Raw genomic sequence first — 43,399 nt, forward strand, 5'->3', positions numbered from 1 at the left:
AAACAAGGAGATAGAGCGGTTCTGCGTTTCCGTGAAACGATGAACCGCCCCAGGACCAATCGCGTCAATAGCTGTGGAAAGCCCTGGGTCGCGCCTCGCTGGGCGGGGGCCGGCTTGTCTTTGCGGCTTGCGGCTGGCAGTTTCCCGGACTGACTCCGTCAAAAGGCGTCTTGCCTGCCATAGCCTGTCGGTTCTGGCTGGCCATACGCTGTCCTGGATTGCCGAATGCCCTTTTCCATTGCCACCTGGAACATCAACTCCGTTCGCCTGCGCATGCCGATCGTCGAACGCCTGCTTGTCGAGCATGCGCCGGATGTGCTCTGCCTGCAGGAGACCAAGGTTCCGGACGAATTGTTTCCCGACAAGGCGTTCCGCAAGCTCGGCTACGAGCACATCGCCTTCCACGGCCAGAAGGGCTACCACGGCGTCGCCACGGTGGCGCGGCGGCCGATCGAGGTGGTCGAAAGGCGCCGCTTCTGCGAGATCGAGGACAGCCGGCACCTGTCGGTGACAGTGCGGGCCGGCGGCAAGGCCATCCTGCTGCACAATTTCTACGTTCCGGCGGGCGGCGACGAACCGGATCCTGTCATCAACAGGAAGTTCAAGCACAAGCTCGATTTCGTCGCCGAGATGAATGCCATCCGTGCCGAGCATGACGAGGTGTCCGGCTCGGTCCTTGTCGGCGACCTCAACATCGCCCCGCTCGAACACGACGTCTGGTCGCACAAGCAGTTGCTCAACGTGGTCAGCCACACGCCGGTCGAAACGGAAAGCTTCGAGGCGATGCGGCTGGCCGGCAACTGGGTCGACCTGATGCGGCTCAATATTCCGCAGGAGCAGAAGCTCTACACCTGGTGGAGCTATCGCGCGCAGGACTGGCAGGCCTCTGACCGTGGCCGGCGGCTCGATCACGTCTGGTCGTCACCAAACCTGGTGGCTGATTTTGCCGGCTACGAGATCCTGCGCCTGGCGCGCGGCTGGGAGCGGCCGTCGGACCATGTGCCGGTCATAGCGCGCTTCGATCTCGATTAGAGCTACGTCGCGGCCAGACCTTACCCCTAAGGTCCTGGCAGCGGGATGACCAGCTCATCGCTGCCGCTAGTCAGAGAAGCGGGGCGCCAGTTCCTCGATACGGCGGATCAGTGTCTGAAATTCCTCGGAGATACGCTGGTGGAGATTCACTGCGATTTCCGGATATTCTTCCAGGATACGGCGGAACATCTTGCGGCTGAGCCGTATCACTTCCGAATCGATTTCGGCCGACGCGCTGGTCAGCCGGTTGCTGTCGGCGATCAATGCGAGTTCGCTCAGGATCGCGCCGGGGCCGACCGAACGTATCGGGATGCGTTCGCCGTTCTGCTCTCGATAGAGCAGGATGCGCCCGCTGACCACGACATAGGCGGAATCGGCCTCGTCGTCCTCGCGGTAAAGCTTGTGATTGGCAAGCAATATTGTGTTCTCGGCGCCGAAGGCGAGCAGACGCAACTGTTCCTGCGTGAAGCCCTCGAAGAGCCTCACGGCGGACAGGATGCGAATGTCGTCATCCAACGCCATCTAGCTGTGTCCCCGAACGGTCAGTCCATTCCCTCCCCTGCGATACGATCCACAACCCCCTCCAACTGGATCGTACCCGAATGCGGTCCCGCCCGGCCGCTGATTGGATAATGAAATGTTTAAGGAACCAGCTTGTAGCCACCGCTTTCTGTCACAAGAATTTCCGCATTGGAAGGATCGCGCTCGATCTTCTGGCGCAGCCGGTAGACGTGGGTTTCCAGCGTGTGCGTGGTGACGCCGGAATTGTAGCCCCACACCTCCTCGAGCAGCACGTCGCGTGTCACTACCTTCTGGTCGGCGCGATAGAGATATTTGATGATCGAGGCCTCCTTCTCCGTCAGCCGCACCTTGCCGCCGCGGGGGTCGATCAGCAGTTTTTGGCTGGGCTTGAAGGTGTAGGGCCCGACCGAGAAGGTGGCGTCTTCGCTCTGCTCATGCTGGCGCAATTGCGCACGGATGCGCGCCAGCAGCACGGCGAAGCGGAACGGCTTCGTCACATAGTCGTTGGCGCCGGCCTCGAGACCAAGGATCGTATCGGAATCGGTGTCGTGGCCGGTCAGCATTATGATGGGCGCCTTGTAGCCGCCCTTGCGCAGGATCTTCACCGCTTCGCGGCCATCCATGTCGGGCAGCCCGACATCCATGATGAGCAGATCTATGAGGCCGCCGCGCGCGGTGGCGACGCCTTTTGCCGCAGTCGATTCCTGCAGCACGTCGAATTCCTCGTAGAGGGACAATTGCTCGACCAGAGTGCCGCGCAGGTCGTCATCGTCGTCGACGATTAGAATGGTGCGTGAAGTCATGGATCAATCCGTTGTTTTGAAAAGAAAATTCAGTTGACCGCTGTCTCTTTATGCGGAAGCTGACCAGCACAACAGCCGATCACAGTGATTTGTTCCGTGGCACGATCATACAAGAAAAAACGCGATAGCAATGCAGCCGGCGCAATTTTGCGAAAAGAGCTGCGCGTGCTGACCGTGCGGGCGAGGCCCGGAAACCCAAGCCAGGGCCTGCTGCAGGCCGGCAGAACGGTGTTTGCGTGTGCGCTGGGGCGGGGCGGCATCTCGGCCGACAAGCGTGAAGGCGACGGCGCCACGCCGCTTGGCCCGATGCGGATCGTGTCGGGCTACTTCCGGGGAGATCAGTTCTCCAGTGGCCGCAAAACCCGTTTGGCGATGACGCCGATCGGGCCTGATCTGGGCTGGTGCGAAGTGCCTGACGACCGCAACTATAACAGGCCGGTCAAGATTCCCTATGGCGCCAGCCACGAACGCATGCGGCGCGACGACCGCCTCTATGACGCCTGCCTGGTGCTAGACTGGAACCTGGCGCCACGCCGGCGCGGGCGCGGCAGCGCCATCTTCTTCCATCTGGCGCGCCCCGGCTTCACGCCGACACAAGGGTGTGTGGCGGTGACCGCGCGCACGATGGCGCGGCTGCTGCCGCTGCTGTCAGATAAGACGGTGATGAGGGTGATGCGGTAAGTAGGGCAGTAGGGCAGTAGGGCAGTAGGGCATGTGTGTCGGTGCTGTCTTAACTCCCCCTTCGGCCGTACTGCCCTATTTCCTTACTCCCCTAATCGCCTGCCTGGCTTCTGCCAGCCGATGTCTAGCAGGCCCAGCCGACCCATTTCCCTGTCCACGGCGCGGGCGACGTTACGGCGCTCGGCGCCGATGTCGCGTAGCTGGCGATCGGAGAGGTTCTCGACGTTCTGGTGGGCTATATCGTAGCGGGCGAGGCGGATGGCGACCCTGGCATGGCGAAACCAGTCAAGCACCGCGCTAAGCCAAGCCGGCGTGGATACCGGCGCATTCAAGACAATGTGGGACATGGCGTGATCCGTTTCATCCGGATATCAAATCCGGTTTGATGGTGTTGCGATGGCAGGATCATGCCGCATTGAAATCTAAATGAGAAACGAGTAGTTCTTTCGAGATCGTCAAGTTTTATTTGAGAATGGCATGTCCCGCCTGCTGCCTGGAACGCGAGCGCTGAGGACGCTGGAAGCCGCCGCCCGGCACCTCAACTTCACGCGTGCCGCCGACGAGCTCGGCCTGACGCCGGCAGCGGTCAGCCATCAGATCAAGGAAATCGAGGATCAACTGGGCATCGTGCTGTTCACCCGCACCAGCCGCACCATCCGGCTGACGGCGGCGGGCACGGTGCTGTTCGAGGCATCGATCGATGCACTCGACCTGCTTGGCCGGGCCGTCTCGCGGGCACGCAAGCTGACCCGCGGCACGACACTGCTGAAGGTAACGCTCGACGCGCAGTTCGCTTCAAAATGGCTGATGCGGCGCGTCGACGATTTTCGAAGGCATCACCCCAATATCGAGCTCAGGTTCGACATCGCCTACGAAGTGCGGGATTTCGACCTCGACGACGTCGATGTCGGCATCCGGTTCGGCGTCGGGAAGTACCCGGGCCTCCGCGCCCATCGCCTGTTCGACAACATCATCATCCCGGTGTGCAGCCCGGGCCTGCTGACGTCCGGTCCGCCGCTGCGCGAGCCGCGTGACCTCTTCAACCACACGCTTGCCCATATCGAATGGGCGCGGCAAGGCGTGACATGGCCGAACTGGCGGATGTGGATGGCGGCGGCCGGCATCAGCGATTTCGACGACAGCCGCACCATCGTGTTCAGGAACTCCACCGATGCCGTTCAGGCGGCGATCGAGGGCAATGCCGTCGCACTCGCCGATTTCGCTATGGTGGCAAACGACCTCTCCGAAGGCAGGCTGGTGCAGCCTTTTGAACTCGGCCTGCGGGTGGGAGCCGAGTTCGCCTATTTCCTGGTTTATCCCGAGAGCACTGCCGACGATCCGCGCATCGCCGCCTTTCGCGAATGGATCCTCGAGGAAGTCGCCAGGACGCAGACCTGACGATCGCGGCAGGTCGTCAGCCTGCCGCCGCGCCGAACCAGCCGATAACCACGCCGATGATCAGCAGCACGCCGAGCCAGTGGCCGCCGTCGATGAGGGTCAGGTCCCAGCCGAAATCCTGGTAGCGGTGGTTGGCCGAGAGCGTCGTGGCGACGAAGCCCAGCCAAAGCACGAAGCCGAAGACAAGTCCGGCTAGCAATGTCGGCTCGCCGCCGGTCATCGCGCCGACCACCAGGGCCATTATGTAGGCCATGACCAGTTCGGCGATGAAGCTGATGACGAAGGGCAGCGGTGATTTCTTCATTGTTGCGGGATCGAGCCTGGCGGCCTTGAGCCACGGCTTGCTCAGGCCCATGTACCAGGCGGCGCCGAACAACCATGCGACGACGGCGGCGGCGATCACCGCCAGCCAGTTCACTGCTTCAAAATCCATGCGTCCCCCTCCAATGCAAATCTGATGGAACGCCTGTTCGGCGAAGGCGTCAAGCAAACCGCCAGACGGTGGTGCGCTTGACCAGTGAATCCTCCAACGCCCGGGTGACGGCCACTTCATAGACCGCAAGCGGTTCCAGTCCCGCCTTCGGCATATACGACCGGCCGGGATCGCCGACGAGGATCTCGGCGCCGCGCGCCTTCAGCGTTGCGAACCAAGGTATCAGCGGGACGGCGAAGGAATTGTCGTAGAAAACATCCCCAGCCAGGATCACGTCCCATCCCGCATCGGTGCCGATGCAATCGGTGCCGAGGAAGTCGATCCCGACATCGTTGGCCTGCGCATTGAGGCGGATGGCGGTCGCACAGAAAGGATCGATGTCGGTTGCGATCATGCCGGCAGCACCGGCCTTGGCCGCGGCAATGGCGACAAGGCCGGAGCCGGAAGCGAAGTCGAGCACACGCTTTCCCCGCACCATAGCCGGATTGTCGATGATGTAGCGGGCAAGGCCCTGGCCGCCGGCCCAGGCGAAGGCCCAGAAGGGCGGCGGCAGGCCGATCTCGACCAGCTCATCCTCCGTCCGCTGCCACAAATCATGCGCCTCATCGGCAAGATGAAGCAGGATTTCCGGCACATGCGGCGGCGCCATCAGCGCCGTGTTGTCGAGGATGAATTGTTTCGCGCTGTCTGGTGTGAGCGCCGTCACGGAGCGGGTGTCAGGCCGCCCATGCGGCAGACTTCCTTCCACTCCGCCGGCGTCACCGGCTGCACGGAAAGCCGCCCGAGCCGCACCAGCGCCATTTCGGCAAGCTTTGGATTGGCCTTGACCTCTTCAAGCGTCGGCGGGTTCGGCACGTCCTTGAAGGCACGGATGTCGACGCATTCCCAGCGCGGGTCGTCGGTCGTGGTGTCGGGATGGGCAAGCGCGCAGACTTCGGCGATGCCAACCACGTTCAGCCCCTCGTTGGAATGGTAGAAGAAGCCGAGATCGCCGATCTGCATGGCCTTCATGTTGTTGCGCGCGGCATAGTTGCGCACGCCATCCCATTGCGTGCCGGCCTTGCCCTTCGCCTTCAGCGCCTCGAAGGAGAAGACCGAGGGTTCGGATTTGAACAGCCAGTAGTTCATTTCTTTTGCTCCTCCTTGGCGTGCGTCCGCCAGCGACCGGAATTAACTAGCCGCCGGCTTGTTGAACGTCCAGTTCCACTGGCGAATTTCGACGCTGTCGAACAGTCCGGCCTTGGCGTACGGGTCGGCGGCCGACAAGGCCTGTGCCCCTGCCAGGTCCGGCGCCTCGACGACGACGAGGCTGCCATTGGGCTTGCCTTCGGCGTCAAGGAAGGGACCGGCGAAAGCCAGTTTCTTGTCGCCGTTCAACCCTTCGAGAAAGGCGATATGCTCGGGACGCGTGTCGAGGCGCACCTGCAGGGTCCCGGGCTTGTCCTTGCAAATCAAAGCAAACAGCATGGTCTTTCTCCTGGTCGTGGGATCGATGTTGTGGGATCAATCGTTGGTTTCGGTCTTCAGCGGCCGGGTCATCAAGGCTGTCACAGCCTGCCGGATGGTGATGGTGCCGTCCAGTATGGCCGCCACGGCGGCAATGATCGGCGCGTCGATGCTTCGCTCGGTGGCGATGCGGGCGGCGATCGCCGCTGTCGGCACGCCTTCTGCCAGCGGCAATCCGGCAAGCGGCTTGCCTTGCCCCAGCGCCAGCCCATAGGCGAAGTTGCGCGACTGGGTCGACGAGCAGGTGAGCAGCAGGTCGCCAAGGCCGGACAGGCCCATCAGCGTTTCGGGCCTGGCGCCGAACGCGGCACCGATGCGCCGCAGTTCGACGAAGCCGCGCGTCACCATGGCGGCCTGGGCACTGGCGCCGAGCCCCGCCCCGGTGACAGCACCTGCGGCAATGGCGAAGACGTTCTTCAAGGCGCCGCCGATCTCGACGCCGATGAGGTCGTCGCTCGAATAGCAGCGCAGATTCTCCGCCGAAAAGCGGGCGGCGAGGTCCGCTGCCAATGCCTCGTCGCGGGCGGCCACGACCACCGCAGTCGGCAGGCCCCGGGCGACATCGGTGGCAAAGCTTGGACCCGATAGAGCGGCGACCGGATTTTGCGGCAGGATCTCGCCGACAATCGCCGACAGCAAGGCGCCGGTGTCGCGCTCGATGCCCTTGGCGCAGAGGACGAGCGGAATATCGGCAGGCACATGGCCTTTCGCGACCGCCAGCGTTGCCCGCAGCGACTGCGCCGGCGTCACCGCCAGCACGCAATCGGCGCCAGTGAGTGCCGCCTTGATGTCGCTCGTCGCGTCGATGCCGGGCGCGATGGCGATGCCGGGCAGATAGCGCGGGTTCTCGCCGCGATCGATCGCCGCGACGGTTTCGGGGTCGCGGGCGAACAACCGCACCGAATGGCCTGCACGCAGCATGGCCAGCGCCAGCGCCGTGCCCCAGGCGCCACCGCCAAGCACGCTGACGCGCCAGCAGCTTTTGCCCGGGTTTTCCTTGTCTTGGCTGTTCATCTCCCGGCCATTCATGCCTTGGCTCCGCGCCGGCCGGAGCCGACCATCGGCGTCGAAATGCTGTCCAGCGGCCAGCGCGAGCGCGGCACGAAGTCGAAGCCGTTTTCCTCCGCCATGCCTTCGCGCAACCGTTCGATGCCGGCCCAGGCGATCATCGCCGCATTGTCGGTGCACAGTTTCAGCGGTGGCGCGACGAAGGTGAAGCCGGCCTCGTCGCACTGCCGCTCCAGCGTAGCCTTGATGGTGCGGTTGGCGGCGACGCCGCCGGCAACCACCAGGGCCGGATTTTTGGTGCCGGGAAACGTCTCGCGAAAGCGCGCCAGCGCACGCGCGACACGGTCGGCCAGCGCATCGGCCACCGCTGCCTGGAACGAAGCGCAGATGTCGGCGACATCCTGGTCGCTCAAGGGCGCGATGGCTGTCGCCGCCTGGCGCACGGCGGTCTTCAGGCCGGAAAAGGAGAAGTCGGGCTGGGCCGAGCCTTTCATCGGACGCGGAAAGGCAAAGCGCGACGCATCCCCGGTTTGGGCGGCCTTCTCGACATTGGGTCCGCCGGGATAGGGCAGGCCGAGCATCTTGGCGGTCTTGTCGAAGGCTTCGCCGAGCGCATCGTCGATGGTGGTTGCCCAGCGCTGATAGTCGCCGACGCCGCGCACGGCGAGGATCTGCGTGTGGCCACCGGAGACCAGGAGCAGCAGATAGGGAAAATCGAGCCCGTCGGTCAGCCTTGCGGTCAAGGCATGGCCTTCGAGGTGGTTGATGGCGATCAGCGGCTTGTTCGCCGCCGCGGCGATCGCCTTGGCGGTCATCAGCCCGACAATCAGCCCGCCGACCAGACCGGGGCCGGCAGTGGCGGCGATCGCGTCGATATCGGCAAGTGCTGTGCCCGAATCGGCAAGGGCTGCCTCGACGATGCCGTCCAGCGCCTCGACATGGGCGCGCGCCGCGATCTCCGGCACGACGCCCCCAAAGGCGGCATGCTCCTCGATCTGGCTGAGCACGATGCTGGACAGAATTTTTGGCGCAGCGTCACCGTCCAGCGCCACGACGCTGGCAGCGGTCTCGTCACAACTCGTCTCAATGCCCAGAACGCGGATCAATTCGTCGCTGTCCCTAGAGATTGTCTGTCGGCGCTTTCCCCATTAGGAGAAAGCCCGGAAAGGCCTCGGTCTGCCCGGGGGTTATCACGGACCGCACGCCATGCAAACAATCTTGAGAATCGGAACACGCGGCAGCCCGCTGGCGCTGGCACAGGCGCATGAAACGCAGGCGCGGCTGATGGCCGCGCATGGCATGCCGGCGGAAGCGTTCGAGATCGTCGTCATCTCGACCAGCGGCGACCGCATCCAGGACCGGCCGCTGTCGGAGGCCGGCGGCAAGGGCCTGTTCACCAAAGAGATCGAGGAGGCATTGCTGGCGGGCCGGATCGACATCGCCGTGCATTCGTCGAAGGACATGCCGACGCAACTCCCCGACGGTCTCGAACTCAGCGCCTTCCTGCCGCGCGAGGACGCGCGCGACGCCTTTATCGGCAAGGCGGCGAAGACCATTGCCGAACTGCCGCATGGAGCGAAAGTCGGCTCGTCATCGCTGCGGCGACAGGCGCTGATCCGCCGGATGCGGCCGGATCTCGACGTAGTGATGTTCCGCGGCAATGTGCAGACGCGCCTGCGCAAGCTTGATGAAGGCTTCGCCGCCGGCACCATCCTGGCCTATGCCGGGCTGAAGCGGCTCGGGCTCGACCACGTCGTCACCGACCTGATGCCGCTCGACATCTTTCCGCCGGCGCCGGGACAGGGCGCGATCTGCATCGAAACCCGCATCGGCGATGGCGACGTCGAAAAGATGCTGGCGGCCATCCACGATGTGCCGACCGGCCAGGCGCTCGCCTGTGAGCGTGCCTTCCTGGCGGCGCTCGATGGTTCCTGTCGCACGCCGATCGCCGGCTATGCGGCRATCGAGGCCGGAGAGCTCTCCTTCGCCGGGTTGATCATCTCGCCCGACGGCACGCAGTCGCACACGGTCGATCTGCAGGGACCGGCGCAGGATGCTTGCCGCATCGGCCAGGAAGCCGCCCGGACCGTGCGGGCCAGGGCCGGCGAAAAGTTCTTCGACGGCTGGCTCTGAAATGCTTCGCGTCCTGGTGACGAGACCGGAACCGGGCGCCTCGCGCACGGCACAGCGGCTTCAGGAGTCAGGGTTCCAGCCGATCCTTCTGCCCTTGACCGAAACGGCGGCGTTGCCGGTCGATGCCGGACTGTTTCCGGGCGATGCCGTCGCGGTGGCCATCACCAGCGCCAATGCCGTGCGGCTTGCTTCCAGGGAGCTCATCGCGGCGCTTGCCGGTCTGCCCTGCCATGCCGTGGGAACAAGGACGGCGGAAGCGGCGCGCAAAGCGGGGTTCTTGTCCGTCAGCGAAGGCCCGGGCGATGCCGAGGCGCTTGCCGACGGTCTTGCCGGTCGTCTCTCGGGGAAGACCATCGTCTATCTCTGCGGACGCGTGCGCTTTCCAGTGTTCGAACACAGGCTGAGAGCAGCAGCCGTCCAGGTCCAAGCCGTCGAGACATATGACACGCTTACGGCGGGTTATTCCGATGAAGCCATCCTCGAGCGCCTGTCCGGCCGACCCGCCGATGCGGTGCTGCTTTATTCAGCCAAGGCCGCCGCCGCGATGCGGATTCTGGCAAGTCGGACCGCTCTGCAAGGACTCTTTGAAAGGACAAGGTTTTTCGCCCTTTCCGCGCGCATCGCGGCAGCGCTTGACGATACCGCCAACGAAAGAATCCGCATAGCCGAGCGGCCCGACGAGCAAACGCTGCTGGCACTTTTGCAGACGCGGCTCTGAGCCGCGTCATCACACCGCCCCTTTTCACCGCTTGGTGATGTGCTAGACCATTTTCTGAACCATCATGCGCCGCCAGGCGTTGAGACGAAGCGAATTGTGCGGAGCCCAAGCATGGTCAAGACGCCGAAGATGCGACACTCGAAAGGCCGCCGCGAGCCGGTGACCATCGATCTCGAGCCCGGCGCGGTCTCGCGCATCGCCGACGAGGACGCCGCCAAGCCCCAGGGCGGCGCCGAAGAGGCGCCGGAGGAGGCCGTCTCGCAGGCCGAGATTCCCGAAGAACCGGTGCATGCCGACCAGACCGATCTCGAGCCCTGGGAGCATGCGGACGCCCAGGCCGAATCGGAACAGCCAGCGGCGACGGCCGCGGAAGCGGCAGCCAAGGGCGCCAGCGAAGCTGAACCTGCCTATCCCGGAGCGTCCGAGGCGCCGGCCAACAAGACCAAAGCCTTCGACTACAATTTCGAGGATGCGTCGGCGAAGCGCTCCCAGGCCGACGACAACAAGGCGAGAACCGAGACACGGGACGACAGAATGGCGCCAACACCACCGGCAAAGCGTAGCGGCCTCAATGGCATTGCCGCCGGCATCATAGGCGGCGTCATCGCGCTGGTCGGCGCGGGTGGCCTGCAATATGCCGGGCTGCTCGGCGCGCCGGGGTCCAGTTCCGGCGTATCGCTCGACGGCGTCAACAGCGAGATCGCCGCGCTGAATCGCGAAATCGCCGGCCTGAAGGAAACGGGCGGCAACACCGACGCGTCGGCCAAGGTCGATGGCCTGTCGTCGGCGCTGGATCAGGTCAAGACCGATGTCGCGGCGCTGAAGTCGGCGGTCGAATCCGGTGGAGCGGGCGACACTGCCGGGCTCGCAGCGCTTGGCGACAAGATCAAGCAGATCGAAACCGCGGTCGCCGCCCTAGGTAAGGCCGGCGGCACGGCACCGGTCGATCTCGGCCCGCTCAACGAAAAACTGGCTGGTCTCGACGCGCAGGCGAAGTCAGCCGGCGAAGCGACGACGGCGCTGGATGGCCGGCTCACTGCGTTGGAGCAGTCGGTGTCGCAGCTTTCCGGCAAGGTCGAAGCGGCGGCGGGACAGCCGAAGATCGCGCTCGCCATCGCCGCGTCGGCGCTCAAGTCCGCGCTCGACCGTGGCGCGCCATTCTCGGCCGAACTCGAAACCTTTGCCGCGATTTCGCCGGATGCGCCGCAACTCGCGACACTGCGCACCTACGCTGAAAAAGGCGTGCCGACCCGCGCCGAGATCGCATCGCAAGCGGATGCCGCGGCCAATGCCATGGTCGCCGCCGCGAGGCCGGTCGATGAGAATGCCGGCTTCCTGCAGAACCTTTTGTCGAGCGCCGAATCGCTGGTCAAGGTCCGGCCGATCGGCGCCGTCGAAGGTGCCGGTGCGCCGGAAACCGTCGCGCGCATAGAAGTAGCGGTCAACCAGGGCGACTATGCCAAGGCGCTCAGCGAGTATGACGCGCTGCCCGAAGCCGTGAAGGCGGCCGGTGCCGACTTTGCCGGCAAACTGAAAGCACGCATCGAGGTCGAAACACAGGTTGACGCGCTGATCTCCGGCGCGATGAAGGCATGAGGGCAACACCATGATCCGCCTCTTGGCCTTCCTCATTGTCGTTTTCGCCCTCGGGCTGGGCTTTGCCTGGCTGGCCGACCGGCCGGGCGACATGGTCGTCACTTTCAGCGGCTACCAATACCAGGTCAGCCTGATGGTGGCGGCAGTGGCCGTCGTTGCCGTCGTCGCCGCGGTGATGATCTTCTGGTGGCTGATCAAGTCGCTGTGGAACAGCCCCTACACCATCTCGCGCTATTTCCGCGTTCGCCGCCGCGACCGTGGCTATCAGGCGCTGTCGACCGGCATGATCGCCGCCGGCGCCGGTGACGGCGCACTGGCTCGCAAGAAAACCAAGGAAGCGGCCAAGCTGATCCGCTCCGACCAGGAGCCGCTGATCCATCTGCTCGAGGCGCAGGCGTCGCTGCTCGAAGGCGATCACGAAGGCGCGCGGCAGAAATTCGAGAGCATGCTCGACGATCCCGAAATGCGGCTGCTCGGCCTGCGCGGGCTCTATCTCGAGGCCGAACGGCTCGGCGACCGCAACGCCGCCAGGCACTATGCCGGCCGCGCCGCCGTGATGGCGCCGCAACTGGCCTGGGCGGCCGAATCGACGCTGGAAGAATTGACCGCGCGCGGCGACTGGGACGGTGCCTTGAAACTGGTCGACGCGCAGAAGTCGACACGGCAGATCGAACGCGATGCCGCCAACCGCCGTCGCGCCGTGCTGTTGACGGCCAAGGCGCAGGCGCTTGCCGGTAGCGATCCGACTGCCGCCAGAACCGCGGCAATCGAGGCCAACCGGCTGCGGCCGGACTTCGCCCCCGCCGCTGTCGCCGCCGCGGCCGCGCTGTTCAAGCAGAACGAAGTGCGCAAGGGCTCGAAAATCCTCGAGACGGCGTGGAGGGCCGAGCCGCATCCTGAGATCGCCGAGCTCTATACCCATGCACGGCCAGGCGATGCGGTGCTCGACCGCCTCAACCGGGCGAAAAAGCTGCAGGAGATGAAGAAGAACCACGCCGAGTCGTCGATGACGGTGGCACGCGCAGCACTTGATGCGCTGGATTTTTCGACTGCCCGCCGCGAGGCCGAGGCAGCGATCAGGATGGACCGCCGCGAGGGTGCCTATCTGCTATTGGCCGACATCGAGGAGGCCGACACCGGCGACCAGGGCAAGGTGCGGCAGCTTCTGTCCAGGGCGGTGCGGGCGCCGCGCGATCCGGCCTGGGTCGCCGATGGCGTCGTTTCGGAGCGGTGGGCGCCGGTATCGCCGGTCACCGGCCGGCTCGACGCCTTCGAGTGGCGCGCGCCGATGGAGCGTCTCGGCCAGCTGATCGACAACCATGATGATGCAGCGGCCGCCCCCGTTCCGGTCATCGAAGCGCTGGCAAAGCCGGTGAGCGAGAGGCCGGTCGAGGTGATCGATGACGCCGGCGGCGATATTTCGACGGGCAAGCAGGCTGAAAGCCGCGAGGAAGATCACGTCCGGCCGATTACGGCCGCCGCCTTCGCCGAGGTGCCGACCAACGCGGAAGCGGTCGAGCCGGCCGAGGAGCATGCGCGGCTGCCGGATGATCCCGGCGTCGATCCGGGCGAGGAAGCGGAAAAATCGCCGCGTCGGTTTCGGTTGTTTTGAGTTGGGCCGGCCGTGAGGGCCCTGTAACCCAAGCAGATAGAGCATGATGTCGTCCGAAAACCGCTTCACACTTTTCGGCATCATGCTCTAAGGAATAGGATATGTTTGAACGCGTTCTGTCATTTCTGAGGGATTTGCCGGCCGGCGCCGGCACGCATGCGAGCAGCGACGATCCGCGCGTTGCGGCTTCGGCGCTCCTCTATCACGTCATGAATGCCGATGGCGTGCGCCAGGATGTCGAGTGGGAGCGGTTCAAGGCGGTGCTGGCCCAGAGCTACTCGATCAGCGGCGCCGAGCTCGAAGCGCTCGCCGCCGCCGGCGAGCGGGCCGACAATGAGGCGATCGATCTCTATGCCTTCACCAGTGTCTTGAAGCGCCATCTCGATGCTGAGGCGCGCAAGGCCTTCATCGGCCTGATGTGGGAGATCGTCTACGCCGATGGCGAGCTGCACGAGCTGGAGGACAACACGGTCTGGCGCGTCGCCGAGCTGATCGGCGTCGAACGCCGCGACCGCATCGAGGCACGTCGCAAGGCGGCGGAGCAGGCACCCGGCGCCACCGGAACATCGAGCGACGAATAGACGGATTTCGCCTGCCCATGCCGCGCCAAACGAGTTCGAAGCCAAAAATCCTGATCGTGCTGCATCAGGAGAATTCGAGCCCCGGACGTGTCGGCCACATGCTCCTGGAAGAAGGCTTCGAGCTCGACATCCGTCGCCCGCCGCTCGGCGATACGCTGCCGGAAACGCTGGACGGCCACGCCGGCACGGTGGTGTTCGGTGGACCGATGAGCGCCAATGACGAGGACGAGTTCGTCCGCCGCGAGACTGCCTGGCTGGAAGTACCGCTCAAGGAGAACCGGCCGTTCCTAGGCATCTGCCTTGGTGCGCAGATGCTGGTCAACCATCTCGGCGGCAAGGTCGAAGGTCACGGCGAAGGATTGGTCGAGATCGGCTGGTATCCGCTGAAGGCGACCGAAGCCGGCAAGACCCTGATGCATTGGCCGGAGATGGTCTATCAGTTCCACCGCGAGGGTTTTTCGCTGCCCAGGGACGCGACGCTGCTGGCGACGGCCGAGACCTATCCCAACCAGGCCTTCCGCTATGGCGACAATGCCTGGGGCATCCAGTTCCATGGCGAGTTGACCAGGGCGATGATGCAGCGTTGGGTGGTGCGCGGCGCGCATCGCTTCGAGTTGCCCGGGGCGCAGCCCGGCCGCGATCATCTCGGCGGCCGGCTGATCTGGGACATGCATCTCAAGCGCTGGCTGGATGAATTCCTGCGCACGATCTTCGGCAAACCGGCGCTGCGATAGACGTCAGTTTCGCCCGTTGAGGTGGCGCACCTTGCGCAGTTGCGGGAACAGCACGATCCACAGCCCGGCGACCGCGATCGCGCCGACGCCGCCGACCACGACGGCCGGAACCGTGCCGATCAACGCCGCCATCGTGCCGGCGCGGAATTCGCCGACCTCGTTGGAGGCGCCGACGAAGACCTGGTTCACGGCATTGACTCGGCCGCGCACATGGTCGGGCGTCCACAGCTGGATCAAAGTCTCCCTGATGTAGACGCTGAACATGTCGGTAGCGCCAAGGAAGGCGAGCGCTGCGATCGACAGCCAGGTGATGGTCGACAGGCCGAACAGCACGGTGAAGGCACCGAACGCCGCAACGAAGCCGAGCATGATCAGCCCCGCATGGTTGCGGATTGGGTGGCCGGCCAGCCAGATGGCGACGCAGATGGCGCCCACGCCCGGCGCCGAGCGCAGCAGGCCTAGGCCCCAGGGGCCGAGCTGGAGGATGTCGCGCGCATAGATCGGCAGCAGTGCCGAGGCGCCCGACAAAAGCACGGCGAACAGATCGAGCGAGATGGCGCCCAGCACGATCTTCTCGCTCCAGATATAGCTGAACCCACCGAACAGGTTCTGCAGCGTCGGCTTCTCGGTCTCGGTGCGTTGCGAAGGCTTCGGGATGGTGAAGATCAGCAACCCGGACGCAAGCATAAGCACGGCGGCGGTGCCATAGGCGACTTCCGCCGACACGCCGTAGAGCAGGCCGCCGGCGACCGGGCCGACGATGGTCGCCGTCTGCCAGGCCGACGAGTTCCAGGCGATGGCGTTGGCGAAATCCTCAGGTGGCACGAGATTGGCGAACAGCGAGGCCGAGGCCGGCCCGAAAAAGGCGCGGGCGACGCCGAACATGGCAAGCACGACGAAGATCGGCAGCGGTCCGCTGATGCCATGCAGGGTCAGGAACAGCAGGGTCAGCGCGCAGATCGCCTCCATCACCACCGCCAGCGCCATGATCAGGCGGCGGCCGAAGCGGTCGGCGACGACACCGGTGACCAACACCAGCAGCAGCGACGGCAGGAACTGGACGATGCCGACCAGGCCGAGATCGAGAGGATCCCTCGTCAGGTCATACATCTGCCAGCCGACCGCGACCGACACGATCATGGTGGCGAAGGTGGTGAGGAAACGCGCCGCCCAATAGCTCAGGAAGGAGCGGTGGCGGAACGCGGCATAGCGCTGGTCCGGCGAGGTTTGTGCGGCAGTCATGGATCGAGGCCCCGTTGCGATGGCATTGGAGCGACGTGCGTCCAATCGGACGCACAAAGTACGCTCCAACACTTTGGTTTTCGCATCGTGCTTTCCGAAAATCGGAACCGATTTTCGGGCCGATGCGATGGCCGGCGGGGCACTTCCCGGATGGGCGCTGTTCCGGCCAAGGGAATTTCTAACAAAGTTCGCAGCGCGATGTGCGCCAAAATCAGCGCTGGATCAACGAAATTTCGCCCTGTTCCGTTGATTGCATGGGGACATTATTGCCTGAGCGCCGCGGAGATGGCGTCGAGGCCGCTCCTCAACTCGGCTTCCGTCGGCCAGCCAAAACCGACGCGGAAGAAGCGCTTCGGCATTTCGAACCAATGGCCGGGTCCGACATAGGCGCCATGGTTTTCCAGCAGGTTCACATAGAACCGATCGAGGTCGAAGTCGGGGTCGACGTTCAGGCGCGGGAAGCCGACGACACCGCCTTCAGGGCGCACCCAGTCGACCAGCGGCTCGCGGTCGATCCAGGCCTGGACGATGTCGCGGCGCCTGGCCATTTCTGGCAGCAGCGTCGCCAGGAACACGTCCCGCCGCTCCAGCATGCCGCGCGCGATGCCTTCGTCGATGACGCTGCCGCAGATGCCGATCTGCTCCTTGGCGGCGAGGAATTTCTCCTGAAGTTCCGCATCCCTGGTGATCAGCCAACCGATGCGGATGCCGGGAATGCCGAAGGCCTTGGACAGCGACGAGACGCTGATCGCCTTCGGGCTCAGCGATGCCGCGGACGGCAGGCGCTTGCCATAGGAGAGGTCGCGATAGGTTTCGTCGACCAGCAGATGGCAGTCCCTGCTTTCGGCGAGCGCGACCAGGGCGTCGAGGTCGGCGCGGCTCATCATCGTGCCGGTCGGGTTGTGCGGGCAGGTGACGCTGATCAGCCTGGTGTTCGGCCGTATCGCCGCCGCGACCTGGCCGACATCGATGGCGAAGCCGTCCTCGAAGGCCAGGTCGACAAAGCTGATGGCGCAGCCGATCGCCCTTGGGGTCTCGATGTTGGTGGCGTAGTTGGGTCTGATGACGACCAGATGATCACTCTGCGACAACAGCGAGGTCGAGATGATGAACAGGGCGCCAGCAGCACCAGCGGTGACCAGCACATCGTCGGGCAAGACGCCGGCGTCCTGTGCGGCGATCAGCGCGCGCAATTCCTTGTCGCCGCGATGCTCGCCGTAGAAGAGCGTGAGATCGGGCAAGGATAGGCCGATATCGGAGAGTTTCTGGTCGGCGATCGAACTTTCGGAAAGATTGTAGCGGATCCGGTCGTAGCCGTACTCTTCCGGCGCCTCTTTCTCGATCACCATCCTGGTGTAGTTCATGGCTTCCCCCAAAAGACCCCGTTCGGTTCATCCAAGCCACAAAAACATGAAGCCTGCCAAGGCGGATTCGCCGGCAGGCTTCTGTTCCAGTCGTCCTAAGTGTTGGCTCAGGACCGAATTGCTCAGGCCGAGGCCTTCTTCCTGCCCCTGCCCTTGGCGGGCACGACTTCGGCGGCCTTGCGGCCGAGGCCGATCGACTTCGCCAGCAGCGAACGCGAAGCGGCATAGTTGGGGGCGACCATGGGATAGTCAGCCGGCAAGCCCCATTTGGCGCGATAGGCGTCCGGCGTCAGGCCGAAATGGACGCCGAGGTGACGTTTCAGGGATTTGAACTTCTTGCCGTCCTCGAGGCAGATGATGAAATCCGGTGTCACCGATTTCCTGGGGTTGACCGCCGGGACCAGCGGAGCTGCCACCGGGACCACCGGCTGGCCGAGCCCGCTTATCGAAGTGCTGACGCTGGCGATGAGATCGGCGAGACCAGAAGCGGGCAGGCGGTTCTTCTCGACGTAAGCGGACACGATGTGAGCGGTCAGCTCGAGCAGGTCGATGTCTTTACGGGCGCTGTCGTTATCGTCGGTCAATCTATTTCTCCGTCTAAAGCGAATGACCTGAAAATCGGATTCGATTCCCGGAAAGGATCATGCGCAAAATCAAAATGCTACGGCGTCCTTTGTGCATCCACGGGACGGCAGMGTTGTTGTGGCGCGGGATTCCTAGTCGGCAAATCTGCGCAGCGCAATGACTTGATGCCGCGGCACACGTTATTTTGAACAACTATATTAAACAATAACAATATCAGACTATCAGCGCTTTGTCGCGCCACAAACGAAATCCGCCTTCAAAGGCGCGTGTGTTGTCGCCGCGCCGGCTGTCGGCGGGCAATTCATCGAGCTTGTCGACATTGCCGCCGCCAATGACGACGTAGTCAGGCTGCATGGCGGCGCGGAGCCGGTCGACGACGTCGAAGACATATTTGCGCCATCTCTTCTTGCCGCGCTTTTCCAAGCCGCGTTCGCCGACATAGTCCTCGAAGCTCTTGCCCTTCTTGTAGGGAAGATGGGCGAGTTCCATCGGCTGGGCGACGTTGTCGACGATCATCGCGGCACCGAAACCGGTTCCCAACCCGATGAACAGCATGCGGCCGCCTTCATAACTGCCGATGGCCTGCATCAGCGCGTCGTTGACCACCTTCACAGGCTTGCCGAATTGCGCGGCGAAATCGTAGCCTGCCCAACCCTTGCCGAGATTGGCAGGGTCGGTGAGCGGCCTGTTGTGGGTGACCGGGCCGGGGTAGCCCATCGAGACGACGTCGTAGGACAAGCCCTCGGCTAGCTTCTTTACCGTATTGGTCATCTGCTGCGGCGTCAGGCCGGGCCCGGAGTCGGCGCGCCGCTCCACGCCGCCGGCGCTGCTGAGAATCTTGACATGCGAGCCGCCAATATCGATCGCAAGCACGATCTTCTCAGCCGATGCCGGTTGTTTCACCGCTTTGGCCATTGCGCCACCTCCACTCACTTTACCGGATCGATCCAGCCATTGGGCGGCCCGAACCCGGCCATCGCGTCCGCCGGACCCCATGTAAGCGGTTCATAGACGTGCGGCGGCGTGGTGTCGCCGAGCACCGGGCCGACGATGCGCCAGGCCATTTCGCTGGCGTCCTGGCGGGTGAACAGCTGGCCGTTGCCGTTCATGGCATCGCCGATCAGCCGCTCATAGGGCGGCATGTCGCTCTTGCTGTCGTCGAGCGCCGTCAGCTCGACCTGTTCGCCGATCATGTCGTCGCCCGCCGCCTTGCGCTGGGCGCCGATGGCGATCACCACTTGCGGATCGATGCGGAAGCGAACGTAGTTCTGGTCGGCCGGCTTGATCGGATCGAAGACGTCGAGCGGCGGCCGCTTCAGCCGCACCACCACTTCGGTGACATGCACCGGCATGTTCTTGCCGGCGCGGATGAAGAACGGCACATCCTGCCAGCGCCAGGTGTCGACGAAGAAACGCACCGCGGCAAAGGTCTCGACCGGTGAGTTCGGTGCCACGCCGGGTTCGGCGAGATAGCCGGTGAACTGACCGCGCACGACATCGTCTTTCGTCAAGGTGCGGATCGCCCGCAGCACCTGCACCTTCTCGTCGATCAAATCGTCGGCCGAACGGCCGACGGGTGGCTCCATGGCAAGCAGCAGCAGGATGTTGAGCAGATGGTTCTCGATGACGTCCCTGATGCAGCCGACATTGTCATAGAAGCGGCCACGCCCCTCGACGCCGAAATCCTCGGCCATGGTGATCTGCACGCTCTCGACGAAGTTGCGGTTCCAGATCGGCTCCAGAAAGGAATTGGCGAAGCGGAAATAGAGCAGGTTCTGGATCGCTTCCTTGCCGAGATAATGGTCGATGCGGAAGATCGATTGTTCGTCGAAAACCAGATGCAGGACCCGGTTCAGCCAGCGCGCCGACTGCAGGTCGTGGCCGAAGGGCTTTTCCACCATCAGCCGTGCGCCACGAGCCGTGCCCGATTGCTCCAGTCCCTGGACGACGGTCTCGAACATGGTCGGCGGCACCGCCATGTAGTGCAGCGGCCGCTGGGCGGTGCCGAGCGCAGTTTTGAGTTTCTCGAACGTCGCCGGATCGCGGTAGTCGCCACTGACATAGCGCAGCAGGGAGGCGAACTTGGCGAACAATTTTTCGTCGATCTTGCCGAGTGCATTGACGATGCCGTCGTGGGCGCGCGCCTGCAATTGCTTGAGATCCCAGGCGTCGAACGCCACGCCGATCACCGGTTCGGTGAGCGTGMCCTTGGCCACCATCTGGTAAAGGGCTGGAAATATCTTCTTGTGGGCGAGGTCGCCGGTGGCTCCGAAGAGCACCAGCGTGTCGGACCGTTCCGGGCTCATCGGCGTGTCTCCCCTGCCGCCGTCACGAGCCGGACTTCGGCTTCTCGACATGGCCGCCAAAGGCATAACGCATTGCCGAGAGCAGCTTGTCGGAGAATTCGGACTCGCCTTGCGAGGAGAAGCGGTCGAACAGCGCCGAGGACAGAACCGGCGCCGGCACGCCGGTGTCGATCGCCGCCTTCAGCGTCCAGCGGCCTTCGCCGGAATCCGAGACGCGGCCGCCGAAATTCGCCAGGCCCGGATCATTCTTCAGTGCGCCCGCGGTGAGATCAAGCAACCAGGAGCCGATGACGCTGCCATGCCGCCAAACCTCGGCCACCTGAGGGAGGTCGACGTCGAACTGGTAGTATTGCGGGTTTTCCAGGGGGCTGGTCTCGGCGTCCGCCGTTCGTTGCCGCTTGCCGGCATTGGCCGACTTCAGGATATTCATGCCTTCTGCATAGGCGGCCATCACGCCATATTCGATGCCGTTGTGCACCATCTTGACGAAGTGGCCGGCACCGCTCGGCCCGCAATGCAGATAGCCAAAGGGTGCGGTCCCGGCATCCTTGGGCGGATTGGAGCCGGCATCGGCACCGGGCGCCAGCGTGGCAAAGATCGAATCAAGGTGCTGCAYCGCCACGTCGGGACCGCCGATCATCAGGCAATAGCCACGCTCAAGGCCCCAGACACCGCCGCTGGTTCCGACATCGACAAGATGGATACCCTTGGCAGCCAGTTTCGCGGCCTGGTCGACGGCGTCGTGATAGTAGGAATTGCCGCCGTCGATGATGATGTCGCCGGGTTCCATCAGGGCGGCCACCTGATCGATGATCTTGCCGGTGATCGCCGCCGGCAGCATCAGCCACACACAGCGCGGCTTGACCAGCTTGCCGACGAATTCTTCCATGGATGCCGTTCCTGAGGCGCCGTCGGTCACCAGAGCCGCGACGCTGGCCGGGTTGATGTCGTAGACGACGCATTCGTGGCCGTCGCGCATCAGGCGCCGGACCATGTTGGCGCCCATCCGGCCCAATCCCATCATTCCGATCTGCATGGTTTCGTCCCTGTTTCCTGGAGATTTACTGGGTTTATCGAGGAAGGATCGACTGGCTATCCTGATCGCCTGATATGACGGTGAAGTCGACATTCTCCCAATCGCCGGCTCCGAGCCAGAAAAAAGTGAAGATCAGCGTGCTTCCGGCGGGGAGGCTGGCGGTGGACAGATCGGCAAGATGGATGCCGAAGGCGTTCTCGATCGTCTGGCTGTCGGCGGCGGTCGCCCAGTGATCGCTGCTCCAGCGAACCGTCGCCGGGGCCAAGAGCTCGACGCGCAGCGTCTTGCCGGCCGGCAGCGTGCGGATCTTGTTGTTGAAGCGCCATGTCCTGAACGGCGACACGGTCTTGTCCTCGATGTAGCGCTTGACGCCTTGAGGTGGCATGTCGAAGACCGTGCCGTCGCGTACCGAGCGCAACAGCTTGATATGCTCCGAATGCGCCCAGACCAGCGGCATGGCGCTGCCCGAGGGGCGACCGTGCAGCAGTTCGCGCTCGGCCATGCCGGCGCCGTCCCAGACCTGTTCGGGCAGCAGGCCGCCCAGCCCGGCCGAGCCTTCCAGCGCGGCCAGCAGGTCTACAGCTCTGTCGTTGCGTCCGGCTGCAAGCTCGTAATGGGCGCGTTCGCCGGCGAGCAACGGCCACGGCCGGCCCTGGCCGGTACCGTCGAAGGGTGCGCCATCCTCATGCTCGCCATAACCATCGCCATTGTAGCGGTACCAGAGCGGCCCTTGCGGCAGGTCGCAGCGCAATTGCGCATCGATGATCGTGACCGTGTCGACGATACGCGGATCGTCAGCTGCCCTCAGGCCGAAGCGGACGAGAGCCAGTGCGTCCGGGCTGACGATCGCCTCGGCCGGCTGGTCGGTATCGCCCGGCGGCCGGTTCTTGATCGGGACATAGCCGTCCTTCGGCGAACCGGCCTCCGCGCTGTCGGGTGGCGCGATGCGCACGTAATAGCCGTCGACGCGGGCCTGCCTGCCGAGTGCGGTGCCGGTGACATAGGTCCAACGCTCGACCTGGTCGTTCCAGACATCGGCGGTCTCGCGCAGATAGGTCGCGGCGACCTGCTTGCCGCAGGCGTCGAGCAGGTCGGCCGCGGCAAGCAGTGCCGCGATCTCGACGGCAAGCGTGAACGGGCTGTAGCCGGCATCCTCTTCCCAGCGGTCCTCACCGGTGACGGGTCCGTTGCGCACGACATAGCCGGCGGCGCGCTCGATCATCGGCTGAAAGGCGAGCAGCCTGGCCTGCGGCAGGTGCCCGGCGCGGCGCAGCGCATCGGCCAGCAGCAACGGGAAGGCGCATTCATCCATCTGGATGCCTGGCCAATAGGCCGATCCGTCGAGCCAGGCGTTTTGCGGCCAGTGGCCGTCCGGCTGCTGGATGGAGCTGAGATAGTCGAGGATTTGCAGGGCCGACGCGGCATCGCCGGCGGCGAGAAAACCTCCGGCCGTCTCGACCAGATCGCGCGGCCAGACCAGATGGTAGCCGCCGAGGTCGTCGTCACCCTTGTTGAAGCCCCACGGAATCGAAAGGCTGGCGACCGCCGCACCCGGTATGGCGATCGACCGGTGGGTCGACAGAACCGCGGTCGAGATACGATAGAAGTTGATCCCGGATTYGCCATGCCGGTCCAGCGGCAGCAGGCTCTTTTGCCACTTCCGCCATCTCTCGACGTAGGCTTTGGCGGCGGGCTCAAAACCTTGCTTCAGGCTGGCGAAGGCATTTTCGGCCGCCTCGTCCGATGTCGCGCCAAAGCCCAACGCCAGCAAGGCCGTTGTCTCCGAAGCGGTAAAGCCGATCTCGCCCGTCAGCGCGACATTGCCGTTCTCGGCCCGTTGGCAGGCCGGATCGAGCTCGCCTGTATTGTGGAGCTGCTGCCAGCCGTCGGAGACGCCGACATAGCCGGCCGAGCCGGTGCGCCAGGGCAGTGACGAGGCCAGCGCCAGGCAGGTGCCGCGCCCCGAGGCGAACAGCACAGGTTTTCCCTTGTGGTCACCGACCCAGGCGGTGTTGCCCATGCCGGCATTGACGAGATGCGGCGCCAGCAAGGTGTAGACGCGATGGTCGCCGGCGGCACCCTTGAGCGCTGTGAAGGTAATTTCCTGCAGCAAAGCGGGCCGCGCCGGGTCGGCAAGGATGCGCTTTTCGATCCGGTAGGCGCCGTCAGTCGCGGTGTTGACCAGCCTGTAGGCCGGCACGCCGTCCTCGAATGGCTCGATGGCGTGCACAGCATCGCGTTTTTCTTCGGAGAAATAGCCGTCGGGGCCGGTGACGATCAGGCCGAGGTCGCGCGTGCAGGCGCTGTCGAGGTGCGGATAGTAAATCTCGTTGAGAATGCCATGGCTGATCGTGAACCAGATATGGCCGCTTGGCGAAAGGGACGTTCCAACGCCACTCTTGGCGCTTGACGTCCAGCGAGCCGGGATTCCCGGGGCGCCCGGAGCAACGGTTGGCGTCACTGGCATTCGATTGCGATCTCCTGGCCCTTTCCCTAGACCAGGACGCGAACCCTTTTCAATCGTTGCACCGCAAGTTGATCGCCACCGCCAATGGCGCCCTCGTTGACAGGGGCGCCGCGTAGCGTCCACTATTCCCGGCACGGGAGGATCGCGAAGCCATGCCGGAGGTGTCCCTGGTCCTGATCGACCGGTTGCTGGCGATTTCGGCGGCGCTTGCCGGCCATATCGATCCCGGCACGGCGTTTCGCGCCACAGCCATCGAGATGGGCACGCTCATTCCGCACGACCATATGGATCTGGCGGTGCTGTCGCATGATGGGCGCAGGCATGCCTGTTATGAAGCCGGCTTCCACACCAGCTGGAGTGAGCTTGCCCAGCATCCGCTGCCGACCGAAGTCAGCCCGATTCGCTCCGTGCTGTGGGGCGAGGTGGCATATCTGCTCTCCGACGACGCGCTGCGCGACGAGCGCTTCCATTTCGCCACGGCCATCGACGGACCGATCTTCGCCGCCAAGCTGCGCAGCCGCATCGTCGTGCCGCTCAGGGCGCGCGGCGGCATCATCGGGGCGCTGAACATCAGCCGGCACGAGGTCGGCTGCTACACGCTTGCCGATGTCGCAGTCGCCCAGCAATGCGCGGACCTGATCGCGCCCTATATCTTTGCGCTGATCCAGACCGAGGAGGCGCGCCGCGCCATGCTTGCCGAGAGCGAGGCGCGCAACCGCGTCGAATTGCTGCGCGTCGGCGCCTCGCAGCTGACCGAAGGCATGGAGCGCGAACGCCGGCGCATGGCGATGGACCTGCATGACCAGACGCTTGCCGACCTCGCCCGCATCGCACGCCAGCTTTCGGCCCTGCGCGGCCAGGGCGTGGCGCGGGCGGCGCAGCTTGCCGACCTTGAGCAGGAGGTCGCCGGCTGCCTAACGGAACTGCGCCACATCGTCGACGACATGCGGCCGAGCGTGCTCGAACTGTTCGGCCTGCGCGATGCGGTCGAAGCGCATCTCAACCGCAGTGTCGCCAGAGCCAAACCGCCCATCGCCGTGCGCATCGCCGACACCAGCGACGGCGGCGCCGACAATCTGCCGGAGCCCGTCCGCACGGCACTCTACCGGATCGTGCAGGAAGCCATCAACAACGCGGTTCGCCACGCCGCGCCGCGCCGCATCGATGTGCTGCTGGCGTCGACCGCAAGCGTGCTGCGGGTGATTGTCACCGATGACGGCCAGGGCTGCGGCGCTGTCGATCCGGCCGCCCATGGCGGCATTGGCCACATGCATACGCGCGCCGCGCTGATCGGTGCGCGGCTGCGCATCGGGCAGGCCGGCCGCAAGAGTGGCGGCACCCGTGTCGTCGTGGAGATCGACCGCCGGCCGTTGCGGGAGCTGCCGGTTGCGGCGGCTGCAGCGGCGCCTGGCCAGCTCGCCGTGTCGGAGGCCATTTGATGCTTGTGATGATCGCCGAAAATGACGGACTGCACCGCACCTTCGCGCGGCGCACCGTCGAGCAATTGTGGCCCGGCGACGTCGAGGTGATCGAAGCGAGCGACGGCGAGGACGCCATCAACCTGGCGGCCGAGCGCGAGCCGCCGCATGTCGTGCTCGACCTGCAGATGCCGAAGGCGACCGGGATCGAGGTTGCCAGGGCGATCTGGAACCGCCGCGCCGGCACGCACATCCTATTCTGGTCGAACTTCGCCGACGAGGCCTATGTGCGCGGTGTGGCGCGTATCGTGCCGCCGGGCTCGGTCTATGGCTATGTGCTGAAATCGGCAACGGAGGAAGGCATGCGGTCGGCCTTGCGCGGCGTTTTCCGCGAGGGCCACTGCATCATCGACCGCGAGATTCGCGGCATCCAGCACCGCGTCCAGGACAAGTTCGAAGGAATCACCGACGGCGAATATGAAAGCCTGATCGACATCGCGCTTGGCCTGACCGACCGGGCGATCGCCGCGCGCCGCGGCCTGTCGATCCGCGGCGCGCAGAGCCGCATCAAGCATGTCTACGACAAGCTCGGTATCGTGCCGGCGGAGGACGGGGCCGGCGATGCATCCGTGTTCAACTCGCGGACGCGGGCGATCTATCTCGCCATGGCGCGCGGCCTGATCAACATCGACGCGCTGCGCCGCGAGCAGGACCGGCTCGACGCCTGGCTGGCGCAGGCTTCGCCCGATCACTGACCGCAGCCAGAGCGGTTCGGAAAGCCGTTTGACACTTCTGCTTTGCTTGGACCCGACTGTGCAAATGCACAGTCGGGCGTGCGCTTTGACCCGTATCGCCACGCCGGTGCCGCAACTACCTTCGATCCCCAATAAGAAAACATGTCAGGGAAGCGCTCATGCCATTCGTCGCCATGCGAATTCGCACGGCTGTTCGCGCCGCCAGGCACCAGTGATGTCGGTGTCGGCGCGAGCTCGCCATTCCGGCTTTGACGACGTCGTCGGCGATGCGACGATCGAAACGCTGGCGAGCGGCTTCGGTTTCCTCGAAGGGCCGGTGTGGCACCCCTATGAAAAGTGGCTGGTTTTCTCCGACATTCCGGAAAGCCGCATGTATCGCCGCAGTGCCTCGGGCGAGATCGAACTGTTCCGCGAGCCGAGCCACAAGGCCAATGGCAGTACGCTGGACCGCCAGGGACGGTTGGTCACCTGCGAGCACGCGACGAGCCGAGTGACCCGCGCCGAGCCCAATGGCAGCGTGACCGTTCTTGCCACACACCATCAGAACAAGCAGCTCAACAGCCCGAACGATATCGTCGTTGCCACCGGCGGCTCGATCTACTTCACCGATCCGGGTTATGGCCGGGTGGAATTCTACGGCGTGCCGCGGCCGCAGGAATTGTCTTTCCAGGGCGTCTACCGCATCGACGGCGACGGCGCCCGGCTGACATTGCTGGCCGACGATTTCGTCCAGCCGAACGGGCTTTGCTTCTCGCTGGACGAGTCGCGGCTGTTTATCAACGACACCGAACGCGGACATATCAGGGTGTTCGGCGTCGAGGCGGATGGCGACCTCAACGGCGGTGCGGTGTGGGCGGTGACAGAGGGTGACGGGCCGGGAGCGCCGGACGGCATGAAGATCGACAGCCGCGGCAATGTCTACTGCACCGGCCCCGGCGGCATCCATGTCTTCGACGCGTCGGGTGCCATTCTGGGCGTCATCCGGACGCCGGAAGACTGCGCGAATTTCACCTTCGGCGACGATGATCTGAGAAGCCTCTACATCGCCGCATCGACGTCGCTGTACCGGCTCCGGGTGCGCGTGCCGGGATTGAGACTGTTTTGAGTTCGGGACCGTCCGTGCTCAAATCAGATTGGGAGTGAGGCCGGGGTCAAAACCGGCAGGAACTGCAGCAGTAAACATCTGGGAGGATTACGACATGAAGAAACTGTTTGTCTTGGGCGCTCTGGCGGCGATGCTCGCCTCGGGCACCGCACTTGCCGACACCAGTGGCAAGAAGATCGCCTTCTCCAACAACTACGCCGGCAATTCGTGGCGGCAGGCGATGCTCGACAGCTATGGCATCGTCACCAAGAAGGCGGTCGCCGACAAGGTCGTCGGCGCGGCCGATATCTTCACGACCGCCGACAAGGAAGTGCCGACGCAGGCGGCTCAGGTGCAGAACCTGATCCTGCAGGGCTATGACGCGATCGTCATTAACTCCGCTTCGCCGGACGCACTCAACGGCGCCATCAAGCAGGCGTGTGACGCCGGCATCACCGTCGTCTCCTTCGACGGCACCGTCACCGAACCTTGCGCCTATCGCGTCGTCGTCGACTTCAAGGACATGGGCAAGCAGGAAGTCGAGCAGATGGCCAAGTTCCAGCCCAAGGGCGGCAATCTGCTGGAAATCCGTGGCCTTGCCGGCACCTCGATCGACGACGCCATCCATGCCGGCATCCTTGAAGGTGTCGCTGCCCATCCCGAGTTCAAGATTGTCGGCTCGGTGACCGGCGATTGGGACCAGACCACCGCGCAGAAGGCGGTCGCGACCATCCTGCCGTCGCTGCCCGATGTCGTCGGCATCGTCGACCAGGGCGGTGACGGCTATGGCGCTGCGCAGGCCTTTGCCGCCGCCGGCAAGCCGCGCCCGACCATCATCATGGGCAACCGCCAGGACGAATTGCAGTGGTGGAAGGAGCAGAAGGACAAGGACGGCTACAAGACCTGGTCGGCGTCGATCGCGCCGGGCGTGTCGTCGCTGGCTTTCTGGGTGGCGCAACAGGTGCTCGACGGCCGCACCGACATCCCGCACGATCTCTTGGTGCCGTATCTGGCCTTTACCCAGGACGATTTCGAAGCCGAGCTGCCGAAGATCGTCAAGGGTGGCGTTGCCAGCCACGAATACACGCAAGAGGACGCGATCGCGGCCATCAAAGCCAATATCAAGTGAGTGTCGGAGAAGCGTTGCCGTCCGTATCGTCGAGCGGATATCGTTGAGCATGGTTGCAGGGAACGCTGACATCATCAGACTGAACGGCGCCGAAAAACATTTCGGCGCCGTTCGCGCGCTGGGCGGCGTGGATTTCCACGTTGGCCCCGGCGAATGCGTCGGGCTTGTCGGCCACAATGGCGCCGGCAAGTCGACGCTGATGCACATGGTTGCGGGCACGCTGGTGCCCGACAGCGGCCAGATCGGCGTGCATGGCGGCATCGAGGATAGTTACTCGGTGTCGCGGGCCCAACAACTGGGCATACGCTGCGTGTTCCAGGAACTGTCGTTGTGTCCCAATCTCAGCGTCGCCGAAAACACGCGCATCAACCATGCGTCGCTGCGCGGCTTCGGCTGGCGGCGCAAGGCGGCCGAACTGATCGCCGTCAAGCTCGACGAGATCTTTCCCGGTCACAGCATCTCGGCGTCCGACATCGTCGGCGACCTGTCGATCGGCCGGCGCCAGATGGTCGAGGTGGCGCGCGCCTTCACGGTCACGCAGGATAGGCTCGACCTCGTCATCCTGGACGAGCCGACATCGTCGCTCGACGCGCACACGGCAGGACAGTTGCTAGCCTTCGTGCGCCGCTTCGTCGCCGGCGGCAAAAGCTGCATCCTGATCTCGCATGTGCTGGGCGAGGTGCTGCGGAACGCCGACCGCATCGTGGTGATGCGCGACGGCAAGGTGGTTGTCGCCGACGCCGCTGGTGCCTTCGACCGCGACCGGCTGGTGACGGCGATGGGCGGGGCGGAAGCGCGCCAGAAGATCGCGGCGCAAGTCGCCGACGCCAAACCGGGGGCCAGCGCGCTGCGGGTGCGGGCGCGACCCGCCGTGCAGAAGGACGGCACCGACCTTGTCGCCCGTGCCGGCGAGATCATCGGCCTGGCCGGTCTGGCGGGCCATGGCCAGACCGACCTGTTGCTGGCGATCTTCGCTGCTGCATCGCGTGCCCGAGCCGGTATCGAGGTCACCGCGCCGGTGGCGCTGGTGGCCGGCGACCGCCAGTCGGACGGCATCTTCCCGCAATGGTCGATTGCGCAGAATATCGGCATCCGCTCGCTGGCGCGTTTGCGCAACGGGCTGCTGATCTCGCCGCAGCGCGAGGCCGAGCTCGCTGCAGTCTGGCAAAAGAAGATCGGCATCCGCACCCCGGACATGAACGACAACATCTTCTCGCTGTCGGGCGGTAACCAGCAGAAGGCGCTGTTTGCCCGGGCGCTTGGCTCGGACGCGCAGATCGTGCTGATGGACGACCCGATGCGCGGCGTCGATATAGGCACCAAGCTGGAGGTCTATGACCTCGTACAGGAAGAGGCTCGCCGCGGCCGCACCTTCCTTTGGTACACCACGGAAACCGAAGAGCTCGACAATTGCGACCACATCTATGTCTTCAAGAACGGCCGCATCGTCGCCAATCTGGGCCGCGACGAATTGACCGAAGAGAAGATCATCCAGTCTTCGTTCGGCGATGCGGCCTGAGATGAAGGCCGCCAGCCTCGACACCACTGCCAGGAGTTCCGCCGAGCGTGGCGCGCTGGCCCGTGCCCGCCTGTTGCGCGGGTTGTTGCCGGCGCTGTCGCTGGCGCTGGTGCTACTCGCCATCGCTTGGCTCAATCCGCGGGCCATCAGCTATTTCGGCTTCAGCCTGATGCTGAACCTGGCGATCCCGATCGCCCTGGCGACGATCGCGCAGATGTTCGTCATCGCCGGCAACGAGCTCGACCTGTCGATCGGCACTTTCGTCGGTTTCGTCGGCTGCGTTACCGCGACGTGGCTGAAGGACGCGCCGCTGATCGGTGTCGCCATCCTGCTCGGCTCGATCGGCGTCTATGCCTTGCTCGGCGCGCTGATCCATCTGCGCAACCTGCCTTCGATCGTGGTGACGCTTGGCATGAGCTTCGTCTGGCAAGGGCTGGCCATCCTCGTCCTGCCCAAACCCGGCGGCAAGGCGCCGGACTGGCTGCTGGCGTTCATGGCATTCAAGCCGCCTTTCGTGCCGTTCCCGATCATCGCGGCGCTGCTGATCGGGCTCATCGTCCATTTCGGGCTGATGCGTACCTCCTACGGCGTGATCCTGCGCGGTTCCGGCGGCAATCCGGCCGCCCTCGGCCGCGCCGGCTGGTCGCTGCTCAAGACCAAAATCGTGCTGTTTGCGCTGGCCGGCCTGTTCGGCGTGCTGTCCGGCATGGCACTGATCGGTATCACCACTTCGGCCGATGCCAATATCGGCAATGGCTATACGCTGCTGGCGATTGCCGGCGTCATCCTCGGCGGCGGCGAATTCGTCGGCGGCCGGGTGTCGCCGATCGGCGCGGTGATCGGCGCGCTGACACTGGCGCTGGCCGCCTCGCCGCTGCTCACCTTCATGCACATTCCGCCCGACTGGCAGGTGGCCGCCAATGGCGCCATCCTGATCATCGTGCTGGCGGCCCGCGTGCTGATCAGCCGCAGGGAGAGGTAGCCATGGCCGCGTTGAGACCACTGCTCGCCAAACCCTGGATCTGGTCGTTCCTTGGCGCCTTGCTGGTGTGGCTGGCGACGATCGCCTTCACCGGCGGTTATGGCGCCGGCGGCATGGTCACCGCGGCACTGTCGCTGGCGGTGTTCACCGTCATTGTCGGTGTCGGCCAGATGTTCGTCATCACGCTTGGGCCCGGCAATGTCGATCTGTCGCTGCCGGCCAATATCGGCCTTGCCAGCGCTGTCGCCATGAAGGTGATGGACGGCAACGATGCCATGATCGTGGTCGGGCTTTTGGCGGCGCTCGCCACGGGTGCCGCGATMGGCGCCGCCAACTATTTGCTGATCTGGGCGCTGCGCATCCCGCCGATCATCGCCACGCTGTCGGCCAGCTTCATCATCCAGTCGATCGACATCAGCTATGGGCGCGGGCTGCAGATCAAGCCGCCGCCCGGCTTCGCCGATTTCGCCAACTGGCAGGTGCTGGGCATTCCAGTGCTGGCGATCCTCACCGTGCTGTTCACCATCGGCGCGGCCATCGCGCTGCAGCGCATGATCTATGGCCGTTCGGTGCTGGCGATCGGCCAGAACATCCGTGCGGCGTGGCTTGCCGGCGTCAATGTCGGCCGCATACGCTTCCTCACCTACACGCTGTCGGGGGCGCTCGGCGGCATCGACGGGGCGCTGCTTGCCGGCTATTTCCGTGGCGCCAATGTCGATATCGGCAACGAATATCTGCTGGCCTCGATCGCGGTGGTCGTCATTGGCGGCACCTCGGTGGCCGGCGGCAAGGCCAATGTGCCGGGCGTCTGGGGCGCGGCGCTGTTCCTGGTGCTGCTCTTGACCATGCTCAACACGTTCGGCGTCAGTGCCGGCGTGCGGTTGCTGTTGACCGGGCTGATCATCGTCGGGGTCATCACGGCCGCGGGTGGGCAGAAGGCGCTCCGGTAAATTGTGATAGCGCACGGCGCGATGGCGGCGGAGACTGCCGGCATCGCAAGGGCAGTGAAGGCCGGTAATCATTGTGCCAGGCCTGCATCCGGTTCCCATCCGCGTCATGGCGCTGTAAATCCCGTGCGCGCGGCTGCAAGCCGCTCATCAATGCTGGGAGGTTTGCGTGTCCGATTTCCTGAAGGTCAACCGCGACGGCGATGTCGCTATCGTCACCATCGACAATCCGCCGGTCAATGCGCTGAGTTTTCATGTTCGCGAACCGCTGATGCAGGCTCTGGTTGGGCTGCGGGATGATCCGTCGGTCGCCGCGATCGTCATCGCCTGCGCCGGCCGAACGTTCGTTGCCGGCGCCGACATCACCGAATTCGGCAAGCCAGTGCAGCAGCCCGAACTGCGCACCATCGTGGCGACGCTGGAAACCATCGCCAAGCCGACGATCGCCGCCATCCACGGCACCGCGCTGGGCGGCGGCCTTGAGCTTGCGCTCGGCTGCCATTTCCGCGTCGCCGACACTGGCGCCAAACTCGGCCTGCCGGAGGTAAAGCTCGGTCTCTTGCCGGGTGGCGGCGGCACGGTGCGGCTGCCGCGCCTTGTCGGCGCGGTGAAGGCGCTCAAGATGATCGTTTCCGGTTCGCCGATCGGTGCAGAAGAGGCGCATGCCGCCGGTCTGGTCGACGCCGTCTTCAAAGGCGATCTGACCACGCATGCCGTGAACTTCGCCAGGGAAATAGCCCGCAAGGGTGGTCCCTTCACGCCGGTGCGCGATCGAAATGATGGGCCTAGGGAAACCGACCTGGCGGCTTTCGACGCCGAGGCGGCGGACCTTGCCAAAAAAGCGCGCGGCCTCGAAGCACCGATCGCCTGCGCGCAGGCGGTGCGTAATGCCGTCACACTGCCATTCGACGAGGCGCTGGCGGCGGAGCGCGTGCTGTTCGTCGAGCTCGTCGCCAGCAACCAGTCGCGCGCGCAGCGCCATCTGTTCTTCGCCGAACGTGAGGCGGCAAAGATTCCCGGCAAGGATATCATCAAGCGCAGGGTCGCGCGTATCGGCGTCATCGGCGCCGGCACCATGGGCGCCGGCATCGCCATGGCTTTCGCCAACGGCGGCTATTCCGTCACCTTGCTTGAGACCAGCCAGGAGGCGCTGCAACGCGGCCTGGGCACGATCGACAAGAACTATGCCGTCTCTGTCACGCGGGGATCATTGACCGAAGATGCGAAGCGGCAGCGGCTGGCCCAATTCACCGGCTCCACCAACTATGCCGATCTCGCTGATTGCGACCTGATCGTCGAGGCGGTGTTCGAGGACATGGCGGTCAAGAAGGAAGTCTTCGGCAAGCTCGACGCAGTGGCCAAGCCCGGCGCCATCCTCGCCACCAACACCTCCTATCTCGACATCAACGAAATCGCCGCCTCGACCTCACGCCCTCAGGATGTGCTCGGACTGCATTTCTTTTCGCCGGCAAATGTCATGAAGCTCTTGGAGATCGTGCGCGCCGAGAGGACCGCTCCCGATGCGCTGGCTACCGTCGTCGACCTGGCGCGGCGGATCGGCAAGGTGGCTGTCGTCGTCGGCGTCTGCCACGGTTTTGTGGGCAACCGTATGCTGGCGGCGCGTGGCGCCGAGTCGGAGGCGCTTCTGCTGGAGGGCGCAACGCCGCGCCAGATCGACCAGGCGTTCACCGATTTCGGCTGGCCGATGGGACCGTTCCAGATGGGCGATCTCGCCGGCCTCGACATTGGCTGGCGTAACCGCAAGGCGCGCGGCCAGACGGCTGTGATCGCCGACACGCTGTGCGAGCAAGGACGGTTCGGCCAGAAGACCGGCCGTGGTTTCTATCTCTACGAGGCCGGCGCGCGCACGCCGGTCACCGACCCGCAAGTCGAGGCGCTGATCCGCGACAAGGCGGCCGAGAAGGGCATCGTGCCGCGCGCGATCGGCGCGGAAGAAATCATCGAACGCACGCTCTATCCCCTGGTCAACGAGGGCGCCAAGATCCTGGAGGAAGGCATCGCCACCCGCGCCTCCGACATCGATGTCGTCTGGGCCAACGGCTACGGCTTTCCCGTCGGCAAGGGCGGGCCGATGTTCTGGGCTGGCCTCGAAGGTCCAGCCAAGCTCATCGAGCGGCTCGACCATTGGCATCAGCGGACGGGCAAGGACGTGTTCAAGGTGGCGCCATTGCTCAGGCGGATGGCCGAAACCGGCTCCTGGGAAACCGGGGGCTAAGGAACTACCGGACCCGTGCGTCGATGATCTCGACGAAGCGCGCGAACAGGCCGGCCTGCGACTTGATCTTGAGCTTGCGGTAGATGTTGCGGCGATGAACCTTCACGGTTCCCGGCACGATGCGCATCGCCCTGGCGATCGATTCGGTTGAATGCCCCTGCAGCACCAGATCGACGACATGCTTTTCGCGCGGCGTCAGCGACAGGCTCTGCCAGATATGGGCGCGATCGAACTCGTTGACCGGAGCAATCGTCTCGTCCTGCTTTGTCTCGGGCGGTTCGTCGGCCGGGAGGTTAGGCCAGCGCAATCTGGCGAAGCTGATCACCGCCGGCGCCATGTCGCGCAGAAGCCTGGCATCGGCGGTGCCGAACGGACCCGACGCACGCAGCCGCATCAGCGACAACACCAGCGCGTCCTTTCCCGGCAAAGGCACGAAGAAGCCGACCTCCTCGGCCAGCCTGGTCTGGCTGTAATAGGAGCGGAAATATTCGCTGGCGTAGAAGCGGTCCGGGGCGAGTTCGCGCATGCGCCAGAATCCTTCCTTGCGCTCCACCGCCGCATGGTGGAACGGGTCGAGCAGATAGGGTCCCTCCTGATAGAGCGCGACGAAGACATGGCTTTCGGCCGGCGAAAAGGTCTCGAACAGCAGCGGCGGGCGTGCGGCACCGCGATAGCCGAAGATCACGCAGTGGTCGAAACTGACATGCTGGCGCAGCCAATCGACCATCGCCTTGCCGAAGAGGTCGCCGCTCGTCTCCCGCGTCGCGGTGACAAGCGTTGCAAGCTGGCCGTATTCGTCGCGGCGGGACAATCCATACCCCCTTAAACGAGAAAATAGATCAGATATACCACCTACGAGGTATATACTAGCCGCCATTGGCTCTGGTAGCGTCCTGAAATCGCCCTGTTGCTGGAGCCCGCAGCCTTGACCGCAGTGCCCGACATCGAGTTTCGCGGCGTCACCAAACGCTATGGTGCGGTGACCGCGGTCAGCGGCATCGATCTTGCCGTCCCGCCTTCCGCCTTTGTCGCCCTGCTCGGACCGTCCGGCTGCGGCAAGACGACCTGCCTGCGCATGATCGGCGGCTTCGAACAGCCGAGCGAAGGCCAGGTGTTCATTCGCGGCCAGGACATGGCCGGCACGCCGCCCTACCGGCGGCCTGTCAACATGGTGTTCCAGCAATACGCGCTGTTTCCGCATCTCGATGTCGAGGACAACGTCGCCTACGGGTTGCGCCAGGCACGGCCGCGGCTGTCGTCACGCGAGATCACCTCAAGGGCAGGCGAGGCGCTGGCCATGGTGCGGCTCGCCGGCTATGGCCGCCGCAAGATCCATGAACTGTCCGGCGGGCAGCAGCAGCGTGTCGCGCTGGCGCGCGCACTGGTCAACAAGCCGGCCGTGCTGTTGCTCGACGAGCCGCTGGCCGCGCTCGACAAGAAGCTGCGCACCGACATGCAGATCGAGTTGCRGAACCTGCAGCGCGAGATCGGCATCACCTTCGTACTGGTCACCCACGACCAGGAGGAGGCGCTGTCGATGAGCGATTTCGTCTGCGTCATGAATGGCGGCCGCATCGTCCAGCTCGGACAGCCGAGTGAGATCTATGACGAGCCGGCCGATCTGTTCGTCGCCGATTTCGTCGGCAAGACCAATTTGCTGAGCGGCAAGGTCGCCGGACATTCGGGCGAACTGGTGGACATCGCGCTTGCCGACGGCACCGTCATTGGGGCGCGCAAGCGGACGGCCTTGCGGCAGGGCGAGACCGTCTCGGTCAGCCTGCGTCCTGAATCGCTCAGTCTCGGCGCTCCGGAAAGCGGCCGGTTCAAGGGCATCGTCCGCAACCGGATTTTCCTTGGCTCGACCGCCGAATACGCGATCGAGGTCCAGGGCATCGGAACGCTGCTCGCCAAGGCTGATCACCTGATCGGCCACGGCAATCTCTTCAAGCCGGGTGAACCCGTCGCCATCGGCTTTGCCGCCGGAACGCCCTTGGCGTTTCCGGACCCCAAGAACAACGGGACCAACCAGAGGGTAACCAAACATGTCGAAATCATATCGTGACGGACTGCCAATAAGCCCTGAAAACTTCGTCGACCAACTGATGCGCCTCAAGCGCGGCTCGATCGGCCGCCGCGACTTCCTCGGCCTCACCGGCCTCGGCATTGCGACGGCGGTGATGGCGCGCGAGATGGGCATCATGCCGACGCCGGCCTTTGCCGCTGAAAGCCTCGGCGACCGTATGTCGATCGCCACCTGGCCGAACTATCATGACCCGGCGACATTCGAGAATTTCAAGAAGGATACCGGCGTTGCCGTCGAGGTCAACGTGTTCGGCTCCAACGAAGAGATGCTGGCCAAGCTGCAGGCCGGCGCGTCGGGCTGGAGCCTGTTCGTGCCGACCAACTATACGATCTCGACCTACAAGAAGCTCGGCATCATCGAGGCGCTCGATATGGCGAAACTGCCGAATTTCGACGGCTCGCAGGAAGATCCGCGCTTCACCTCGGAAGGCACGATCGACGGGACGACCTACGCCGTGCCGAAGAACTGGGGCACCACCGGGTTTGCCGTCAACACCAAGAAGCTGACCAAGCCGATGACCAGCTGGAAGGAGTTCTGGGACACCGCCATGGCGGAGGGCGATGGCCGCACCATGGTGCACGACTACCAGCTGACCACGATCGGCAATGCGCTGAAATATTACGGCTATTCGTTCAACTCGCTGAAACAGGACGAACTCGCCAAGGCGGAGGAATTGCTGCTGAAAGTCAAGCCGCATCTGTTCGCGGTCTCATCCGACTACCAGCCGGGAATGCGCGCCGGTGACGCCTGGATGACCATGTGCTGGACCAATGACGGTGCGCAGCTGCATCGCGACATTCCCGAGATCGCCTATGTGCTGGGCAAGGAGGGCGGCGAGATCTGGACCGACTTCTACGCCATCCCCAAGGACGCGCCGAACAAGCCCGCCGGCTACGCGCTGCTCAACTACCTGATGAACCMGCAGGTCGCGGTCAAAGAGCACCTGGCCAACGGTGCGCCGTCGACCGATGCGCGGGTCAACAAGCTGCTGCCCAAGGAGGTGCTCGACAATCCGATCCTCTATCCGGCGGCCGATTTGTTGACGTCGCTCGAGTTCGGTGCGGCGGCGACGCTGACCGATCCCGGCCGGGCCGAACTGATGGCCCGCTTCAAGTCGGCCTGAGCGACCGGCCTGATGCAGACAATTGACCGGCGGGCGTGTGTCCGCCGGCACCGGGGCGGTTTCAATGCACGGCAATAAACTTCGTCATAATCTGCTGACCGCCTTGCTGCTCGGTCCGGCAGCGGCGTGGCTGGTGGTCTTCCTGGTGCTGCCGTTCATAGCCATCGCCGTGTTCAGCGTTGGCGAGCGGGCGCCGGAAGGCGGCTACCAGGCGGCCTTTACGCTGGCGCAATATGCCAACCTTCCGGCGCGGGCGACCGCCTTCTGGAACACCATGATGCTGGCGCCGATGGGCGCGCTTGCCTGTCTTCTCGTCGCCTATCCGGTGGCCTATTACCTCGCCCTGCAGGCGCCACAGCGCTGGCGGCTGATCCTGCTCGCGCTCGTGGTCATCCCGTTCTGGACCAGCCTTCTGATGCGGACCTATGCCTGGATGTATGTGCTGGGCGGGCGCGGCATTCCGGCTCTGCTCGCCTATGTCGGCTTCGAGGATATCAGGCTGATCAACACGCCGGGCGCCGTGCTGCTCGGCATCGTCTATGGCTATCTGCCGCTGATGATCCTGCCGATCTATGTCAGCCTCGAGCGGCTCGACCGCCGGCTGCTGGAAGCCTCCGCCGATCTCGGTGCGACGCCACTCTCCACATTCCTTGGCGTGACGCTGAAACTGTCGCTGCCGGGGGTGATGACCGGCTTCTCGCTGGTGATGATCCTGCTGCTCGGCGAATATCTGATCCCGACGCTGCTTGGCGGCGGCAAGGTGTTCTTCATCGGCAATGCGCTGGTCGACCTGTTCCTGCAGTCGCGCAACTGGCCGTTCGGATCGGCCATCGCGATCACGCTGGTGCTGGTTTCGGTGGTGGTGCTGATTGCGGCCAACCGCATTTCGACCCGAGTCTCGGGCGCCCGTCGGGTGGATCTGATCTGATGCGCGCCTTCGTCATTGCCGTCTTCGCCTTCCTCTACCTGCCGATCGCGCTGGTGGTGCTGTTCTCCTTCAACGCCGGGCACCATGCGAGCGAGTTCACCGGCTTTTCGGTGCAATGGTACGGCAAGGCCCTGGCTAACCCGTTCCTGGTCGAAGCGTTGAAGAACAGYCTTTTCATCGCCACCACCAGCGCCTCGCTGGCGGCGCTGTGCGGCACCGCGGCCGCGCTTGGCCTGGCGCGCGTCAGCGTCCGGACCCGCGCTGTCTTTGATGCGCTTCTGGGTGCCGCGATCGTCGTCCCGGGTGTCGTCATCGGCATCTCGACGCTGGTCGCGCTCGTCCAGCTGTTCGCGGTCGTCAACCCGTTCCTCGCCTCGATATGGCCCGACGACCAGCCGCCGCGCCTGTCGCTCGGCTATGGCTCGATCATCGCGGCACACGGCCTGTTTTCGATGGCGCTGGTGACGATGATCGTCGGCACGCGTCTCGGTAGCCTCGACCGCAACCTGGTCGAGGCCTCGAGCGATCTCTACGCCACGCCGTTGACGACGTTCCGCAGCATCGTCCTTCCGCAGATCATGCCGGCGGTGGTTGCCGGTTTCCTGCTCGCCTTCACCTTTTCCTTCGACGATTTCATCGTCGCCTTCTTTGTCGCCGGTGCGCAGACGACGCTGCCGATCTATGTCTTCGCGTCGATCCGGCGCGGCGTGACGCCGGAAATCAATGCCATCGCGACGATCGTGCTCGTCGCCTCCGTGTTGCTTGTGGTGCTTGCCCAATGGCAGCTGCGCCAACGCAAACCATCCAACTGAAAGTCGCGCCATGATTCTCAAAGACCGCATCGCCGTGGTGACGGGTGCCGGCTCCGGCATCGGGCGCGCCGGCGCCATGATCATGGCCAGGGAAGGCGCGCTGGTCGTCATCGCCGACAGGGACCGGGCCAGCGGCGAGGCAACGGCTTGCGACATCCGCGCGGCGGGCGGCCGGGCCGAGGCGCTCGCCACCGATGTCGCGGATGACGCGGCGGTCGAGCAGCTCATTGCCGGCACGCTCGACAGGCACGGGCGTATCGACATCCTGCACAATCATGCCGGCATCCAGGTCGGCGGCACGCTGACCGAAGTCGAGGTCGGCGGCATGGATGYCTCGTGGCGGGTCAATGTCCGGGCGCAATTCCTGGCGGCCAGGCTGGTCATGCCGTCGATGATCGCACAGGGCGGTGGCGTCATCCTCAACACCGCCTCGAATTCGGGCGTGTTCTACGACCGCGAGATGATCGCCTACGCCACGTCGAAACATGCGGTGGTGGCGATGACCAGGCAGATGTCGCTCGACTATGCCAGCCACAATGTCCGCGTCAATGCGCTCTGCCCAGGCTGGGTCGATACGCCGTTCAACGAGCCGTTCATCGCCCAGATGGGCGGTCGCGAGGCGATCGAAAACTATGTCCGCACCAAGATCCCGATGGGGCGCTGGGCCAGCGCAGAAGAGATCGCCGAGGCGATCCTGTTCCTCGTTTCCGACCGTTCATCCTTCATGACCGGCCAGGCGCTTGTGATCGACGGTGGCGAAAGCATCGGCTGACGCGGCCTATTTGTTGGTGCAATTCCGGACGGAAAATCGCTACACGCGTTTCCTGGAATTGCACTCCGTCTCGGCYTTCAACCAGTCGGCAAATATCGTCATTGCCTGCGAGTTCTGGCGCCGGCGCCGCGCCGACAGCCAGTAACGGCCGACGTCGACGGTGCAGTCGAAAGGCTGCACCAGCTCAGCCGAACAGAGCTCGCGGCTGAACATCGAAATCGGCAGCAGCGCCACTCCGGCGCCCTGGACGGCAGCGTTCGCCATGGTGACCGATGAGTCGAAGACGATGCCCTTGATCGGCGGGCAATGGCAGCCTGCCGTCTCGAACCAGCACAGCCATTCGTCTTCCCGGTAGGAACACAGCAGCGTTTCGCGCGCGAGATCGGAAGGGTCGCGCAGACGCGCGGCGATGTCGGGGGTGCAGGCCGGCGAGAAGCCGCCTGGCAGCAGCGGCGTGTTCTCGGTGCCCTGCCAGGAGCCATCGCCGAAGCGGATGGCAAAGTCGAGACCGTCGGCGGCGAGATTGACCCGGTTGTTGTTGGTCGAGATGCGCAGCTCGATGTCCGGATAGGCCTGGTGAAATGCCGGCAATCTGGGGATCAGCCATCCTGACGCAAAAGTCCCGACGACACCGACGGTGACGATGTCGTTGAAGCGGCCGCCCTCGAAGCGGTCGAGCGTGACGCTGATCCTGTTGAAGGCATCGCTCAGCACGGGCAGCAGGGCTTCGCCTTCCTCGCTCAAAGCGAGGCCGTGCGGCAATCGGCGAAAAAGCCTGATGCCGAGGACCTCTTCGAGGCCCTTGATCTGATGGCTGACGGCAGCCTGGGTGACGCGCAGTTCGAGACCGGCGCCGGTGAAACTGAGATGCCTTGCGGAGGCCTCGAAGGCGCGCAAGCCATTCAACGGGAGGTGCGATCGCTTCATCATCCAGCCCTAATTTTTCTTATGGCGGGGGCGATGTTTACTCGTTTGCGATGGCGCCGGATTCGGTCCAGTTCTGCTGCGCGGGGCGACAGAGAGTGTGGACATGACAAGCAGACGCAGTTTCATCAGTGGTCTCGCGGTGGTTTTGACGGCCCCGGTTGGTGCCATCGCGAAGGCGACAACGAGCCCGACAAAATTTGATGGGGTCTTGCCGAAAATAAGGCGGATCGAGGCGAAAAGCGGTGGCCGGCTCGGCGTGTCCTGCCGGATCTCCGGAACGACCGCGCAATTCGGCTATCGCCAGGGCGAGCTGTTCCCCATGTGCAGCACCTTCAAGGCACTCGCGGCGGCGTTCATCCTGCATCGGGTCGATGGCGGCATCGAGCAGCTCGACCGCAGCATCAAGATCCCGCACGACGCCGTCATCGCGAACTCTCCGACGACCAAGAAACATGCCGGCGGCGAGATGACGGTGGCGCAGCTTTGCGAGGCCGCCGTGACAGTCAGCGACAACGGGGCGGCCAATCTGTTGTTGGAGTCGTTTGGCGGGCCGGCGCAGCTGACAGCCTATCTGCATTCGATAGGCGACAAGGTGACCAGGCTGGACCGGATCGAACCGGAGCTGAACGAGTCGCTGCCGGGCGACGCGCGCGACACGACCTCGCCGCTGGCCATGACCGGCAATTTTGAACGGCTGACGATCGGCAACAGCCTGTCGGAGAAGGGCCGGGTGCAGCTTGTCGATTGGCTGGTGGCGAACAAGACCGGCGACGAGCGCATAAGGGCGGCACTGCCGAAAGGCTGGACATGTGGCGACAAGACCGGAACCGGCGCGCACGGCAGCACCAACGACGCGGCCGTCATCTGGCCGGCTTCCGGCAACCCGATTTTGATGTCGGTCTATCTGACGGGCACGAAACAGAGCCTGGCCAAACGCAACGCCGTCATTGCCGCTGTCTCGCACGCGTTGGTCGAAGCGATCGCGGCGTAAATGTTTGTATCGAGCGGCGCGGTGTTTGCCGCGCCGCTGCCTTCATACATGCTTGCGGCCACCGGTCTCGCGGAACCAGCTGTCGGGGTAGGGATACCACCAGTCCTGGATCGTCGGTTTGTGGTCGATAATCACCATCTTCGAGCGGCGGAAGGCGTCGAGGCCCTGGCGGCCAAGTTCGCGGCCGAGGCCCGAAGCCTTCCAGCCGCCGAAGGGCAAGGCGTCATTGTCGATCAGCGGGTTGTTGACCCAGACCATGCCGGCCTCGAGCCGCTCGGCGGCCTCATGCGCCTCGGCCAGATCGGTGGTGAACACCGAGGCGCCAAGCCCGAACGGGCTGTCATTGGCAAGCCGGATCGCCTCGTCGAAATCCCGGACACGGCAGATCGCGGCGACCGGCCCGAAACACTCCTCGCGCACGATCGCCATATCAGGGGTGACACCGGTCAGGATCGTTGGCTCGTAGAACCAGCCTGTGTTGTGTGCGGGCGGGATGCGCCCGCCGGTGACCGCCCTGGCACCGTTGCGAATAGCATCGTCAACGAGGCGCATCACTTTCGCCCGCGCGCCTTCGCTGACCAGCGGGCCGATCTCGGTCTTGTCCATGCCGTTGCCGATGCGCAGCGCGCGTGTCCTTTCGGCGAACAGGTCGACAAAGCGGTCATGCACGGCGTCGACGACGAAGAAGCGCTCGGCCGAGGTGCAGACCTGGCCGGTGAGGTGGAAGGCGGCGGTGACGCTGCCGGCCGCGGCGACATCGAGCGGGGCGTGTTGGCTGATGATCAGCGGATCGCTGCCGCCGGCTTCGATGACGCAAGGCTTCATGCGTTCGGCACAGGCCACCGCCACCGCCTTGCCGGCGGCGACCGAGCCGGTGAAGGCGACAGCATGGGTGCGGTCGGAAACGATCAGCGCCTGCGCGGTGGCAGCGCCGCCGGGCAGGCAGGAGACCAGCCCCTCCGGCAGCGAGCGGAACATGGTCATGTAGTCGAGCGTCGACAGCGTCGTCGCCTCGGCCGGCTTGATGACGCAGGCGTTGCCGGCGGCGAGCGATGCCGCAACAGTCCAGCACATCAGCAGGATCGGGAAGTTGTAAGGCATGATGTGGACGGAGACGCCATAGGGCTCGTAACGCGCATACTGGAAGGAACCGGCCTGCGTCGTGCCGGCGATCTTGCCGGCATCGTCGCGCGCCATCTCGGCATAGTAGCGGAAGATCGGCGYGCAGTTGGCGATCTCGCCGATGGCTTCCGGATAGGGTTTGCCCATCTCGCGCACCATCAGCTCGGCACAACGCGTGAAGTCGGCCGCTTCGTTCGCATTGGCGACGGCATGGAGGTGCCTGGCGCGGCTCTTGGCGTCGAGCCTTTTCCAGGCGGCCTGCGCCTTGGTCGCCGCAGTCAGCACGGCGTCGATCTCGCCGTCGCTGGCCGACGCGATGGCCCCAACTGTCTCCAGCGTTGCCGGATCGATCACCGGTTTGTTCGCGGCGGTCATCGGCAGGTAGTTCGGATTGACGAAGAAGGCCGGCCGGTCAGGGGCGAAATGCATGGACATCCCTCTCAGATCCGCTCAGCGGATCATGTAGACCTTCTTGATGGTCTCATGGACTGTGCAGACGCCTTTCCAGTCCTGCGGAAAGAACGCCGCCGTGTCCGGCTCGATCTCCATGATCTCGCCGGATTCATGGACATAGGTGCAGCGGCCCTCGAGGAAGTGGCAGAACTCGTCGCGAGTGACGTGGCAGTGCCATTTTCCGGGCGTGCAGACCCACAGGCCACATTCCGAGCGGCCCTCCGGTCCTTTGTAAAGCAGCTTGCCCGAGGTGTGGGATTCGCCCTCGATCATCGTCGGGATGACGCCCCAGTCGACAAGGTCGGTAATAGTGAGCGGGGACTTCATGATCGGTGTTGTCATATCGATTTTCCCTGGGATG

43 protein-coding genes are annotated in these 43,399 nt (G+C 64.5%); 23 read left to right on the plus strand and 20 right to left on the minus strand.

The genetic code is table 11. From position 1 onward, the window contains the following. The first annotated feature begins 225 nt into the window (after window positions 1–225). Complete coding sequence (locus ACXJ7R_RS01085) at window positions 226–1,032, plus strand: exodeoxyribonuclease III (protein WP_457150181.1); 807 nt, start codon at window positions 226–228, stop codon at window positions 1,030–1,032. Window positions 1,033–1,098: 66 nt separating this feature from the next. Here the strand turns inward: ACXJ7R_RS01085 and ACXJ7R_RS01090 are convergent, their stop codons facing one another. Further along, window positions 1,099–1,554 (minus strand): Crp/Fnr family transcriptional regulator, encoded by a 456-nt coding sequence (locus tag ACXJ7R_RS01090; protein WP_095084055.1) that lies wholly within the window; start codon window positions 1,552–1,554, stop codon window positions 1,099–1,101. 119 nt (window positions 1,555–1,673) lie between these two features. After that, entirely contained in the window at window positions 1,674–2,357 is a 684-nt protein-coding gene (locus tag ACXJ7R_RS01095) for a response regulator transcription factor (RefSeq protein ID WP_023760937.1), read from the minus strand. Window positions 2,358–2,522: 165 nt separating this feature from the next. Here ACXJ7R_RS01095 and ACXJ7R_RS01100 point away from each other — a divergent pair, with 165 nt between their 5' ends. Continuing rightward, window positions 2,523–3,038 (plus strand): L,D-transpeptidase family protein, encoded by a 516-nt coding sequence (locus tag ACXJ7R_RS01100; protein WP_457150182.1) that lies wholly within the window; start codon window positions 2,523–2,525, stop codon window positions 3,036–3,038. Window positions 3,039–3,121: 83 nt separating this feature from the next. Here ACXJ7R_RS01100 and ACXJ7R_RS01105 read toward each other — a convergent pair whose 3' ends face one another. Continuing rightward, window positions 3,122–3,385 carry a hypothetical protein gene (locus ACXJ7R_RS01105; protein WP_457150183.1) on the minus strand — a complete coding sequence of 88 codons (264 nt, stop codon included), beginning with the start codon at window positions 3,383–3,385 and terminating at the stop codon, window positions 3,122–3,124. A gap of 130 nt (window positions 3,386–3,515) precedes the next feature. On the opposite strand from ACXJ7R_RS01105, the gene gcvA reads away from it, so the two are divergent. Continuing rightward, window positions 3,516–4,436: a transcriptional regulator GcvA gene (gcvA, locus tag ACXJ7R_RS01110; protein ID WP_457150184.1), complete on the plus strand. Its 921-nt coding sequence runs from the start codon at window positions 3,516–3,518 to the stop codon at window positions 4,434–4,436. Window positions 4,437–4,452: 16 nt separating this feature from the next. On the opposite strand, the gene ACXJ7R_RS01115 is transcribed toward gcvA, so the two are convergent. From ACXJ7R_RS01115 to tsaD, 6 genes are read right to left on the minus strand one after another with little or no spacing between them, the layout of a single operon-like run. After that, the gene (locus ACXJ7R_RS01115; RefSeq protein WP_457150185.1) at window positions 4,453–4,869 is read right to left on the minus strand and encodes a DUF1761 domain-containing protein; all 417 of its coding nucleotides are present in this window, start codon (window positions 4,867–4,869) and stop codon (window positions 4,453–4,455) included. Window positions 4,870–4,918: 49 nt separating this feature from the next. Further along, entirely contained in the window at window positions 4,919–5,518 is a 600-nt protein-coding gene (locus ACXJ7R_RS01120; RefSeq protein WP_457150215.1) for a class I SAM-dependent methyltransferase, read from the minus strand. A 53-nt stretch (window positions 5,519–5,571) separates the two neighbouring features. Further along, window positions 5,572–5,997: an EVE domain-containing protein gene (locus ACXJ7R_RS01125; protein WP_095084061.1), complete on the minus strand. Its 426-nt coding sequence runs from the start codon at window positions 5,995–5,997 to the stop codon at window positions 5,572–5,574. Between the two features lie 42 nt (window positions 5,998–6,039). After that, window positions 6,040–6,336: a YciI-like protein gene (locus ACXJ7R_RS01130; protein WP_457150186.1), complete on the minus strand. Its 297-nt coding sequence runs from the start codon at window positions 6,334–6,336 to the stop codon at window positions 6,040–6,042. A 36-nt stretch (window positions 6,337–6,372) separates the two neighbouring features. Next, the gene (locus tag ACXJ7R_RS01135; RefSeq protein WP_457150187.1) at window positions 6,373–7,404 is read right to left on the minus strand and encodes an NAD(P)H-dependent glycerol-3-phosphate dehydrogenase; all 1,032 of its coding nucleotides are present in this window, start codon (window positions 7,402–7,404) and stop codon (window positions 6,373–6,375) included. Continuing rightward, entirely contained in the window at window positions 7,401–8,489 is a 1,089-nt protein-coding gene (gene tsaD / locus ACXJ7R_RS01140; RefSeq protein ID WP_457150188.1) for a tRNA (adenosine(37)-N6)-threonylcarbamoyltransferase complex transferase subunit TsaD, read from the minus strand. Before tsaD ends, ACXJ7R_RS01135 begins: the two co-directional genes overlap by 4 nt. A gap of 100 nt (window positions 8,490–8,589) precedes the next feature. On the opposite strand from tsaD, the gene hemC reads away from it, so the two are divergent. The 6 genes from hemC to ACXJ7R_RS01170 all read left to right on the plus strand — a co-directional run bounded on the left by hemC (window position 8,590) and on the right by ACXJ7R_RS01170 (window position 14,757). Beyond that, window positions 8,590–9,516, plus strand: coding sequence for a hydroxymethylbilane synthase (hemC, locus tag ACXJ7R_RS01145; protein WP_457150189.1), 927 nt, complete (start codon window positions 8,590–8,592; stop codon window positions 9,514–9,516). A 1-nt stretch (window position 9,517) separates the two neighbouring features. Next, complete coding sequence (locus ACXJ7R_RS01150; RefSeq protein ID WP_457150190.1) at window positions 9,518–10,234, plus strand: uroporphyrinogen-III synthase; 717 nt, start codon at window positions 9,518–9,520, stop codon at window positions 10,232–10,234. Between the two features lie 111 nt (window positions 10,235–10,345). After that, entirely contained in the window at window positions 10,346–11,830 is a 1,485-nt protein-coding gene (locus ACXJ7R_RS01155) for a COG4223 family protein (protein ID WP_457150191.1), read from the plus strand. 10 nt (window positions 11,831–11,840) lie between these two features. Further along, window positions 11,841–13,442: a heme biosynthesis HemY N-terminal domain-containing protein gene (locus tag ACXJ7R_RS01160; protein ID WP_457150192.1), complete on the plus strand. Its 1,602-nt coding sequence runs from the start codon at window positions 11,841–11,843 to the stop codon at window positions 13,440–13,442. A gap of 101 nt (window positions 13,443–13,543) precedes the next feature. After that, window positions 13,544–14,023: a tellurite resistance TerB family protein gene (locus tag ACXJ7R_RS01165; protein ID WP_095084069.1), complete on the plus strand. Its 480-nt coding sequence runs from the start codon at window positions 13,544–13,546 to the stop codon at window positions 14,021–14,023. Between the two features lie 17 nt (window positions 14,024–14,040). Continuing rightward, a complete protein-coding gene (locus ACXJ7R_RS01170; RefSeq protein ID WP_457150193.1) occupies window positions 14,041–14,757 on the plus strand; it encodes a glutamine amidotransferase in 717 nt (238 codons plus the stop codon). Between the two features lie 3 nt (window positions 14,758–14,760). On the opposite strand, the gene ACXJ7R_RS01175 is transcribed toward ACXJ7R_RS01170, so the two are convergent. The 7 genes from ACXJ7R_RS01175 to ACXJ7R_RS01205 all read right to left on the minus strand — a co-directional run bounded on the left by ACXJ7R_RS01175 (window position 14,761) and on the right by ACXJ7R_RS01205 (window position 23,757). Then, window positions 14,761–15,999 carry an MFS transporter gene (locus ACXJ7R_RS01175; RefSeq protein WP_457150194.1) on the minus strand — a complete coding sequence of 413 codons (1,239 nt, stop codon included), beginning with the start codon at window positions 15,997–15,999 and terminating at the stop codon, window positions 14,761–14,763. 263 nt (window positions 16,000–16,262) lie between these two features. Next, window positions 16,263–17,363: an aminotransferase class I/II-fold pyridoxal phosphate-dependent enzyme gene (locus tag ACXJ7R_RS01180; RefSeq protein WP_457150195.1), complete on the minus strand. Its 1,101-nt coding sequence runs from the start codon at window positions 17,361–17,363 to the stop codon at window positions 16,263–16,265. Between the two features lie 122 nt (window positions 17,364–17,485). Beyond that, window positions 17,486–17,947, minus strand: coding sequence for a MucR family transcriptional regulator (locus tag ACXJ7R_RS01185; protein ID WP_095084073.1), 462 nt, complete (start codon window positions 17,945–17,947; stop codon window positions 17,486–17,488). 214 nt (window positions 17,948–18,161) lie between these two features. Then, window positions 18,162–18,863, minus strand: coding sequence for an ROK family protein (locus ACXJ7R_RS01190; RefSeq protein WP_457150196.1), 702 nt, complete (start codon window positions 18,861–18,863; stop codon window positions 18,162–18,164). A gap of 14 nt (window positions 18,864–18,877) precedes the next feature. Further along, window positions 18,878–20,254, minus strand: a complete 1,377-nt coding sequence (gene zwf, locus ACXJ7R_RS01195) for a glucose-6-phosphate dehydrogenase (RefSeq protein ID WP_457150197.1) — start codon at window positions 20,252–20,254, stop codon at window positions 18,878–18,880. Between the two features lie 22 nt (window positions 20,255–20,276). After that, entirely contained in the window at window positions 20,277–21,290 is a 1,014-nt protein-coding gene (gene gnd / locus ACXJ7R_RS01200; protein ID WP_457150198.1) for a phosphogluconate dehydrogenase (NAD(+)-dependent, decarboxylating), read from the minus strand. 34 nt (window positions 21,291–21,324) lie between these two features. Next, window positions 21,325–23,757 carry a glucan 1,4-alpha-glucosidase gene (locus tag ACXJ7R_RS01205; protein ID WP_457150199.1) on the minus strand — a complete coding sequence of 811 codons (2,433 nt, stop codon included), beginning with the start codon at window positions 23,755–23,757 and terminating at the stop codon, window positions 21,325–21,327. 152 nt (window positions 23,758–23,909) lie between these two features. On the opposite strand from ACXJ7R_RS01205, the gene ACXJ7R_RS01210 reads away from it, so the two are divergent. The 8 genes from ACXJ7R_RS01210 to ACXJ7R_RS01245 all read left to right on the plus strand — a co-directional run bounded on the left by ACXJ7R_RS01210 (window position 23,910) and on the right by ACXJ7R_RS01245 (window position 33,827). Beyond that, entirely contained in the window at window positions 23,910–25,196 is a 1,287-nt protein-coding gene (locus ACXJ7R_RS01210; RefSeq protein ID WP_457150200.1) for a histidine kinase, read from the plus strand. Next, complete coding sequence (locus ACXJ7R_RS01215; RefSeq protein ID WP_457150201.1) at window positions 25,196–25,930, plus strand: response regulator; 735 nt, start codon at window positions 25,196–25,198, stop codon at window positions 25,928–25,930. Before ACXJ7R_RS01210 ends, ACXJ7R_RS01215 begins: the two co-directional genes overlap by 1 nt. Before the next feature lie 214 nt (window positions 25,931–26,144). Beyond that, a complete protein-coding gene (locus tag ACXJ7R_RS01220) occupies window positions 26,145–27,035 on the plus strand; it encodes an SMP-30/gluconolactonase/LRE family protein (RefSeq protein WP_457150202.1) in 891 nt (296 codons plus the stop codon). A 94-nt stretch (window positions 27,036–27,129) separates the two neighbouring features. Then, a complete protein-coding gene (locus tag ACXJ7R_RS01225) occupies window positions 27,130–28,143 on the plus strand; it encodes a substrate-binding domain-containing protein (RefSeq protein WP_095084081.1) in 1,014 nt (337 codons plus the stop codon). 49 nt (window positions 28,144–28,192) lie between these two features. Continuing rightward, window positions 28,193–29,662, plus strand: a complete 1,470-nt coding sequence (locus ACXJ7R_RS01230) for a sugar ABC transporter ATP-binding protein (RefSeq protein WP_457150203.1) — start codon at window positions 28,193–28,195, stop codon at window positions 29,660–29,662. A gap of 1 nt (window position 29,663) precedes the next feature. Beyond that, complete coding sequence (locus ACXJ7R_RS01235; RefSeq protein ID WP_457150204.1) at window positions 29,664–30,644, plus strand: ABC transporter permease; 981 nt, start codon at window positions 29,664–29,666, stop codon at window positions 30,642–30,644. Window positions 30,645–30,646: 2 nt separating this feature from the next. Next, window positions 30,647–31,594 carry an ABC transporter permease gene (locus ACXJ7R_RS01240; RefSeq protein WP_457150205.1) on the plus strand — a complete coding sequence of 316 codons (948 nt, stop codon included), beginning with the start codon at window positions 30,647–30,649 and terminating at the stop codon, window positions 31,592–31,594. 166 nt (window positions 31,595–31,760) lie between these two features. Further along, the gene (locus ACXJ7R_RS01245; protein WP_457150206.1) at window positions 31,761–33,827 is read left to right on the plus strand and encodes a 3-hydroxyacyl-CoA dehydrogenase NAD-binding domain-containing protein; all 2,067 of its coding nucleotides are present in this window, start codon (window positions 31,761–31,763) and stop codon (window positions 33,825–33,827) included. Window positions 33,828–33,831: 4 nt separating this feature from the next. Here ACXJ7R_RS01245 and ACXJ7R_RS01250 read toward each other — a convergent pair whose 3' ends face one another. Beyond that, window positions 33,832–34,638: a helix-turn-helix transcriptional regulator gene (locus ACXJ7R_RS01250; protein ID WP_457150207.1), complete on the minus strand. Its 807-nt coding sequence runs from the start codon at window positions 34,636–34,638 to the stop codon at window positions 33,832–33,834. Window positions 34,639–34,752: 114 nt separating this feature from the next. Between ACXJ7R_RS01250 and ACXJ7R_RS01255 the strand changes: the two genes are divergently transcribed. From ACXJ7R_RS01255 to ACXJ7R_RS01275, 5 genes are all read left to right on the plus strand, one after another. Continuing rightward, a complete protein-coding gene (locus ACXJ7R_RS01255) occupies window positions 34,753–35,889 on the plus strand; it encodes an ABC transporter ATP-binding protein (protein WP_457150208.1) in 1,137 nt (378 codons plus the stop codon). Further along, the gene (locus ACXJ7R_RS01260) at window positions 35,870–37,033 is read left to right on the plus strand and encodes an ABC transporter substrate-binding protein (RefSeq protein WP_457150209.1); all 1,164 of its coding nucleotides are present in this window, start codon (window positions 35,870–35,872) and stop codon (window positions 37,031–37,033) included. The genes ACXJ7R_RS01255 and ACXJ7R_RS01260 overlap by 20 nt, the downstream gene beginning before the upstream one ends. A 64-nt stretch (window positions 37,034–37,097) precedes the next feature. Next, entirely contained in the window at window positions 37,098–37,961 is an 864-nt protein-coding gene (locus tag ACXJ7R_RS01265) for an ABC transporter permease (RefSeq protein ID WP_457150210.1), read from the plus strand. Then, window positions 37,961–38,773 carry an ABC transporter permease gene (locus tag ACXJ7R_RS01270; RefSeq protein WP_457150211.1) on the plus strand — a complete coding sequence of 271 codons (813 nt, stop codon included), beginning with the start codon at window positions 37,961–37,963 and terminating at the stop codon, window positions 38,771–38,773. The genes ACXJ7R_RS01265 and ACXJ7R_RS01270 overlap by 1 nt, the downstream gene beginning before the upstream one ends. Before the next feature lie 10 nt (window positions 38,774–38,783). Further along, window positions 38,784–39,545, plus strand: a complete 762-nt coding sequence (locus ACXJ7R_RS01275; RefSeq protein WP_457150212.1) for an SDR family NAD(P)-dependent oxidoreductase — start codon at window positions 38,784–38,786, stop codon at window positions 39,543–39,545. Between the two features lie 39 nt (window positions 39,546–39,584). Here ACXJ7R_RS01275 and ACXJ7R_RS01280 read toward each other — a convergent pair whose 3' ends face one another. Next, window positions 39,585–40,472, minus strand: coding sequence for a LysR family transcriptional regulator (locus ACXJ7R_RS01280; RefSeq protein WP_095084402.1), 888 nt, complete (start codon window positions 40,470–40,472; stop codon window positions 39,585–39,587). A 103-nt stretch (window positions 40,473–40,575) separates the two neighbouring features. Here ACXJ7R_RS01280 and bla point away from each other — a divergent pair, with 103 nt between their 5' ends. Further along, window positions 40,576–41,463, plus strand: a complete 888-nt coding sequence (gene bla / locus ACXJ7R_RS01285) for a class A beta-lactamase (RefSeq protein ID WP_457150213.1) — start codon at window positions 40,576–40,578, stop codon at window positions 41,461–41,463. 42 nt (window positions 41,464–41,505) lie between these two features. Here bla and ACXJ7R_RS01290 read toward each other — a convergent pair whose 3' ends face one another. Both ACXJ7R_RS01290 and ACXJ7R_RS01295 read right to left on the minus strand, forming a co-directional pair. After that, complete coding sequence (locus tag ACXJ7R_RS01290; RefSeq protein WP_457150214.1) at window positions 41,506–43,014, minus strand: aldehyde dehydrogenase family protein; 1,509 nt, start codon at window positions 43,012–43,014, stop codon at window positions 41,506–41,508. A gap of 21 nt (window positions 43,015–43,035) precedes the next feature. Then, window positions 43,036–43,380, minus strand: a complete 345-nt coding sequence (locus tag ACXJ7R_RS01295; RefSeq protein ID WP_457150216.1) for a cupin domain-containing protein — start codon at window positions 43,378–43,380, stop codon at window positions 43,036–43,038. Window positions 43,381–43,399 lie beyond the last annotated feature (19 nt).

Source organism: Mesorhizobium sp. P5_C1 (assembly GCF_054049815.1).

Coding starts and splice junctions, on each gene's coding strand:
- ACXJ7R_RS01085 (WP_457150181.1), top strand. CDS start 226: ATGCCCTTTTCCATTGCCACCTGGAACATCAACTCCGTTCGCCTGCGC.
- ACXJ7R_RS01090 (WP_095084055.1), bottom strand. CDS start 1,554: ATGGCGTTGGATGACGACATTCGCATCCTGTCCGCCGTGAGGCTCTTC.
- ACXJ7R_RS01095 (WP_023760937.1), bottom strand. CDS start 2,357: ATGACTTCACGCACCATTCTAATCGTCGACGACGATGACGACCTGCGC.
- ACXJ7R_RS01105 (WP_457150183.1), bottom strand. CDS start 3,385: ATGTCCCACATTGTCTTGAATGCGCCGGTATCCACGCCGGCTTGGCTT.
- gcvA (WP_457150184.1), top strand. CDS start 3,516: ATGTCCCGCCTGCTGCCTGGAACGCGAGCGCTGAGGACGCTGGAAGCC.
- ACXJ7R_RS01115 (WP_457150185.1), bottom strand. CDS start 4,869: ATGGATTTTGAAGCAGTGAACTGGCTGGCGGTGATCGCCGCCGCCGTC.
- ACXJ7R_RS01120 (WP_457150215.1), bottom strand. CDS start 5,518: ATGGCGCCGCCGCATGTGCCGGAAATCCTGCTTCATCTTGCCGATGAG.
- ACXJ7R_RS01125 (WP_095084061.1), bottom strand. CDS start 5,997: ATGAACTACTGGCTGTTCAAATCCGAACCCTCGGTCTTCTCCTTCGAG.
- ACXJ7R_RS01130 (WP_457150186.1), bottom strand. CDS start 6,336: ATGCTGTTTGCTTTGATTTGCAAGGACAAGCCCGGGACCCTGCAGGTG.
- ACXJ7R_RS01135 (WP_457150187.1), bottom strand. CDS start 7,404: ATGAATGGCCGGGAGATGAACAGCCAAGACAAGGAAAACCCGGGCAAA.
- ACXJ7R_RS01150 (WP_457150190.1), top strand. CDS start 9,518: ATGCTTCGCGTCCTGGTGACGAGACCGGAACCGGGCGCCTCGCGCACG.
- ACXJ7R_RS01155 (WP_457150191.1), top strand. CDS start 10,346: ATGGTCAAGACGCCGAAGATGCGACACTCGAAAGGCCGCCGCGAGCCG.
- ACXJ7R_RS01160 (WP_457150192.1), top strand. CDS start 11,841: ATGATCCGCCTCTTGGCCTTCCTCATTGTCGTTTTCGCCCTCGGGCTG.
- ACXJ7R_RS01165 (WP_095084069.1), top strand. CDS start 13,544: ATGTTTGAACGCGTTCTGTCATTTCTGAGGGATTTGCCGGCCGGCGCC.
- ACXJ7R_RS01170 (WP_457150193.1), top strand. CDS start 14,041: ATGCCGCGCCAAACGAGTTCGAAGCCAAAAATCCTGATCGTGCTGCAT.
- ACXJ7R_RS01175 (WP_457150194.1), bottom strand. CDS start 15,999: ATGACTGCCGCACAAACCTCGCCGGACCAGCGCTATGCCGCGTTCCGC.
- ACXJ7R_RS01180 (WP_457150195.1), bottom strand. CDS start 17,363: ATGAACTACACCAGGATGGTGATCGAGAAAGAGGCGCCGGAAGAGTAC.
- ACXJ7R_RS01190 (WP_457150196.1), bottom strand. CDS start 18,863: ATGGCCAAAGCGGTGAAACAACCGGCATCGGCTGAGAAGATCGTGCTT.
- ACXJ7R_RS01210 (WP_457150200.1), top strand. CDS start 23,910: ATGCCGGAGGTGTCCCTGGTCCTGATCGACCGGTTGCTGGCGATTTCG.
- ACXJ7R_RS01215 (WP_457150201.1), top strand. CDS start 25,196: ATGCTTGTGATGATCGCCGAAAATGACGGACTGCACCGCACCTTCGCG.
- ACXJ7R_RS01220 (WP_457150202.1), top strand. CDS start 26,145: ATGTCGGTGTCGGCGCGAGCTCGCCATTCCGGCTTTGACGACGTCGTC.
- ACXJ7R_RS01225 (WP_095084081.1), top strand. CDS start 27,130: ATGAAGAAACTGTTTGTCTTGGGCGCTCTGGCGGCGATGCTCGCCTCG.
- ACXJ7R_RS01230 (WP_457150203.1), top strand. CDS start 28,193: ATGGTTGCAGGGAACGCTGACATCATCAGACTGAACGGCGCCGAAAAA.
- ACXJ7R_RS01235 (WP_457150204.1), top strand. CDS start 29,664: ATGAAGGCCGCCAGCCTCGACACCACTGCCAGGAGTTCCGCCGAGCGT.
- ACXJ7R_RS01265 (WP_457150210.1), top strand. CDS start 37,098: ATGCACGGCAATAAACTTCGTCATAATCTGCTGACCGCCTTGCTGCTC.
- bla (WP_457150213.1), top strand. CDS start 40,576: ATGACAAGCAGACGCAGTTTCATCAGTGGTCTCGCGGTGGTTTTGACG.
- ACXJ7R_RS01295 (WP_457150216.1), bottom strand. CDS start 43,380: ATGACAACACCGATCATGAAGTCCCCGCTCACTATTACCGACCTTGTC.